Annotated in this window: 53 protein-coding genes (1 of these 53 running past the window's edge); 35 read left to right on the top strand and 18 right to left on the bottom strand. The window is 37.7% G+C overall.

From position 1 onward, the window contains the following. Positions 1-165: 165 nt before the first annotated feature. A complete protein-coding gene (locus GXK58_RS02090; protein WP_160719395.1) occupies positions 166-867 on the bottom strand; it encodes a hypothetical protein in 702 nt (233 codons plus the stop codon). A gap of 334 nt (positions 868-1,201) precedes the next feature. Here GXK58_RS02090 and thrC point away from each other — a divergent pair, with 334 nt between their 5' ends. Continuing rightward, the gene (gene thrC, locus GXK58_RS02085) at positions 1,202-2,605 is read left to right on the top strand and encodes a threonine synthase (protein WP_160719393.1); all 1,404 of its coding nucleotides are present in this window, start codon (positions 1,202-1,204) and stop codon (positions 2,603-2,605) included. Positions 2,606-2,838: 233 nt separating this feature from the next. Then, positions 2,839-4,200, top strand: coding sequence for an MATE family efflux transporter (locus GXK58_RS02080; RefSeq protein WP_160719391.1), 1,362 nt, complete (start codon positions 2,839-2,841; stop codon positions 4,198-4,200). Positions 4,201-4,276: 76 nt separating this feature from the next. Here GXK58_RS02080 and GXK58_RS02075 read toward each other — a convergent pair whose 3' ends face one another. Further along, positions 4,277-4,834: a cysteine dioxygenase gene (locus tag GXK58_RS02075; protein ID WP_160719389.1), complete on the bottom strand. Its 558-nt coding sequence runs from the start codon at positions 4,832-4,834 to the stop codon at positions 4,277-4,279. Positions 4,835-4,846: 12 nt separating this feature from the next. After that, positions 4,847-5,773 carry a DMT family transporter gene (locus GXK58_RS02070; protein WP_160719387.1) on the bottom strand — a complete coding sequence of 309 codons (927 nt, stop codon included), beginning with the start codon at positions 5,771-5,773 and terminating at the stop codon, positions 4,847-4,849. A 202-nt stretch (positions 5,774-5,975) separates the two neighbouring features. On the opposite strand from GXK58_RS02070, the gene GXK58_RS02065 reads away from it, so the two are divergent. Genes GXK58_RS02065 through GXK58_RS02055 form a run of 3 tightly spaced genes read left to right on the top strand, consistent with a single transcriptional unit; the run spans position 5,976 to position 7,723 of the window. After that, on the top strand, positions 5,976-6,770 hold the full coding sequence (locus tag GXK58_RS02065) for an SRPBCC domain-containing protein (RefSeq protein ID WP_160719385.1): 795 nt from the start codon (positions 5,976-5,978) through the stop codon (positions 6,768-6,770). 25 nt (positions 6,771-6,795) lie between these two features. Beyond that, positions 6,796-7,260 (top strand): SRPBCC family protein, encoded by a 465-nt coding sequence (locus GXK58_RS02060; protein ID WP_160719383.1) that lies wholly within the window; start codon positions 6,796-6,798, stop codon positions 7,258-7,260. Then, positions 7,247-7,723, top strand: a complete 477-nt coding sequence (locus GXK58_RS02055) for a DUF3237 domain-containing protein (protein WP_160719381.1) — start codon at positions 7,247-7,249, stop codon at positions 7,721-7,723. The genes GXK58_RS02060 and GXK58_RS02055 overlap by 14 nt, the downstream gene beginning before the upstream one ends. Positions 7,724-7,777: 54 nt before the next feature. Here GXK58_RS02055 and GXK58_RS02050 read toward each other — a convergent pair whose 3' ends face one another. Continuing rightward, the gene (locus GXK58_RS02050; protein ID WP_160719379.1) at positions 7,778-8,698 is read right to left on the bottom strand and encodes a LysR family transcriptional regulator; all 921 of its coding nucleotides are present in this window, start codon (positions 8,696-8,698) and stop codon (positions 7,778-7,780) included. 173 nt (positions 8,699-8,871) lie between these two features. Next, complete coding sequence (locus GXK58_RS02045; RefSeq protein ID WP_160719377.1) at positions 8,872-9,345, bottom strand: hypothetical protein; 474 nt, start codon at positions 9,343-9,345, stop codon at positions 8,872-8,874. 240 nt (positions 9,346-9,585) lie between these two features. Between GXK58_RS02045 and GXK58_RS02040 the strand changes: the two genes are divergently transcribed. Both GXK58_RS02040 and GXK58_RS02035 read left to right on the top strand, forming a co-directional pair. Further along, positions 9,586-11,385, top strand: coding sequence for an ABC transporter ATP-binding protein (locus tag GXK58_RS02040; protein WP_160719375.1), 1,800 nt, complete (start codon positions 9,586-9,588; stop codon positions 11,383-11,385). Next, on the top strand, positions 11,385-13,514 hold the full coding sequence (locus GXK58_RS02035) for an ABC transporter ATP-binding protein (RefSeq protein ID WP_160719373.1): 2,130 nt from the start codon (positions 11,385-11,387) through the stop codon (positions 13,512-13,514). Before GXK58_RS02040 ends, GXK58_RS02035 begins: the two co-directional genes overlap by 1 nt. A gap of 71 nt (positions 13,515-13,585) precedes the next feature. Here the strand turns inward: GXK58_RS02035 and GXK58_RS02030 are convergent, their stop codons facing one another. Then, the gene (locus GXK58_RS02030; RefSeq protein WP_160719371.1) at positions 13,586-14,455 is read right to left on the bottom strand and encodes an AraC family transcriptional regulator; all 870 of its coding nucleotides are present in this window, start codon (positions 14,453-14,455) and stop codon (positions 13,586-13,588) included. A 125-nt stretch (positions 14,456-14,580) separates the two neighbouring features. Next, positions 14,581-14,796: a hypothetical protein gene (locus tag GXK58_RS02025; protein WP_160719369.1), complete on the bottom strand. Its 216-nt coding sequence runs from the start codon at positions 14,794-14,796 to the stop codon at positions 14,581-14,583. Positions 14,797-15,074: 278 nt separating this feature from the next. Between GXK58_RS02025 and GXK58_RS02020 the strand changes: the two genes are divergently transcribed. From GXK58_RS02020 to phoU, 6 genes are all read left to right on the top strand, one after another. Continuing rightward, the gene (locus GXK58_RS02020; protein ID WP_160719367.1) at positions 15,075-15,983 is read left to right on the top strand and encodes a phosphate ABC transporter substrate-binding protein; all 909 of its coding nucleotides are present in this window, start codon (positions 15,075-15,077) and stop codon (positions 15,981-15,983) included. A gap of 86 nt (positions 15,984-16,069) precedes the next feature. Continuing rightward, positions 16,070-16,990 carry a phosphate ABC transporter permease subunit PstC gene (gene pstC, locus GXK58_RS02015; protein WP_160719365.1) on the top strand — a complete coding sequence of 307 codons (921 nt, stop codon included), beginning with the start codon at positions 16,070-16,072 and terminating at the stop codon, positions 16,988-16,990. Next, a complete protein-coding gene (gene pstA / locus GXK58_RS02010; RefSeq protein ID WP_160719363.1) occupies positions 16,990-17,877 on the top strand; it encodes a phosphate ABC transporter permease PstA in 888 nt (295 codons plus the stop codon). The genes pstC and pstA overlap by 1 nt, the downstream gene beginning before the upstream one ends. A gap of 16 nt (positions 17,878-17,893) precedes the next feature. After that, the gene (gene pstB, locus GXK58_RS02005; protein ID WP_160719361.1) at positions 17,894-18,715 is read left to right on the top strand and encodes a phosphate ABC transporter ATP-binding protein PstB; all 822 of its coding nucleotides are present in this window, start codon (positions 17,894-17,896) and stop codon (positions 18,713-18,715) included. An 11-nt stretch (positions 18,716-18,726) separates the two neighbouring features. Further along, the gene (gene pstB / locus GXK58_RS02000) at positions 18,727-19,500 is read left to right on the top strand and encodes a phosphate ABC transporter ATP-binding protein PstB (protein WP_160719359.1); all 774 of its coding nucleotides are present in this window, start codon (positions 18,727-18,729) and stop codon (positions 19,498-19,500) included. 14 nt (positions 19,501-19,514) lie between these two features. Then, positions 19,515-20,174 (top strand): phosphate signaling complex protein PhoU, encoded by a 660-nt coding sequence (gene phoU / locus GXK58_RS01995; protein ID WP_160719357.1) that lies wholly within the window; start codon positions 19,515-19,517, stop codon positions 20,172-20,174. 84 nt (positions 20,175-20,258) lie between these two features. Here the strand turns inward: phoU and GXK58_RS01990 are convergent, their stop codons facing one another. Continuing rightward, the gene (locus tag GXK58_RS01990; RefSeq protein ID WP_160719355.1) at positions 20,259-20,975 is read right to left on the bottom strand and encodes a response regulator transcription factor; all 717 of its coding nucleotides are present in this window, start codon (positions 20,973-20,975) and stop codon (positions 20,259-20,261) included. A 263-nt stretch (positions 20,976-21,238) separates the two neighbouring features. On the opposite strand from GXK58_RS01990, the gene GXK58_RS01985 reads away from it, so the two are divergent. Then, positions 21,239-23,173 carry a PhoX family protein gene (locus GXK58_RS01985; protein WP_160719354.1) on the top strand — a complete coding sequence of 645 codons (1,935 nt, stop codon included), beginning with the start codon at positions 21,239-21,241 and terminating at the stop codon, positions 23,171-23,173. A 97-nt stretch (positions 23,174-23,270) separates the two neighbouring features. Further along, positions 23,271-24,575: a multicopper oxidase family protein gene (locus GXK58_RS01980; RefSeq protein ID WP_160719352.1), complete on the top strand. Its 1,305-nt coding sequence runs from the start codon at positions 23,271-23,273 to the stop codon at positions 24,573-24,575. A gap of 92 nt (positions 24,576-24,667) precedes the next feature. Here the strand turns inward: GXK58_RS01980 and GXK58_RS01975 are convergent, their stop codons facing one another. Next, positions 24,668-24,850 (bottom strand): hypothetical protein, encoded by a 183-nt coding sequence (locus GXK58_RS01975; RefSeq protein WP_160719351.1) that lies wholly within the window; start codon positions 24,848-24,850, stop codon positions 24,668-24,670. Between the two features lie 286 nt (positions 24,851-25,136). Here GXK58_RS01975 and GXK58_RS01970 point away from each other — a divergent pair, with 286 nt between their 5' ends. From GXK58_RS01970 to GXK58_RS01955, 4 genes are all read left to right on the top strand, one after another. Next, on the top strand, positions 25,137-27,890 hold the full coding sequence (locus GXK58_RS01970) for an alkaline phosphatase family protein (RefSeq protein ID WP_160719350.1): 2,754 nt from the start codon (positions 25,137-25,139) through the stop codon (positions 27,888-27,890). Positions 27,891-28,132: 242 nt separating this feature from the next. Next, the gene (locus GXK58_RS01965; RefSeq protein ID WP_160719348.1) at positions 28,133-31,219 is read left to right on the top strand and encodes an efflux RND transporter permease subunit; all 3,087 of its coding nucleotides are present in this window, start codon (positions 28,133-28,135) and stop codon (positions 31,217-31,219) included. 244 nt (positions 31,220-31,463) lie between these two features. Further along, on the top strand, positions 31,464-32,393 hold the full coding sequence (locus tag GXK58_RS01960; protein WP_160719347.1) for a phosphate ABC transporter substrate-binding protein: 930 nt from the start codon (positions 31,464-31,466) through the stop codon (positions 32,391-32,393). Between the two features lie 309 nt (positions 32,394-32,702). After that, positions 32,703-32,906, top strand: a complete 204-nt coding sequence (locus tag GXK58_RS01955; protein ID WP_160719346.1) for a hypothetical protein — start codon at positions 32,703-32,705, stop codon at positions 32,904-32,906. A 135-nt stretch (positions 32,907-33,041) separates the two neighbouring features. On the opposite strand, the gene GXK58_RS01950 is transcribed toward GXK58_RS01955, so the two are convergent. The 4 genes from GXK58_RS01950 to fabG all read right to left on the bottom strand — a co-directional run bounded on the left by GXK58_RS01950 (position 33,042) and on the right by fabG (position 36,713). Then, on the bottom strand, positions 33,042-33,689 hold the full coding sequence (locus GXK58_RS01950; protein WP_160719344.1) for a tetratricopeptide repeat protein: 648 nt from the start codon (positions 33,687-33,689) through the stop codon (positions 33,042-33,044). A 251-nt stretch (positions 33,690-33,940) separates the two neighbouring features. Further along, the gene (locus GXK58_RS01945; RefSeq protein WP_160719343.1) at positions 33,941-34,144 is read right to left on the bottom strand and encodes a hypothetical protein; all 204 of its coding nucleotides are present in this window, start codon (positions 34,142-34,144) and stop codon (positions 33,941-33,943) included. 170 nt (positions 34,145-34,314) lie between these two features. Then, on the bottom strand, positions 34,315-35,502 hold the full coding sequence (locus tag GXK58_RS01940) for an acetyl-CoA C-acetyltransferase (protein WP_160719342.1): 1,188 nt from the start codon (positions 35,500-35,502) through the stop codon (positions 34,315-34,317). Positions 35,503-35,978: 476 nt separating this feature from the next. Next, positions 35,979-36,713 carry a 3-oxoacyl-[acyl-carrier-protein] reductase gene (gene fabG / locus GXK58_RS01935; RefSeq protein ID WP_160719341.1) on the bottom strand — a complete coding sequence of 245 codons (735 nt, stop codon included), beginning with the start codon at positions 36,711-36,713 and terminating at the stop codon, positions 35,979-35,981. A 456-nt stretch (positions 36,714-37,169) separates the two neighbouring features. Between fabG and GXK58_RS01930 the strand changes: the two genes are divergently transcribed. From GXK58_RS01930 to ssuE, 15 genes are all read left to right on the top strand, one after another. Next, positions 37,170-37,577 carry a hypothetical protein gene (locus tag GXK58_RS01930; protein ID WP_160719339.1) on the top strand — a complete coding sequence of 136 codons (408 nt, stop codon included), beginning with the start codon at positions 37,170-37,172 and terminating at the stop codon, positions 37,575-37,577. A 26-nt stretch (positions 37,578-37,603) separates the two neighbouring features. After that, complete coding sequence (gene phbB / locus GXK58_RS01925) at positions 37,604-38,347, top strand: acetoacetyl-CoA reductase (protein ID WP_160719337.1); 744 nt, start codon at positions 37,604-37,606, stop codon at positions 38,345-38,347. A 60-nt stretch (positions 38,348-38,407) separates the two neighbouring features. Next, the gene (phaC, locus tag GXK58_RS01920) at positions 38,408-39,496 is read left to right on the top strand and encodes a class III poly(R)-hydroxyalkanoic acid synthase subunit PhaC (RefSeq protein WP_160719335.1); all 1,089 of its coding nucleotides are present in this window, start codon (positions 38,408-38,410) and stop codon (positions 39,494-39,496) included. A gap of 301 nt (positions 39,497-39,797) precedes the next feature. Further along, positions 39,798-40,694, top strand: a complete 897-nt coding sequence (locus GXK58_RS01915; protein WP_160719333.1) for a LysR family transcriptional regulator — start codon at positions 39,798-39,800, stop codon at positions 40,692-40,694. A 187-nt stretch (positions 40,695-40,881) separates the two neighbouring features. Continuing rightward, a complete protein-coding gene (locus GXK58_RS01910; RefSeq protein WP_237389529.1) occupies positions 40,882-41,235 on the top strand; it encodes a hypothetical protein in 354 nt (117 codons plus the stop codon). A 153-nt stretch (positions 41,236-41,388) separates the two neighbouring features. Next, on the top strand, positions 41,389-42,405 hold the full coding sequence (locus GXK58_RS01905; protein ID WP_160719331.1) for an LLM class flavin-dependent oxidoreductase: 1,017 nt from the start codon (positions 41,389-41,391) through the stop codon (positions 42,403-42,405). A gap of 169 nt (positions 42,406-42,574) precedes the next feature. Beyond that, a complete protein-coding gene (locus GXK58_RS01900; RefSeq protein WP_160719329.1) occupies positions 42,575-43,909 on the top strand; it encodes an LLM class flavin-dependent oxidoreductase in 1,335 nt (444 codons plus the stop codon). 137 nt (positions 43,910-44,046) lie between these two features. Next, complete coding sequence (locus GXK58_RS01895; protein ID WP_160719327.1) at positions 44,047-44,325, top strand: glutaredoxin family protein; 279 nt, start codon at positions 44,047-44,049, stop codon at positions 44,323-44,325. Between the two features lie 102 nt (positions 44,326-44,427). Next, a complete protein-coding gene (locus tag GXK58_RS01890; protein WP_160719325.1) occupies positions 44,428-45,258 on the top strand; it encodes a transporter substrate-binding domain-containing protein in 831 nt (276 codons plus the stop codon). 35 nt (positions 45,259-45,293) lie between these two features. Next, on the top strand, positions 45,294-46,001 hold the full coding sequence (locus GXK58_RS01885) for an amino acid ABC transporter permease (RefSeq protein ID WP_160719323.1): 708 nt from the start codon (positions 45,294-45,296) through the stop codon (positions 45,999-46,001). Between the two features lie 13 nt (positions 46,002-46,014). Beyond that, entirely contained in the window at positions 46,015-46,725 is a 711-nt protein-coding gene (locus GXK58_RS01880) for an amino acid ABC transporter permease (protein ID WP_160719321.1), read from the top strand. After that, positions 46,722-47,492, top strand: a complete 771-nt coding sequence (locus tag GXK58_RS01875; protein ID WP_160719319.1) for an amino acid ABC transporter ATP-binding protein — start codon at positions 46,722-46,724, stop codon at positions 47,490-47,492. Before GXK58_RS01880 ends, GXK58_RS01875 begins: the two co-directional genes overlap by 4 nt. Before the next feature lie 33 nt (positions 47,493-47,525). Beyond that, complete coding sequence (locus GXK58_RS01870) at positions 47,526-48,038, top strand: GNAT family N-acetyltransferase (protein ID WP_160719317.1); 513 nt, start codon at positions 47,526-47,528, stop codon at positions 48,036-48,038. Between the two features lie 14 nt (positions 48,039-48,052). Further along, positions 48,053-49,198: an amidohydrolase gene (locus GXK58_RS01865; protein WP_160719315.1), complete on the top strand. Its 1,146-nt coding sequence runs from the start codon at positions 48,053-48,055 to the stop codon at positions 49,196-49,198. Between the two features lie 25 nt (positions 49,199-49,223). Further along, positions 49,224-49,757, top strand: coding sequence for an NADPH-dependent FMN reductase (gene ssuE / locus GXK58_RS01860; RefSeq protein WP_160719313.1), 534 nt, complete (start codon positions 49,224-49,226; stop codon positions 49,755-49,757). Between the two features lie 140 nt (positions 49,758-49,897). Here ssuE and GXK58_RS01855 read toward each other — a convergent pair whose 3' ends face one another. The 4 genes from GXK58_RS01855 to GXK58_RS01840 form a co-directional block, all read right to left on the bottom strand. Further along, positions 49,898-50,323 carry an EamA family transporter gene (locus GXK58_RS01855; RefSeq protein WP_160719311.1) on the bottom strand — a complete coding sequence of 142 codons (426 nt, stop codon included), beginning with the start codon at positions 50,321-50,323 and terminating at the stop codon, positions 49,898-49,900. Positions 50,324-50,429: 106 nt separating this feature from the next. Continuing rightward, positions 50,430-51,572 carry an ROK family protein gene (locus tag GXK58_RS01850; RefSeq protein ID WP_442862450.1) on the bottom strand — a complete coding sequence of 381 codons (1,143 nt, stop codon included), beginning with the start codon at positions 51,570-51,572 and terminating at the stop codon, positions 50,430-50,432. 159 nt (positions 51,573-51,731) lie between these two features. Next, positions 51,732-53,120, bottom strand: a complete 1,389-nt coding sequence (locus GXK58_RS01845) for an amino acid permease (protein WP_160719307.1) — start codon at positions 53,118-53,120, stop codon at positions 51,732-51,734. Between the two features lie 624 nt (positions 53,121-53,744). After that, positions 53,745-54,866, bottom strand: coding sequence for a serine hydrolase (locus GXK58_RS01840; RefSeq protein WP_160719306.1), 1,122 nt, complete (start codon positions 54,864-54,866; stop codon positions 53,745-53,747). A gap of 185 nt (positions 54,867-55,051) precedes the next feature. Between GXK58_RS01840 and GXK58_RS01835 the strand changes: the two genes are divergently transcribed. Beyond that, the gene (locus tag GXK58_RS01835; protein ID WP_160719304.1) at positions 55,052-55,849 is read left to right on the top strand and encodes a DUF2935 domain-containing protein; all 798 of its coding nucleotides are present in this window, start codon (positions 55,052-55,054) and stop codon (positions 55,847-55,849) included. Between the two features lie 314 nt (positions 55,850-56,163). On the opposite strand, the gene GXK58_RS01830 is transcribed toward GXK58_RS01835, so the two are convergent. Next, on the bottom strand, positions 56,164-57,671 hold the 3' portion of the coding sequence (locus tag GXK58_RS01830; RefSeq protein ID WP_160719302.1) for an alpha-galactosidase. It continues 490 nt past the right edge of the window; the window shows 1,508 of its 1,998 coding nt (coding positions 491-1,998); its start codon lies off the right edge, out of view — the gene reads right to left on this strand; the stop codon is at positions 56,164-56,166.

Raw genomic sequence — 57,671 nt, 5'->3', positions numbered from 1 at the left:
AGAAAAAGACTTAACCCCCGTGGTTAAGTCTTTTTAATCATCTAATGATGAAATTCCTTTCCATTTATTATTAAATATATATATGACCGAAAAGGATTACCCATTTAATCCTCTTATTTCGATCTTATTACTGTATGAAGTTGTGAATTCCTTAATGGACAAACCTCATCCACACCCCCTATTAATTAAAATGGTTTGGTTCTGATCACCTGGACCGATAAAGTCTAATGCCGCAGGAGAAAATACTTTCACTTTTCTCTTAACGCCCTCCAAAAGTATTCGGATTGGCTCAATCACTACATATTCCTGAAAGACATGCCCTCCGGAGGTTATCCTCTTCTTTACCCTCCTAATGAAGACAGCCGAACTTTTCTTCCTATCATTTCTTACAGTGACAGGTTCTTTGGCTTTCTCTTTAGAAGATAAGTAACTTTTCACTGTTTGAAGGACTTCTTTTTCAATTGAAGCAACAATTTCGATTTCGCGTTCATTTAACACCAAGACGAAAGTATATCCAGTTTCTGTTTTCTTTTGGACAACTTTCACCTCATCTGTAATAATAGTGACGAGGTCCTCGGATTCCTTCATGTGTGAGTCGACAGAGGTATCTTTTTGCTTGATGACTCGATATGATGCCTTTGCGCCAATTCCTTCGTCAGTAAAATCAAAAGGTCTGATACTTTGCGTTCGGACATAATAAAGTTGATTGACCTTTTCTTTACTATTTAATTGGACGCATAAAGCAACATCTTCATTCACCACCCTTCCCTCGCTGCTCGAGAGCATTGGGACATTCATTTTCATTCCTGGAAATTGAACGAAGATGTAGCTGAAATTCTTCTTAGGCTGCAGATCTGATAGTCTCATTAACTCACAACCTTTCCTTGTTTGTACAAGGTAAATTTCCTTGTAAGAATATAATTCCATATGAATTCTATTCTTCCTGTTTAAGTATGAGGAGTTTTCATCGTCACTTTCTTATCAAATGCGATGGTTCCTCCCATTTGTTGAGTAATTTTGAGGAAATCTCCTATCGAAAAATGTAAATAGTAAAAATTTTTTATTCCAAAACGAAATTTATAGACTATTCGATAAATTATGTTTAAAATAAATTTTATATATTTACTCGCATTAGTTTTGAACGGTTTAATTCTTTTTACATCTTAAGAAAAAAACTTTTAACATATATTTGGAGGAAACTATGAAATTTGTTAGTACACGTGGAAACGTAAATAAAATTGGTTTTATTGATACAGTTTTAATGGGGTTGGCAAATGATGGGGGACTATTAGTTCCTGAGAAAATCCCGCAAATCCCTGCAGAGAAGTTAGAAGCAATGTCCAAGCTTACCTATCAGGAATTAGCCTATGAAATCTTTTCCTATTATGTGGATGGTGAAATTCCAGCAGATGAGTTAAAAGCATTAATAGAGAAAAGCTATGCAACCTTCCGTCATCCGGAGGTAACTCCTGTTCAAAAGATAAAGGATAACATGTATGTGCTCGAACTGTTTCATGGTCCGACCTTTGCGTTTAAAGATATTGCTTTACAATTCTTAGGGAATTTATATTCGTATGTATCCAATAAGACAGGAGAATCCATTCATATCCTTGGAGCTACTTCGGGTGATACGGGTGCATCAGCCATTGAGGGTGTAAGAGGGAAAGAAGGCATCCGAATTTGTATCTTGCATCCGCATGGCAAGGTTAGTAAAGTCCAAGAACTACAAATGACCACAGTCGATGACGAAAGTGTTCTAAATTTAGCCATTGAAGGAACGTTTGATGATGGGCAAAGAATCATCAAGGAATTATTCGCTGACGTGGACTTTAAAAATAAATATCATCTTCGTGCAATCAATTCGATTAACTTTGTACGAATCTTAGCCCAGACCGTTTACTATTTCTATGCTTATTTCCAAGTGAAAAAAGAAAAAGAAGTAAACCATGTCAATTTTAGTGTACCTACTGGAAACTTTGGAGATATCTTTGCTGGTTACCTGGCAAAAAGAATGGGACTGCCGGTTGGTAAACTGATTGTTGCAACCAATGAAAATAATATATTAGAAGGATTTATCCAAGATGGAGTATATAAGCCAGGCGAGTTCCGCAGCACATACAGCCCTTCAATGGATATCCAAGTAGCTAGTAATTTTGAGCGTTATTTATACTACCTATTGGACGAGAATCCTGCTGAAGTTTCTGACTTAATGGACCAATTCAAGGCAGAGGGAAGAATCGTTGTGGACAAGGAACTGCTAAAGGTTGTTCAAAGCGATTTTGCGGCACATGGGGTAGAAGGGGAAGAATGCTTGCAAACCATCAGCAAGTACTATGGTGAAGCAAGTTATTTGTTGGACCCACATACAGCTTGTGGTGTAGCGGCTTACGAAATCTGTAACGATTTGTCCGAAGTTTGTGTAACACTTGCTACTGCCCATCCGGCTAAATTTAATGAATCGATTGAGCGTTGTAATATCAATCAAACATTCCCTGAGGAGATCAATCAATTGTTTGATAAACCACAGCATCTTGAAGTGGTGGAGGCAGACAAAGAAGAAATCGCTCGTAGATTAGAGAGGCTATTTAGTTATTCTGTTCAATAAAACCTTTTAATTACCTATATGTAAATCCTCTTACGCAGTAAGCGTAAGGGGATTTTATTATGTAATTTAACAACATGCATAATAAATCTTTCTTATCTTTATGCATGTTGCCCATTTATCTAATGGTTAAACTAACTTAAAATTGAACAGATGAAAAGCGCTTTCTTTCAAACTATGAAGCTTATAAACGTTATTTTATCTTTTTTAATTCTAAGATGACCGGTGGGATAATAATGAAACTAGTAAAAGAAATCCTTCGCTTGGCTATTCCATCGATTGCAACCTTCTCATCGATGACAGTTACAGGATTGCTTATCTTGATGATTATTGGTAAGTTGGGGGCTGCAGCCATTGCAGTTGTTGGGATCACCAATGTTCTAATGTACAATTTATGGGCACTGTTTTCCGGTAATCAAGGTGCGATTAATTATTTGGTTGCTCAAAACTATGGATCGAGAAATATGAAGCTAGGAAATCAGCGGATGCAAATTGCTTTGATTTTGGCTGTATTACAGGCGCTTCTCCTATTTTTGGCCAGTTTTATCGTACCGCAGGTTATTCTTGAAGTGATGGGTTCAAATGGATCGATTATTGAGCTTGGCGCTCCGTATGTCCAAGTTCGAATGTATGCGATGATGTTTACCGTTTTTAATATTATCTTTTATGCTTATATGAGGGCAACGGGAGATACTAGAACACCGATGAATATCTCTTTAATTAACAGTGCCCTAGTAGTCTTTCTAACTTACGCACTAGCCTATGGCAAGTTTGGTTTTCCAAACTTGGGCTTACAAGGTGCGGGTTGGAGTATGGTTGCAGCGGAAGGAATTACCTTTCTGCTAAATATTCTTGTTTATTTTCGATTCCTAAATGAAAAATATTTTACCCGTTCTTGGATACCAATTGAGCGGAACCAAGTGAAATTGCTTTTGTTTGAAAGTTCGAAACTAGGAATTACAGAGTTGTCCAATAGTATGGGGATGTTGATATTTACTGCCTGTATCACTCGCCTTGGAACCGTAGCAATTGCGGCTAACGAGATTGCCCTTAACATTCTGTCATTTGGATTCATGCCTGCCAATGGATTTGGTGCAGCGTCTACTGTTGGTATTGGTCAAGAAATTGGAAAAGGGCGGCCCAAGGAGGCGAAACGGTTTGGACTGGTAACTGTGTACCTTGGATTAGGGTTTATGTTATTGGTATCAATCTGTTTGTTTATTTTTGCCTTACCAATTGCTAAATTATATACAGCAGAATCAGCTGTGTATCTAACATCCGTTTCACTCATCCATTTGGCTTCGTTTATTTTATTATTTAGCGGATCTGGAATTATTTTTGCTGGAGGCTTAAGAGGAGCAGGCGACACTACGTTCTTGTCGAGAACTTCGCTTCTATTAAATTGGATATTCTTTATCCCTTGCACGGTTTTGTTAACTCAAGTATATGACTTAGGGCAGACGGGGGCCTGGACAGCTTTTTGCAGCTTAATTATATTGCAATTTATCACAAATGCATGGCGATATAAGACTTATAAATGGACGTCAGCAAAAAGTAAAGCAACGCCTGCTGCACAAAGTACTTCTATTCATGCTTAATTAGATAATAAAAGAGGGTGTACCAAAAAGTGTTATTACTTTTAGGTGCACCCTTTTTTTACGAAAAAATTCTTATCTAATCTTTCTTGAGTTGAATCTCTTTTACCTTTTGATATTGTTCCTCCGGCCACCAGGCACCGCAATCATCACTTACGATGCAAGCAGCACATTTTTCTAGGTCATAAACAACCATTCCGGTAATTGGTGGAGAATAGAGATGAAGAGTGATCATATCTGTTTGATTGGAGGCCTGCATTTTATGAATCGCTTTTTTGGGTGCATAAAAGTATTTACCTTTATGATGATATTCATGAAACAATTCGGCAGGTAAGCCATTGCCGTTTATTTCGTAAACGGAATTGAGGGAAGTACCGGAAAGGACTTGAATCCAACCGTGGGAATGGCCGTGATCATGTGGGGCGCACTCTAATTGAGACCAATTCATCACAAGCATTTCGACTTCATCATTTTTATAGAGGAGCTTTCGATTATATGGCTTGCCGTGGGATGGCGCTGGCAGGTCCTCAAAATCTGTAAGTTTTATATCCATCTTTAATAGTGCATCCTTTAACTGTGCTCTTGAGGGGCTTTTTAAGGAATCTAACACATTCTTTATCCTATTTTTCAAAGTCATAAAGCACTCCTCCTATGGGCGTTTATTCTTGAAGCGGCTGAACAACATAGGCACAAGCTGACCGTTAACAATAATCACTCCAATAATAATTATGATACCTCCAGTGACACTTATGAATAAAACCTTTTCTTGTAAAAGCAATACTGCCGCTATTAAGGTTGAGACAGGCTCCAAGTATAGAAACATTGAAACCTTTGACGCCTCTAATACGGCTAACGCTTTTCCCCAATACCAATAGGCAATTCCAGAGACAAAGATACCAAGGAACAACAAATGTGCCCAATCTGTATGTGTAAGTTGTGTAATAGACTCCCACCCACTGTTACGGATGATAAATGGTGTGGTAAGGGCCATACCTATTAAACTCATATAAAATGTCACCAAAAGTGGGGGATAGGGTATTTTTAAACTTTTTAAAAGTACCGAATAAACAGCCCAATTTAACGTGCTTAAAATCATTAGAAAAAGCCCTATATTTATGGTGATTTGAAGGGATTGTCCACTTCTTGTTGTGGTGACTAATAGTACACCTGTTATTGCCAACACCATACCAATAATTTTAGTCATATTCATCTTTTCGTACAAAAAGAGAATGGATAAGATTACTGTAAAAATGGGTGATAACGATATAAGCCATCCAGCAGAAGAAGCATTTATGGTTAATAATGCTGTCGCCTGAAGGACTTGATGTACAAACACTCCAAGAATACCAAGTATTATAAGGTGGGGAAAGTATTTAATTGAGACTAACATCCGGGATCGCTGTATCAGTAATAAAACAAATAAAAATAAGGCTCCAATGCCAAAGCGAAGAACGATGATTGAAAAGGGATCTAGTTTTACGAGCAATGCCTTTGTCGACACGAATGAAACTCCCCAAAAACTTATAGACAACAACGCATACAGAGAGGCAGATAATTTTGATTGATAACTTGTCATTAATGAACATTCCCCTCAGTAAAAAGATCTTTCCACTATTCTATGCTTGTCCTGAATGAAGATGTTTATTTATCTAAAACTAAGGGGAGGATTTGGAGACTTGACCTTTAAAAGCTTACATGTTACCATAAGGTCACATAATACATGTGACCATTTATTCACATAATATAATGATAAAACATTTTTTGAAAGGATCGTTGGAATGGAAGATGAACTTTCCACTCTATTTAAAGCTTTAGGACATCCGATTCGCAGACGTATTCTTGATATACTGAAGGATTCACCGAAAACGACAGGTGAATTAGATGAGAGTTTTCCGGAAGTCACTAGATTTGCAATTATGAAGCATTTGTCATTGCTTGAAGAAGGGAATTTGGTAGTAGTTAGACGTGAAGGGAAATATCGGCGTAATTTTCTCAATGCCGTTCCACTTCAGAAAATGCATAACCGATGGATTGGAAAATACATGGGAACAGCGGCTAATTCGCTGCTAAATTTGAAATCAGTGGCTGAAAAAATAGGAGGAGAATTTACAATGAAAACAACTGAACAAGAACAAGCAAAAGTATTTAAAATCGAGCAAGAGGTATTAATTAATGCCCCGCGTGAACAAGTATTTCAAGCATTAACTGAACATGCCGGTGATTGGTGGGAGTTCCGTTTAGCTCCAAAAGGGGAGTCCTCACAGTTTACCTTTAGTCCTGTACCAGGTGGACAATTTATCGAAAAATGGGGAGAAAATCAGGGAGCCGTCTGGGGGAATGTTTATTATGTGAACGCACCCGAAGAAATCCGCCTGCATGGTCATTTAGGAATGCAAGGGGCAGTAAATAGCTCCTATACTTATCGTCTCGTGGAAAAAGAAGGGGCGACACTGCTGCAACTTTCCCATCATGCCTCAGGTATCATTCGCGAGAATTGGGAACAAGAGCACTCCGAAGGATGGAAATATCTGCTGGGCACCTTACTGAAAAATTATGTAGAACAAAATCGATGATTTTTATTGGGAAGTGAATGAAGACGTGGTAGACGTGATAACAGAAATAAACATCCTCTCTCCTCTTAAACAAGTGGCGGAGTTTGCAGCTAATCCTGACAATGCTCCTGAATGGTATGTTAATATTAAATCAGTAGAATGGAAAACACCGAAGCCGCTAACGCGTGGTTCACAAATAGCCTTCAAAGCGCAATTTTTAGGGAGAGAACTAGCCTATATTTATGAAGTGGTCGAATTTGTTCTTGACAAAAAAATGGTGATGAGAACAACTGATGGTCCTTTTCCCATGGAAACAACCTATACTTGGGAAGTAATTGAAAAGGATGTTACGAAAATGACGCTCCGAAACAGAGGGAATCCATCGGGTTTTTCAAAATTGCTGACTCCCTTCATGGGCTCTATGATGAAAAAAGCGAACAAAAAGGATTTGCAAAAAATAAAAGAGATCCTTGAAAAAGGGGAGGGAGGAACCACTTTTGGCACCTTTTGAAGAGAAACCTATAGGTTATGAGGAAGTTTTTCGTATCTTCATTGAAGTAGATAAACCGATTGTTGTGGGACAAGATGAAGTCGTTGGCAGGCGGCAGTTAATTCCAATTTTATCTGGCGAGGTAATAGGTGCAGGCTTCAAAGGTAAAGTACTGCCAGGAGGAATTGATAGTCAGATTATTCGTCCGGATGGAAAATGTGAACTCTCCGCAAGATACGCTGTTCAGTTAGAAGACGGTGCTTCAATTTACATTGAAAATAATGGGATTCGTACGGTTCCGGAAGAATATGTGGAGGCAGTAAAGACAGGCCAATTTATTGATCCTGATTTATATTATTTTCGAACGGTCCCCCGTTTTGAGGTATATGATGAAAAATATCAATGGATGATGAATCACCTTTTTATTTGTAAAGCTGCTAGATTGCCTGACAAAGTTTTATTGAAATTTTATAAGGTTTTATAGATAGTATAAAAGGCGGCTTTTGTTCAAGTATTATGAACATAGCCGCCTTTTATATTAAAGATATTTCTCCATTCTTCCAGCCCAATAATCTTCTGCAATATTAACAAGATTTCTTGCCACATTACTTAGGTAGCTTCCTTTTTTATAACTTGCATATACCTCCCATACTGGATCTTGGACAATTGAAAAATAGGAGACTTTCGAACCGCGTTCAGCATAAGTAATCGGAAAAACGGAACAGCAGATTCCCTCCGCAACCATATGGAATAAGTTATGACAGCTTCTTGTTTCTAGAAGTATATGGGGGCTAAAATCCTCTTCAAGAATAAGATCATCATAGATCTCGCGAAGGGTCGAACCCTTTTGCATAATGGCAAACGAATCATTTTCAAAGCGTTTTAGGCTAATTTTAGGCAGTTGATTACCCAGTTCTCCTCCTATGTGTGCAAGTGGATGAGAGGTTGGTATACCTAATACAATCGGTTCGGAACAAATATGGATATATTCATCCTTCGTTTTTTGGGAATCTTGCAAAGTTAAGAAACCTAGATCCAGGTTTCCTTTAGAGATTTCATGCTGTTGTTGTTTAACAGACATTTCAATAGGTTCGATTTTAATATTTGGGTATTTCTTATAAAAAATTGGGTAGATTGCGGCAAACATTTCCGGGCCGCGTTCAGGAGTTAAGCCAATCGTTAATTTTCCTTTTTTTATATCAATAAAATCATTAATTTGGTTATACGTATCTTTTTTTATACGTAAAATTTTTTTTGCGTTCTCAATATAAATTTTTCCTGCTTCAGTTAAATGCCAATTACTGCGTGAACGGACGAATAGCTGCGTGCCCAGCTCCTTCTCCAGTCTTAGCAGCTGCTGGTTTAATGCTGACTGAGTGATAAAAAGTTTTTCCGCTGCTTTAGTAATATTGTTTTCTTCCGAAATTTTAATGATATACTCCAACTGTTTTAAGTCCATATAAGAAAAATTCCTCTCTGGCTCTTAATATTATTAAGAGGAAAATTGCAATTTCGAACATTTTCTTTATTATGCACTCAGGATACAATTTTTTTGAGAAGAGAGCAAGTGCTGCTCCTGAAAAACTTAGGATAAAACCTAAAAAGGACTTTTTTGTAATGGTGGTAGTTCACTTAACCTACCATAAAGTCAGCCGAATTGATCCCTGCCATCAGGGAGTCTCTAGCTGTTTCTAAGAATAGTTTTATGAAGATAAGCTGCCCCTTCTGTGTTTCATTTTTTCCACTTAAAAGAATTGACTGGCTTATATCATTAATCGTTTCAATTGTTTTATTTAATGCAAGTGTAATTCGATTGTCCGATAAGTTAATAAGTATTTCGTTGTCCTGAATTTCAGGAGCGACAGGGATATTTTGAAAAATAGGATCACTAGGAAAAAAGGTATCAAAAGGTAATGATTTAATCGCAAGATAGGCTTCTGTAAGATGATCGATTGCATCTTGGTAGAAATGTTCCTTTATTGGATTTGGAGGGAAAGGATAGGCCGTCAGTTCTCTAAAAAAAATTAACGCACTTTCAGTATATCGTATAGCTTGTACTGAATGAGCTAACGCAAATCTAACATGGGAAAGGATGCCAGAGGACATTTTTCTTCACTCCTAATTTGATGAACTCTTTTCAGTGTATGTATGGAAAACGAGTCGGTAAAGGACAATCTGGCAAATAAGTTTAGTCATGCAGGGCACAACTTTTCATTGTTCAATCCCTTTCATAATGAATGTTGTATTGAGCATGATTATCCATGAAAAATGATGGGGAAATCCATTGTGATTAGTTATGGGATAAGATATTCTTAGCATATTCCTTTATGAAAGGAGTGGGTTGGAGTGAAGCAAGGACCAATTTTCAGGGAACATTTTAAATTACATAAATGGAGTTATTTGTTCGGTTCTATTCTTTTAGCTATTTCTCTCCTATTACAATTGTGGGTTCCGATGTTACTCAAGGAGTTTACAGATGGCCTCCAGGAAGAATCTATACAAGTTACTGCACTTGGGGAATTGGCTTTATGGATTACCCTTGCAGGAATAGGAACCTTCTTATTTCGATCCAGCGGCCGGATCTATATTTTCCGAATGTCAAGAATCCTGGAACGGGACTTACGGACACAACTGTTTTCCCATTGGGAGACACTTCAGACTGAATATTACCAGAATCAAAGAATCGGGAATTTGATGGCCCATGCGGTAAACGATGTGAATATCTTAAGGCAAATTGGCATGCAGGGTTTTTTTCAAATGGTAGAAGCAGCCGTACTAATTTCCATAGCTGTTTTCCTGATGGCAGGTACGATTAATCTCTATTTAACTCTACTCGTCTTATTGCCTTTACCAGGATTAACATTCATTGCCTACCGTTTTCGAACCAAGATTCAATTCCATTCCTTAAAAGTACAGGATGCAATCGGTATTTTGACAAGCCGTGTACAGGAATTTTGTTCGGGAATCAGTGTAATCAAAACCTATGTCCAAGAACAAGAAGAAATAAAGAAGTTTACACAGGAAAATCAAAACAACGTCGAAGTTAATAAACAATTAATTCGTTCAAATTCAATATTTACCTCATTAAGTCAAGGGATTGTAGGGCTAAGTTATTTACTATCAATCGTTATTGGTTCCATTTTAGTTATGAAGGGCACGATTTCACTTGGAGATTTTGTTGCCTTTAATACGTATTTATCCATGTTAATCGGTCCGATTGAGAATATAGGTAAAGTAATCAATCTTCTTCAACAAGGGAAGGCCGCCGACCATCGAATCCGTGAGGTCTTATCAACAGACCCAGAAATTAAAGATGAAGAAGAGACCCTCCCAATAAGCTCTTTTAATGGTGACATACGTATTAAAAACCTTTCTTTTAAGTATCAAAAGAACATGGGGGATGTCTTAAGGAATATTACCGTTACAATCCCTAAAGGAACCAGTCTTGCCATCGTTGGTAAGGTGGGCAGTGGAAAATCTACGCTAGTTAACTTACTTTTACGTGTATATAATCCTCCCAAAAACTCCATCTTTATTGATCATCATGATATAAGAAATATCCCAATCAAGACGCTAAGGTCTTCAATTGCCTATGTCCCGCAAGACAATTTTTTATTTTCTACGACGATAAAGGGTAATATTTCCTTTGATCCTGCCCCTTATCAAGAGGAAGAAATTTACCATGCAGCAAGGCAAGCACAAATTTATGATGATATTTCAGATCTCCCCCAAAAATTTGAAACCGAGCTCGGTGAGAGGGGACTATCATTATCTGGAGGACAAAGACAGCGTGTCAGTATTGCCAGAGCCCTGATTAAATCTTCACCGATTATCATATTAGATGACAGTCTTTCAGCCGTCGATTCAAAGACAGAATCCAATATATTAAAGACACTAAGTACCGAAATGAGAGGCCGGACCGCTATCATTATCAGCCATCGAATTTCTACGATTCAAGAAGCCGATCAAATTATTGTATTGGAAGCTGGCGAAATTGTAGAAAGGGGTACACATCAGACTCTTTTAAAAGAAGAAGGTATTTACAAGAAAATGTATGCGCAGCAGACCACTCAGCATATCCCCATTCATTCCAAGTTTCCTGCTGTCCATGAACGAAAAATTCTCATAAAAAGAAGGAGGAGCTAATGTTTCGAAATAATAAAGAGGGTAATCTGACAAATATGGGGGACCGTCAATTAGCTAAGGGCATGCTATCGTTCGCAAAACCCTATTGGAAACTTCTTTTATTTTCGATTTTATTGACTGGATGTATGGTTATTGCCAGTTTAGCTCAACCTTTCATACTCAAAGTAGCAATTGATTCACATATTAACGGATTGTATGACCCGATGATTTCGATTCAACAGTCAAAAGCGAATGAAGTAAAAAAACAATTGAAAAAAAAGGATATCTCCTTTAAGGAAATAGCTTCTTTAGGTACGACCGTCTATTTTCGATTGGATCCTTCTGAATCAGATTTTCTGCCTGAAATAGGGGCACAAAAAGCGGTCATTGTACCTATTAATAATTCCTACTACTTGATACATGGCTGGAATAAAGGTTCCGCCCAATTAAAAAATTCTCTGTTTAATCAGAAAGAACATGAAATCAAGATAGGTGGTATTGCTTATCCTATAACACTTTTAAACACTGAAGAAGTGGAAAAATTTCGATCAAACGATTATAAAGGACTCATCTTTTTAGGAGTCCTATATTTCTTACTGATGATTGGTTCTGCCGTTTGTACTTATTATCAAAATAACGCCCTGCAAAATACCGGGCAGTATGTGATCTATGATGTTCGTCAGGCGATCTTTAAACATTTTTCCCGATTGCAAATGTCATTTTATCGGCATAATCCCATTGGAAGATTAGTCACAAGGATTACTCACGATGTGGAATCCCTTAATCAGCTCTACTCACAGGTGATTGTTAACTTAATAAAAGAAGTACTGATTCTAGCGGGGATTCTTCTCTTGATGCTTTATATGAGTGTTAAATTAACGCTTATCTGCTTTTTGGTCATTCCTGTGATTGGAATCGTAACCTTTTATTTTAAGAGGGTGTTACGAACCACACAACGGAATCTTCGGACTGTTCTTTCCAGTCTTCTTTCTTTTTTAGCAGAGAATCTTTCTGGCATGCGTGTCATACAACTCTTTGCTCGTGAAGAAAAACAATTGGGGATGTTTAATGAATTAAATGAAAAGCATTATCGGGCAGGTATGCATCAAACCATTATAAATTCCATTTTTAATCCTTCTATTGGTCTGTTCGGTAACATCTCGCTGTCACTATTAGTTTGGTATGGTGGGAGAAATGTATTAGATGGCAGTATAACATTTGGAACAGTATATGCGTTTACCCATTATGTCCGGCAGTTTTTTGAACCGCTAAGAGGACTTGCAGACAGGTTTAATCAAATACAGGCTGCTCTTACATCGGCTGAAAGAATCTTTGAAACACTGGAAACAAAACCAACGATCGTAAATCCAGTTCACCCTAAGAAACTTCCAGAAAAAGTTCAAGGGAATATTGTTTTTCAAAATGTTTGGTTTTCTTACCAAAATGAAGATTGGGTATTAAAGGATATTCAATTTAGTATTAAAAAAGGAGAAACAGTAGGAATTGTAGGAGCAACAGGCGCGGGAAAGAGTTCGATTATTCAACTCATCAATCGATTTTATGATAATCAAAAGGGAGTGATTACACTTGATGGTATTCATATAAAAGATGTTCCTTTAAATGAACTGCGAAGGCATATTGGTATCATTCAACAAGATCCCTTTGTGTTTTCAGGAACAGTTTTGGACAATATTCGTTTAAATCATCAGCATGTTAGTAAGGAAGAAATTAGGAAGGCAGCAAGATCTGTAAACATTGATTCCTTTTTTAGAACGCTTCCTCAAGGATATGAGACCATGTTAGGGGAAGAAGGGACCGTATTGTCTGCAGGACAAAAACAACTGCTTGCATTTTTAAGAGCGATGATTGCTGATAATAATGTTTTTATTCTAGATGAAGCGACGGCTAATATTGATACGGAAACAGAACAGGCCGTGCAGGATACTTTAAGGGAAATATCCAAGAATCGAACAACTATTATTATCGCTCATCGTCTCTCCACGATTCAGCATGCGGATAACATTATTGTTTTGGATAAAGGGAGAATTATAGAGATGGGGAATCATGAACAGTTACTGAGGAATCAATCCGCTTACTACCGATTATGTCTTAATCAGAATAAAGATGACCGGGTAAGGCAGAGGGTTTAAGTGACTTTTTAGAAGGTAAACCTGGATCTCTGGTATTTTAAAAGTATACAAAAAGGATGGTTATCATTCGATTAACCATCCTTCGGCAGTGTAGAATTTGGGATTAACTTTTGTTCGTCACTGAACTGAGTAGGGGACACGCCGACAATTTTTTTGAAAATCCGGCTAAAATAGAGTTCATCCTCATATCCAATACTTTGGCTTACTTCTTTTATCCGTATATCTGAATGGGCAAGGAGTTCTTTTGCCCGATCGATCCTATAATGGGTTATATATTCGATGGGACTATAGCCAACATTTTTTTTAAAGAGTCTCGAGTAGTGACTCTTACTTAATCCTGCCAGCTTCGCCAAGTCTTCTAAGGTTATAATCTGATTATAATGTTTACTGATATAATCAATCGTTTCCTCAATGATTTGACTTGTGTCTCCAGATATCGTTTGTGAGTGAAAGTCATCAACAAAGGTTAGCAAAAGTTCTTGGAATCGGATTTTTTGTTTAAAGGCAATTGTTGCTCCTCTTCGTTTTGATAAAGAGCTAATTTCCTCTAAAAGAAGAACCACTCCTGAGCTGTTTTTAATCGTATAAACCCCATGTAGTGGAAAAGGGATTTCTTGTGGAAATGAAAAATTCCATTGTTCTTTCCTCTCGAATGCCCCGGCAAATGTAAAGCGAATAAAATAAAACTCAAGCGGGTCTGCTGGAGAAGTTTTCTTATCGCAAATCATCCCAGGGGTAAAAACAACCAGTTTTCCTGGTGCCAGTATACTTTTCTTACCATTTATCACGACCTCCCCCGTACCTTTGGTAATAAACCAAAGAGAATGATAGAGGGGTTTCTTTCCTTGCTTACTCCAATTTGGCGGACAAGTTTTATAACCGGCTAATAATAACGAAAATGTCAACTCATCAAGTCTTGAAGCGAGACAGCCAAGTTCCATAGATATAGCATCTCATCCCTTACCATAGATTGCTAATCTATATGCAAAAATTACAAAAATATACTTTGGCTTTAGAGCGATGAGATGTCCAGCTTTTAAAAAAGATGGAAAGTTCCTCCTGATTATTATTTTTTTATTGGAGGATTGTTGATATCCACATGAAAAGGTAGAAGATTATTTGTTTCATCTTCCCCGTAAAATTGTTCTTGGATTTGCTGATTCGCACTTTCAGACTGGGAGCGTACTTCCGATGTAGCTCTAGTATCAAAGTCCTTAAATTTCTCTCCAAGGGAATGATTGGCTTCCTCGGCTGCTTTCTTACTTTGTTCATTACTTCTCAAAGGGATCCCTCGCTTTTTAATTTCATTATCTATCCTTTATTACTATTTTATTTTTGTAGAAAATACATACATTTCAATTTTCTATCCTCATCGAATATAGAAATTTATATAAAGACGTTAATAAATAATTTTAAGATAGGCATGATAAAAAAAGAAAAAATTTTTTCTTTCCTTAAATAAAACTAAATACTATAAACCTTACACCGAATTCTACAAGCTAACTTTTCAAAGTTCTTGATGAAAATGTAAGTAGGAAAAACACCTGGAGGAGTTGGAAAATGGAAAGTTTAAAAAAATTCAGCCTATTGTTGTCAATTGTAACATTAATGATGTTTGTTGCTGCTTGTGGCGGCGGGGATAAAAATGAAACAAATGATACTGCCGATCAAGGTGGGAAAGAAGTGTCCGGATCCATTGTTGTTTCCGGCTCAACTGCTATGCAGCCTCTTGTAGCTGCGGCGGCGGAGGAATTTATGGCTAACAATCCAAATGTGGATATCCAAGTCAATGCCGGAGGTTCCGGTACTGGGTTATCACAAGTTGCTGAAGGATCTGTCCAAATCGGAAACTCGGATGTCTTTGCAGAAGAAAAAGAAGGTATTCCGGCTGAGCAATTAGTCGACCATAAAGTAGCGGTAGTAGGAATCACTGCGGCAGTGAACCCAAATGTCGGCATTAAAGATATTTCAAAGGATAATTTGATTAAAGTCTTTACTGGTAAGATTACAAACTGGAAAGAAATTGGTGGTAAAGATCAGAAAATTACCTTAGTGAATCGTCCTGATGCTTCAGGGACTCGTGCAGTATTTAATAAATTCGGTCTTGATGGAGCAACCCCAGCGGAAGGAATTACAGAAGATTCTTCTAATACAGTTAAGAAAATCATTAATGAAACCGAAGGTGCAGTGGGTTATTTAGCCTTCTCTTATTTTACGGATGATAAAGTTACCCCGCTATCTATCGATGGGGTGGAGCCAACAGCGGAAAATGTCCAATCCGGAAAATTCCCAATTTGGGCCTACCAGCATTCCTATACAAAGGGAGAACCAAGTGGAGCGACAAAAGAATTTTTAGATTATTTAATGTCAGACGATGTTCAAAACAACTTATTATCAGCTCAAGGGTATTTACCTGTCACAGAAATGAAAGTAGAACGTGATGCAAAAGGGAATCAAACAAATAAATAATGAGCTGTGTAGGTTTGGAAAGAAGAGGGTAAATGTGTGGTGTACACATTTACCCTTATGACTTAATAAGGGGTGATTGGTTACATATGGAAAAACTAGCTCCTGCAAGAGAGCGATTATTAAAGTCAAGTAAAGATCGGATGGGTGGAGAGTTCAGGGGGAGAGTCCTTGTTATCTTATGTGCTGCTATCATGATTTCAGCTACGATTGCCATCACAATCTTTTTATGTACAAAAGGACTTCAATCCTTTATTAAAAACAATGTTAACCTTGTTGAGTTCATTACAAGTAAAAATTGGAATCCTACTAATCACGCTAATCCTCAATATGGAACATTACCGTTCATATTCGGATCATTTGCGGTTACCTTTCTCTCTGCCTTGATAGCAGCACCGTTAGGAATAGGAGGAGCTATTTTTATGACCGAAATTGCACCATCCTGGGGACGGAAAATTTTACAGCCAGTCATTGAGCTATTAGTGGGAATCCCCTCGGTTGTTTATGGTTTCATTGGACTTTCCATTCTTGTTCCCTTTATCAGAGAGAATGTCGGAGGTCTTGGGTTTAGTTTGCTATCAGGTATGATTGTACTGTCTATTATGATATTGCCAACAGTAACAACGATTGCAACGGATGCGATGAGTTCTATACCGAAAACTCTTAGGGAAGGGTCTTATGCTCTTGGTGCAACCAGATGGCAAACCATCCGTAAAGTATTGATTCCAGCAGCATTGCCGACCCTTCTCACAGCGATTGTTCTGGGAATGGCGAGAGCATTTGGAGAGGCTTTAGCTGTTCAGATGGTAATTGGTAATGTTAGGGACCTCCCATCAAGCTTACTAGATGCTTCGGCAACTTTGACAACTATCATTACATTAAACATGGGTCATACTACATATGGAAGTGTAGAAAATAATACGTTGTGGTCAATGGGATTAATTTTATTAATCATGTCCTTCGCGTTTATCCTGCTCATACGTTACCTATCTTCAAGGAGGAAGGTGTAATGAATACTAAAACGGCTGACCGTATTGCGTCTGGGATCTTCTATTTAATAGCACTTATTATCATTTTGGTATTAGTTGGTTTATTTTACTATATTTTAGTTAATGGGTTAAAAAACATATCGCTTGGTTTCATAACAAAACCGTCAAGCAATGTGATGGCAGGCGGGGGAATTAGGGATCAATTATTTAATTCCTTCTATGTGCTGTTTATTACGATGTTGATTGCCGTGCCGCTCGGTTTAGGGGGCGGAATATATATGGCCGAGTACGCTAAACCGGGTAAAGTAACCAATACTATTCGTTCATGTGTAGAAGTTTTAGCATCGCTTCCTTCGATTGTCATTGGAATGTTTGGTTTATTAATGTTTGTTAATTTAACAGGATGGGGCTATTCCATTTTGGGGGGAGCATTAGCATTAACTGTATTTAATTTGCCTGTCATTGTCCGTGTTAGTGAAGATGCCATCCGTTCGGTTCCTAGAGAGTTAAAAGAGGCAAGTCTGGCCTTAGGGATCACCCATTGGCACACGATTAAAACGGTTATATTACCAAGTGCATTTCCGACTATTTTAACTGGTATTATCCTTGCGGCAGGCCGTGTTTTTGGTGAAGCAGCTGCCTTACTATTTACAGCGGGTTTGTCTACGCCGCGCCTAAATTATGCAAACTGGAATCCATTTTCACAAACTTCACCATTAAATATTTTTCGTCCTGCGGAGACTCTGGCTGTCCATATTTGGTCTGTGAATACACAAGGCTTAATTCCGGATGTCGAAGAAGTTTCAAGTGGTTCAGCCGCCGTTTTAGTTATATCTGTATTAATTTTTAACTTATTGGCGAGATGGATAGGAAGTATAATCCATAGGAAAATCACAGCAACTAAATAAAAGCAGGTGAATTAACATGGTAACAGTAACGAATCCAAGACCGGTTGAATCGAAAAAGGTTCAAACAGATAAGACGCAAGAGAGAAACCATATACTAAATGTAAATAACCTAGAAATCTTTTATGGTGAAAAACGGGCTGTAAATGGAATTTCAATGGACATTGAAACAAATTCAGTTACAGCGTTAATCGGTCCATCAGGTTGTGGGAAGTCAACATTTTTACGGAGTATTAATCGGATGAATGATCTTATTCCCGGAGCTAGAGCAGAAGGGGAGATTATTTATGAAGATTTAAATATTTTATCTGACCAAATCAATGTCGTCTCTTTAAGAAAAGAGATTGGCATGGTGTTTCAGAAACCTAATCCTTTTCCAAAATCCATTTATGAAAATATAACCCATGCATTAAAGTTTGCCGGAATTCGAAAGAAAAGCGAACTGGATAAAATTGTTGAGGAAAGCTTGCAAAAAGCTGCATTATGGGAAGAAGTAAAGGATCGATTAAACAAATCAGCATTATCCCTTTCAGGCGGGCAGCAGCAACGTTTATGCATTGCTAGGACAATTGCGATGAAACCCACCGTTATGCTTTTGGATGAGCCCTCTTCGGCACTAGATCCTATCTCTAATGCAAAGGTCGAGGACTTAATCGTTGAATTAAAAAAGGATTATTCTATTATTATCGTGACCCATAATATGCAGCAGGCATCACGTATTTCCGATAAAACGGCCTTCTTTTTAAGCGGGGATTTGATTGAATATGACCAGACGGAAAAAATATTTACCAATCCTTCAGTGAAAAAGACGGAAGAATATATTTCAGGCAGGTTCGGCTAAGGGGGTGCAATATGTCTAACATAGCTTTACATAGACAGGTCTTTCAAATAAATGATTTAAATTTATGGTACGGAGAACATCATGCATTAAAGGGTATTAACTTTCCAATCAACAAAAAAGAAGTGACCGCAATCATCGGGCCTTCTGGTTGTGGGAAGTCGACCTTCATTAAGACGTTGAATTTGATGATTAATTATGTTCCAAATGTGCGGATGACGGGTGAAATCAATTATAACGGTCAAAATATTTTAAATGACAAAATGGATTTGGTGGAATTGCGAAAAAATGTTGGGATGGTTTTTCAGAAAGGAAATCCGTTTCCCCAATCTATCTTTGACAATGTAGCTTATGGCCCCAGAATCCATGGAATGAAAAAAAGAACGCATCTTGAGGAAATAGTAACTAAATCCTTAATGGACGTAGCCCTTTGGGATGAAGTAAAGGACCGTCTAGATGCGCCTGCCCTGGGCCTTTCCGGAGGACAGCAGCAAAGATTGTGCATTGCGAGGGCACTTGCGACCAAACCGGACGTCTTACTGATGGACGAGCCGACATCCGCGCTTGACCCGATTTCAACTTTAAAAATTGAACATTTAATTCTAGAGTTGAAAGAAAAATATACGATTGTCATTGTTACACATAATATGCAGCAAGCCTCAAGGGTATCAGACAAAACCGCATTCTTTTTAATGGGGGAATTAATTGAAAGGGATGATACTTCAAAGATATTCTCCAACCCGCGGGATGAACGAACGGAAGGATACATTACAGGAAGATTTGGATAACAGGGGGGATGAAAATGAATACAAGACTGAATTTTGATACTAACTTAAAACAACTCAAAGATATGCTTGTTGACATGGCTCGAAAATCAGAAAGTGCTATTAAAGAAAGTATTAACACACTGATTAATCAAGATATTGAAAAAGCCAATCAGATAATAAAAAATGATTCCATTATTGATGATCTTGAACACGAAATAAACAACAAAGCCATAATTTTAATTGCGAAGGAGTCGCCGGTGGCAGGTGACTTAAGAAAAATCATAGTGGCTTTAAAAATATCTTCTGAGGTAGAACGTATCGCTGATAACGCTGTTAACATAGCAAAAGCAACCTTACACATTGGCCAAGAAAAACATATCAAAAAAATTGTCGACATCCCAAAGATGATGGACCTTGCTCTGGACATGTTAGATGATTCATTAAATGCATTTTTAACTGAGGATGTAGAACTTGCAAGAAAATGTGCAGAAAAAGATGATAATGTAGATCAGATGTATGGAACATTAATTAAAGAATTAATGGGGTATATAGAAAAATACCCCTCCCAAATGAATCAAATTACGCAATTAGCTTTTGTGTGCAGGTATATCGAAAGGTTAGCAGACCATTCGACCAATATCGCAGAACATGTTATCTACCTTGTTACAGGACAACGTTATGATCTAAATGCGTAATTTATTAACCATCGCAAGGAATTTACTTACTTGGTAACATGGGATTTTAGGGCTGCCATTTAAAAAAAATAAGGATGGCGGCCTTTATAATGCTCTCGGATCCTCTAATTTATAGCCAATCCCACGAAAGGTCTTAATATAAACGGGTTTTTTCGTCTCCTCATTCATTTTTTCTCTTAAATGGGATATATGCACATCCAAAATTCTACTATCCCTTGGAAATTCATTTTTCCAAACAGCGTTGAGCAATTTTTCACGACTTTGAACGCGGCCTCGGTTTTTCGCTAAATAAACGAGCAATTCAAATTCCTTTAAAGTTAATTCGAGTGGATTTTTTCTAAAGTAGGCTTCAAATTTCATAGGGAAGATGGTTAGTTCTCCAATTACAATTTTTGGTTCGTCAAATTTAATACCATTCGCAATTTCAATAGGAAGTTGAGCCCTTCTAAGTATCGCTTTTATTCTTGCAATTACTTCTCTTGGACTAAATGGTTTAATCATATAATCATCAGCACCTAATTCAAGCCCTAGTATCTTATCAAATTCCAACGCTTTCGCAGTGAGCATGATAATCGGAGTCATAATCTTTTTTTGCCTAAGCTGCTTACATACTTCCATCCCATCTAATTTTGGGAGCATTAAATCTAATAGAATAAAATCTGGTGACTCCGCTTCAGCTAGACTTTTTCCCTTTTCACCATCCATGGCCGTAATTACTTCAAAACCTGCCTGTTCTAGATTATGTTGAAGCAAAGTAATTATTGATGGTTCATCATCGATCACTAGTATTTTATGACTCATAACTATCCCCCATTACATAAGTACCAATATCCAATGTATAAAATATTTAAATCTAATAAGTTAATTTAAATAACTAGACCGATCAGGAGAGGTCTAGTTAAATGATAATTTTAGTTTTACTATTTTACAATTTATTCTAAGGAAACTTTACAAGGATTTAACCTAAGTTTACATACGCTTAACAAAATAAAAACTCTAGATTAATAATTATTTTATTTAATAGATATGTGATCAAAAAGTATCTAGATACTAGGGGGAGAACAATGGGAAAGAAACGTTTTAGTAAAAAAGCTACTACAATTGCATTAGGGTTAGGATTAATGATTCCAGCATTAACACCTGCAGCAGCTGCAGGTAATGGTCATGTTACCATTGATTCTGTAAAGTTTAACGGGATGGCAGCACCAACAAAGATTGAGGACATGGTTAAGACTTATACAAATGCTTCTATGGACGTTAAATATAGTAATGGTGAAGTAAAGAATTTCCCACTTACTTATAAGAGACTCTTTAAATCTGAAGATAAAGTTGCCTCAAATAAAGGGGAATTAATTCCTGCAGGAACACCGATTGATGTAAAGGGTGACCCAATCATGGATACAAGTGTAGAGGGCAAACCAACCTACTATGTATCAGATGCTCCTGATTCCAATAGTTTATTGAACCCAATCAAGGGACAACTATACATGGTTACTCATTACGAATATCAAACCATCGATGCGGCCGGTAAGTCAGCATATGGAATTGTACCTGCTTCCATGTCATTATCAAAATTAGACCAAGATGAAAAGACTGGAGAATTAACACCTAAAGAGGTTAAGAAAATCGATTTTTCTAGAGTGAATGGACTTTGGATTCCATGTAACGGTTCCCTTTCACCATGGAATACCCACTTAGGTTCTGAGGAGTATGAGCCAGATGCACGCAGTTTTGAATTACCAACTTCCTCTACAAGAACTCAAGTAGAAAGCTTTGCGAAACTTTATTTTGGAGACAAGTCAAAGGCAAATCCATATTTCTATGGCTTCGTTCCAGAAATTAAGGTGAACAAAAATGGAGAAGCTTCTGTTTCTAAGCACTATAGTATTGGCCGTTTCTCACATGAATTAATGAAGATGATGCCGGATAATCGCACTGCGTTCTTTGGTGACGATGGTTCTTATACAACTATGTTCATGTATGTTGCTGATGAAGCGAAAGACCTTTCAGCGGGTACACTTTATGCGGCCAAATTCCATCAAACTGGTACTGAAAATGGCGGTTCTGGTAATCTTGAATGGATCAAACTAGGTCATGCGACAGATAAAGAGGTCAAAAACATCATTGACAGTGGTGTTACGTTCAGTGAAATTTTTGAAACCTCTGATGTTCCGAAAGAAGGCTTCAAAGCAATTAAGCAATATTCATACGGAAAAACAGAATACTTAAAACTTAAGCCTGGTATGGAAAAGGCAGCAGCATTCCTAGAATCCCGACGTTATGCAGCATTACTTGGAGCTACATCAGAATTTAACAAAATGGAAGGTGTAACTTTAAACGAAAAAGATAATAAAGTATATATTGCGATTTCCGATCAAAGTAATGGCATGGTCGAAAGTTCGGCCGATCCAGTGGATGATATGAAACTTCCAAAAATTAAATCAGGTGTTACATACCAATTAGATTTAACTGATGGTCAAAAAGATTCCTCAGATCAAAAGATTAATAGTGAATATGTTGCGGCCAGTATGTCTGGATTAATTGCTGGTGAAGATATGCCATCTGCGGATGCTTATGGAAATACAGCGAATGTGAATAAAGTTGCTAATACAGATAATCTGAGCTATTCGGAAGCTCTAAGAACTTTATTCATCGGTGAGGATAGCGGAATGCATACCAACAACTTTGTCTGGGCCTATAATGTAGACACGAAGGAACTGACAAGAATTTTATCTGCTCCAGCTGGAGCGGAATCAACAGGTTTATTTGTAGCAGATAATCGTAATGGATTCTCTTACATTATGAGCAATTTCCAACATCCAGGTGATGAATTAGATGGCAAGAGCATTACAGCTGTTGATAAAGATGAATTAAAACAAGCGATGGAAAAAGAGATAGGAATCGATCGTACAGGTGGGGTAGGCTATATTTCAGGACTTCCTTCACTTGAAGACTTGCAAAATACTAACCGAGATGTAAAAAGCAATTTAAATAAATAAACATTTTACAGGTAAACTCCGGTAATCAATGGTTACCGGAGTTTATGATTGAATGGCATGGACTTTCCAACATATACTATCATCAAGGAGTGTTTACATGAAGAAACGATCTATGATTATGTTTTTTTCTTTATTTTGCTGTCTTGCTGCAATAGCCTTTTTTATCCTAGGGGGGAAATTAAAGGCCGCTTCCGTCCCATCAACTAAAGGGGAAACAAAGGTGTTTCATTTATATGCAGCAGATATGGAACAGGAAGTGTCCCAAGGTACCACACTTTATTCCTGGGGATTTGGTTTATGGGATCCCCAAAAAAATGCCCTGGCATCTCCTCCTAGTGTCCCAGGTCCTGAAATCCGGGTCAAAGAGGGGGATCACGTAAAGGTCGTGTTCCATAATCAACAAAAAGAAATGCATACCATTCATTTCCATGGGATTGACAACAGTTTTGCAGGAGATGGGACACCTGATATAAGCCAACATCCAACCATGAAGGGAGAAACATTTACATACGAATTTGATGCAAAACATGCTGGTACCTATTATTATCACTGTCATGTGGAACCGGACAGGCATCCGGAAATGGGCTTATATGGGGCTTTTATTGTGGAGCCAAAACAACCAAAATATAAAACAGATGGGGAGTTTACACTGCTCCTAGCAGAAAGAGACCCGCTATTAAGCTTGTCTGAAGGAACCGAAGCTAATCAATATGTTGGTACAGCTGCTGGGGACTATGATACTACCGAACGGAAAGCTAAATATTACACGATAAATGGTAAAATGGATCCGGAAATACCACCTCTCCATGTGAAAGAAGGTGGTACCTATCTGATCAGGCTAATCAATGCAGGTTCAGAAGTCCATACCTTCCATACCCATGGTCATCATTTTCAAGTGGTTGCTTCAGATGGAAGGGATATCTCCAATCCAATGACTAAAGATTCGATTACCATCGGGCCTGGTGAAAAATACGATTTATTATTAAAAGCTGATAATCCTGGTATATGGCCAATCCATTGCCATATGGGTCCGCATGATACACATGGAATGCATATGATGATGGTCTACGATGAATACCATGACAAAATGAATCATAGAAATATGAATCCAGTAAGCGATGTAAGACACCATTTTGCATTGTTGAAAGAATATCAATTTGAAAAGAAATATGATGCGATGAAACCAGAAATTAAGGATATTGTCCAAGGAATACAAGATTTTTATAGTATTTCATCCGATGCTCACTTTGAAGAGTGGACAGCCCTTGACAACGCCGCTTCTGTTGTTAGCAAGCAATTAAATAATTCGCCAAATCGTGAAGCTTTAGAGAAATCAATCAATGATCTTGAACAAAAGATCGATATCATGGATCAAGCGTTACAATCCGGGGATCCAAGCTAATTAAATAAAAGTCATGTAAAAAAACTCGATTGAAAAAATCGGGTTCTTTTTTTTGTAAAAAAATAACCTTAATGGAAAGGTCATAGGGAAAGTTAGTGTATTTGTTTAATGCCCGATAATCGGATGGAATGCATTACTTGTTTTTCATCTTTTAAAGAAAGTAATTGCTCCTTAAGATTTAGACAATATACACTTCCTTTTAGTGTCTTTAAAACTCCATTTTTATAATAGTCAATGGTAACCAATCCACCTTGCGCCAACTTTTGTAAGAACATTTTAGCAACCTCCTAATTAATAATGATTTCATTCATCATTATACGGACCTTATTTTAAGAGGAGATGAAGCAAGTGTTAAAAAATTATTAATCATGTTGAGGGAAATGTAAATAATGTAAAAGATAGAATTAATTGAAAACTATAGTCTAATAGTAGTAGATAAAAAGCTAGAATTTTATTTATTTATATTTTACACATATCTCATTAGAGATTTACACGAATTCAAGAAGAGATTAATAAAAGAGGAGTATTCTCTATTTGTACTAAAGAAAGGGGAGAAGAGGTATGTTAAAAAAGCTTAGAAAAAAGAAAAAGCTGATTGCTGGACTTACTTTAAGTACTATGCTATTGGGTTCAGCCGGGGCATATGCTGCCCAAGAAAGTGGGTTTGGAAGTAATTTGGTAGGTAATCAAGCTGATGGTTCCGTACAAACACCTGTGAACCAATTGATTACACCTGCTGGGAAGCAAATTGAATTTGGCGGTAATCCGATTACTGTTGCAGTTAATCCTAATGGGAAAACAGCTGTAACCATCGTTGGCCGAAACAATTACGGCGGCAAAGGGATCAATGTTGTTGATCTTGCAACAGGGAAATTGACTGTCAAAGATTTATCTTTAGGACTTTCTAGTATGTGGGGATTAGCTTATTCGAAGGACGGAAATCAGCTATATGCTACCGGATCTTCAGGCGGCAAAGGTAAGGTTGTGGTTATGTCTGTTGGTGCAGATGGAACTCCTGTCATCCAAAAGACTTATACTCTTCCAAATCCAGCTGTAGGAGGAAATATCAACCCGCTCGATCTAGCGGTCGGACCACAAGGCCAGCTTTTAGTTGCACTTAATCGTGACAACAGCCTAGGAGTCATGGATCCACAAACTGGTGCTGTAACAGCCAAAATTGCAGTGGATAATGCTCCAACAAGTATTTTAGTAGATGGAAATACAGCTTACGTTACCAACCAGGGTGGAAGAAAACCGAAGGCTGGAGATACAACTGTAGACTCTTCTGGAACTCAAGTGGTTGTTGATCCAAAAACAGGTGCTACATCTACAGGAACTGTATCTGTTATTGACCTTACTAGTAACACAGTTACTAAAACGATTGAGGTTGGCGTACAGCCAGAGCGAATGACGCAGTCAGGCCAATACATATTTGTAACAAATACAAATAGTGACACGGTTTCTGTTATCGACTCAAAAACCAATACAGTTGTACAAACGATTGACATTGAACCATATCCAGATGCGCATAAAGGTGCTGCACCAAACGCAGTAAAGGTAGTTGATAATAAATTAATGGTCAGCCTTGGCCGTGATAACGCGATTGCGGTTTATGATTGGCAAGGCCCTGAAAAGACACCTGAGTTGCAAGGTCTCCTGCCAACTGCTTGGTTCCCTGTTGATATTGCAGTAGACAATGAAAATAAAAATTTAGTAGTAGTAAATGCTGATGGTATTGGTTCACAAGGTCCGACTCGTGATTTAACGATTCAAGGGGTCAAAGTAAATGGACACTCTTCATACGCTCAGGTTGGATCGTTATCATTGATTCCATTCCCTTCAACGGAAGACCTTGTTAAAGGAACAAAGCAAGTATATTCAAACAACAACTGGTATGGCATAAAGAACCGAAATGCGGAGCCTCGGAACAACAAGAAACCAGTTGCTATGCCAGAGCGTATCGGTGAGCCATCTACAATTAAGCACGTATTCTACATTATTAAAGAAAACCGTACGTATGACCAAGTACTTGGCGACCTAGGAAAGGGCAATGGTGAAGTGGCATTAACGCAGTTCCCAAAAGCTGTGACACCAAACTTCCATAAATTTGCTGAAACGTATCCGCTTTTAGATAATTTCTATGTTTCCGGTATTCAGTCTGCCAGCGGACACCAATGGGTAATGCAGGGTACGAATACAGATTATGAAGATAAAGAAACAGATGCAGCGAACGTCCGAAGCTATCCTGGCGGAGCTGGAGATCCAATGGCCTATGCACCTACCGGACATTTATGGGATCAAGCGATTAAACAAGGTGTATCCGTAGAAAACTTTGGCGAAGACACCACTGATTTTACCGGTTCAGCACCGCGCGGAACTTGGACTGATTGGTATAATGATTACTTAATCCTTTCTGGACAAAAGCAAGGCGAGTTACATGTTCCAATTGGTAACTACGAGGCGAAATATGATATTCCGTCGCTTGGACCAATTACACATAAGCCGTTCCCAACATTCGATATGGGCATTCCAGACCAGTATCGTTTTGAAATTTTCAAGCGTCAGTTTGAACAACATGTAAAGAATGATGATTTACCGCAATTAAACACGTTGTGGATTACAAATGACCACACAAACGGTACTGCTACAGGGTCTCCTACACCACAGGCAATGGTAGCGGACAATGATTTGGCTGTTGGTAAAGTTGTCGATTTAATTTCCCACAGTAAATATTGGAAAGATTCTGTTATCATCGTTACCGAAGATGATGCCCAAAATGGTCTTGACCACGTCGATGGTCACCGGGAACCTGCGTTTGTCATCAGTCCATGGGTGAAAAAAGGCGTGACTAACAGCCACTATTGGACAGTTATTAACATGGTTCGCAGTATTGAACAAATTTTGGGACTTCAGCCTATGAACCAGAACGATGCGGCTGCGGAACCAATGAGTGAAATCTTTACAAATGAGCCAGACTTTACTCCATTTGAGGTAGAACAGAACCAAATTCCGCTAGACACCTTAAACGGTCAGCCAAATGCAAATACTGCGGCTCTAGCAAACACAGATAAGATCACACCAGAGGCGCAGGAACTTTCGAAAAAATGGACAGAGTGGTCCAACAAGAACAAAGAAAAGTTAGTAGGAAGAAACGCGTCACCGGATGAGACCAACGCTAATATGCTTAATCATGCGGTTTGGTATGCGACAAAAGGCTTTGATAAGCCATATCCAGGTGAGAAAAAGGTTCATGCACCTGAAGAGGTAGAAAAGCAGCCTGAAAGCTTTGCTCCATCTCCTGCTGATAATGATTAATAGATTTAATCAACTATTTTAATAGGGATTGCTGTAAAGGGATGTAGAAACACAAAAATAGCTATCCGAGGGGATAGCTATTTTTGTTAAAACCTACAGAATTTTACTATCCAATTTTGGTAGTTGGTAGTTACTTATGAAACTATTCACCAATGGCACCATCAAAACCTAGAGATTCTTAACATTTAATACATAAAGAGGGGGGAACGTTTTCGGGTGTTATTTTGCCTGGATAAATTGATATGAAACGATTGATAAATGAATCATTGAAGCGTGCGATTTTGATTGTAACCTTAATTGGTCTCATTCTTGTATGGGGTGGTATGTCTGCATGGCAGATCCAGCGGGATTATCTACCGGAAATTAATAATTCCACCTTATCGGTAACTGTGCGGGCTGATAATTATCAGGCGGAACAGGTAAAAGCCCAAATTACAGGGCCAATCCAGCAAACCGTTCGGGTAGTGGAAGGTCTTAAGGATGTCGAAACTAACTCTTTTAATGGCGGGGCATTGATCAGTTTAAATTTTCCCATGAGTTATGACATGAAACAAGCCGAGGAGCAGGTTTCCAAAGCCATAGAGTCAATTCAACTTCCAGCAGGGGCTGAAAAACCATTAGTCACACGTCTTAGTACCCACTCCATGCCGATTATTCGCATGAGTCTGATGGGTTCTTCTGCCAATATTACAGAAAATACACTTCGTACGGCCATCCAAGAAGATTTTGTTAATCGATTAAAAACCGTTCCAGGGGTAAAGGATGTACGGGTTTCCGGTGGTGGGACAGCTGGATATGCAGTAAAACTTAGACTCGAGGATTTAAAAAAAGCCGGATTTACGGTTAATGATGTAAAACGCTCACTAGCAGAAAACTACACAACGGGAATAGAGGGAAAGGTATCTAATAATCAGGTATCGATTCCTGTTCAGGTTACGGGCTGGGGATTTAACCAACAAGACCTTTTGCAGCTTCCCATTAATAATGGAGCAGGGAAAACCATTCCTCTTGCTAATGTGGCAGACATCTCAAACTCAATTGTAAACCTTGAAACCATATCTAGGACGGACGGGAAACCAAGTGTTCTTTTGGATGTATTAAAGACTCCTTCATCCAATATTACTGATGTCTCTAAACGGATAAAAACTACAATGAAAGACATACCTGCGTTGAAAAATAAAGATATTCAAGCCTCCATCCAATTTGATCAAGGCGCACAGGTTAATGCATCATTAAAGGGTCTTATAACAGAAGGACTATTAGGATGCTTCTTTTCAATGATATGTGTGTTTCTGTTTTTTCGTAAGGTTCGATCCACCTTTTTAATAGCGATTTCGCTGCCAATCTGCCTATTAGCTACAACAGGTTTGTTAAAGACAATGGGAATCAGCCTCAATCTTCTTACCGTTTCAGGACTAATCGTCGCCATGGGAAGAGTAGTAGATGACTCCATTGTTATCCTCGATAATATGAACCGGAGAGTCAATGAGGCGAAAGGGAATACCAGCGTTCAATTGCTGGCAACTGCTATATGTGAAATGATACCAGCTATCGTTTCGTCCACTGCCACTACAGTTGCTGTTTACGTTCCAATAGCACTAATCGGAGGATTGGTGAGTTCAGCATTTTCAGGATTTGCCTGGTCAGTGGTGATCGCCTTAGCCATTTCATTAATTGTTTCTATCTTAGTTGTTCCCGTTCTTTACAACATGGTTTGGAGGGGAAAACCGATATCAAGTGATGATGATTTTGAGCAAGTATCCCATAATATCATAGCCTGGGCGTTTAAGCGCAAGAAATTAGTTGTTTCAGTTTGTCTTGCCTTGCTAGCAATTGCTTCAGCGGGCGCTGCCTTTCTTCCGGTGAATTTTTTACCAGTAGCAAGTAATACAGGGCAAATCGGTATACAAGTGCAGATGCCGCAAAATACTTCATTAACAGAAGTCGACGCTGAGGTGAAAAGGATTGAATCTCTTCTTGAAACTAATCTGAAAGTGAAATCCTTTTCTTCAGGGCTGGGTTCTTCTTTTCAGCCACAATCTGATGATGTATTTGATGCGGGAGGCGGATGGCTTCAGAAACCAAACATCGCCAATTTGTCTGTAATGATTAAGGAAGGTACGGACGTAAATGTTTTTATTAACAGTTTGCAGGAGCAATTAAATTCGTTGTCTAGTAAAGCAGTTTTCACAGTATCCAATCAAAACATAGCCGGGGACGATTCCCAGTTAAAAATTAATCTGTCTGGAGCTGATAGTCAGACACTAGAAACCATGGCCCAAACGGTCCGCAGCCAGTTAAAACTTGTTGCCGGATTATCCGTACAGGGGGCGGCTGATGTAGATGACCATTCAAATCAGTATGAGATTACCCTAAACCGAAAAGCAATCGAACACTATGGAATCAAGCTTGATGATGTTATAGAACGGGTTGAGCAATATACTGCGGAGGGGACAAAAGGGGTAATTTCCATTAATCAAAATACCTACCCGGTTGTCATTCATACAGATAAGCAGAATGGGAACTCACAGGATATTTTTTCATTGCTTGGAAGTGAGGTCTTTGTTAATAAGACGGGGCAGAAAGTGACTTTGGATGAGCTCGCTCTTTTAATGCCGGCAGGTACCTCTGTGATTCAAGAAAAGGATGGACAGCCATATGCTGTGATTACCGCCAATATCATTTCAAGTGATATTGGACAAGTAACGAAACTGGTTAAAGAGCAGCTTAAGAAAATTCCATTGCCTGAGGGTGTCGAATATTCCTTTGCTGGAGCTCCCGAGCAAGTTTATCAAATGATTTATGAGATGTCGATTGCCTTATTTTTCTCCATTTTACTTGTTCTTGTGATAATCAGTGCTGTTTTTAGGGGATGGAGAGCACCACTATCAGTCTTGATCTGTATACCGTTAGCCTTTATTGGTTCTGTTGTAGGAATGTATATTTTTAGACTTGAGTGGAATCTAGCAGCATTAGTTGGATTGTTGATGTTAACAGGAATTGTCGTTACAAACGGAATTGTGTTAGTGGATAAAATTGAAAGAAATCTAAAAAATGGGTTTGAACCAAATAGTGCGATTCTGTTTGGAACGGCTACAAGGGTGAGACCGGTGTTGATGACTGCGGGAACGACGATTTTAACCTTGATGCCTTTAGCTGTCTCAGGAAGAGGAGACGCAATCATCTCTCAAACACTTGGTGTTGTCGTCGTATGTGGAATGATTAGTTCTACTCTTATCTGCCTTTTAGTCATACCGATTATCTATCAGTGGTTATATTGGGGAACATTACATTCGGAGGAGAACCATCAGCAGGGATTATCGGCCTAATAAATATAATAGAAGAGTGAGTCTTTATAGTATTTAAGTATTATAGAGGTTCACTCTTTTTTACCGTATTCAACCTATGATTAAGATTCTAGTACAACAAATTACTATATAGAAAACATGTTTTAACAAAACCTTTACATGAAGTTCAAACTGAATTAATACTTATGGTCTATATTAATAACTGTAAGGAAAACCAATAGATTCATATAAAAGTATGAATCAAAAACAGGGGGAAAAAAAGCAAATGAAACGTTTGAAAAATTTAAGCCTATTAACACTTTTAGCGGCAGTAATGGTATTTATGGCTGCATGTGGAGGCGGTACTTCAAATGAGAAAACAGAAGGCAATGCTGGCAGTGAAACACCTAAAACTGAAGAAAAACAAGAACTTTCAGGTTCGTTATCTATTTCCGGTTCATCTGCAATGCAACCGTTAGTAGCAGCTGCTGCTGAAGAATTTATGGCTCAAAATCCAAACGTAGACATTCAAGTTCAGGCGGGCGGATCTGGTACTGGCTTATCACAAGTAGCTGAAGGTTCTGTACAGATTGGAAACTCTGACGTGTTTGCTGAGGAAAAGGAAGGAATTCCTGCTGATCAACTAGTTGATCATAAAGTAGCGGTTGTTGGTATGACCGCAGCTGTTAACCCTAAAGTTGGTATTAAGGATATTAGCAAGGAAGATTTAATTAAAGTATTTACTGGTAAAATCACTAACTGGAAAGAACTTGGCGGCGCAGACCAAAAGATCGTTCTTGTCAATCGTCCTGATTCTTCAGGTACACGTGCCATTTTCAATAAGTTTGCTCTTGATGGTGCAACTCCCGCTGAAGGAATTACAGAAGATTCTTCAAATACTGTTAAGAAAATTATCAGTGAGACTGATGGTGCGGTCGGTTACCTTGCATTCTCATACTTTACTGATGAAACTGTAACACCTCTTTCAATTGATGGTGTAGAAGCAACTGCAGAAAACGTACAAGCTGGTGAATTCCCTGTTTGGGCATACCAACACTCTTATACAAAAGGTGAAGCAACAGATCTTGCTAAAGCGTTCCTTGACTTTATGATGTCAGATGATATCCAAGAAAATCTATTAAAAGATCAAGGATACCTTCCTATAACTAAAATGGAAGTAGAACGTGATGCTGAAGGAAAACAATCAGATAAATAATAATAGTAAAAAGAGGTAAATGCTTAATCGCATTTACCTCTTTTTGTATATTTCCATATAACTAGATTATATATTTTACTTATTTTTAAATAAATATCACTAACTTTCGCCAAGAAACTATTTTTCACTTTAGTATCATTGTTGGTTTTCCGAAAAATAGAATGAAAGATGAAAAAGAGTGTTTGAAATAGTCGGAATATTTTGGTTTTTTAAGATTCCACAATCTGTTAGTATGAAATATATGGGATCAATATAATAACTTTTATTCATTTATAAGGCAGGTAATAGGACGGGGGAGTGAATAGTTTTATGTTAGAATTGGTTCGGGATAATCGAATGGTCACGGGTTTACCACTACTTGATGATGATTACATTGAAAAAATGGCTAATTTCTACACCAGTGAAACAGCACAAGTAATCTTTCCTAATCTACATACAATACCATTTGAAAAATGGATCTATCGTCAATACTTTTTAAACTTTACTAATAAGAACGAAGTTATACAAAAATAATGTTTGCTATGTGATGCCTCCTTCAGATGGTTTTTATTTTGTTAAAATTAAACATTTTTACATATCTAAAGTCCCCTAAACTAAGTTAGGTCATTGAGCATAACCTCAATGACCTTTACTATTAAGAGAATAATATTATTTATATATACTTAAACCATAATTAATTGCTTCAATATAACCCTTCTTGGCGGATTCGATAATTAACTCATAGGCCTCTTCAAATCTATATTGATTTTCAAGTAAGACAGCTAGATTTAACATGGAAGGAGAATACCCTAAATTAACCGCATTTTTATAATAGCTTTCCGCTTTTTTTAAATCTGGAAGAATTTCAGAACAACCAAACTGATAAATTTTCCCCAGTGCATCTAATGCCTCGATTTCACCTTTGATTGCGGCATCATTTAAAGAAAGGAGGGCTTGATTAATATCCAAGACAACGCCTAAACCGTTAAGGTACATGTTTCCTTGGTAGTAAAGAGCACCTGCATGTCCAAGCAGAGCTGCATTAGAAAAGAAGTCAAAAGCCTTTAAATAGTCTTTTACAATTCCTAATTGTTCACTGCCAAAGTAGTAGTGTTTTCCCATTTCGAACTCTGCAATAGGAAAACCTTTATTAAGAGTTTTTGTTAAAACTTCCAATGCTTCCACAAAGCTTTCAGCCTCAAAAAACTTTTTATATTCATTGAAAAGATATTCTGGTGTACCACTTACTTCAATTACCTTTTCAGGATCGAGCATTTTATCTAAGTTACTATTTAATTTAGTTTCAACGACTTTCAAATTATTCCCTCCTAATAGTTTTAGAATATATATGTGATGGTTTTATTGGATACAGAAGAAAAAAACCATTGACGCTTAGTCTTTGATAGGGGAACCTATTTGTTTTTTCATGAGAACGAATTTATTATAGTAATATTAGGATGGATAAATGAACATCCCCTGTAATTTTGAGTTGTAAATTACAAGGGATGCCTAATTAACTTGAATAAAATGCTTTATTATCCATTTACCTGCTAAGTCACCATGATTACTTAGATAAGGACAGTTTCTTTTCGTTCTTGTTTAATTTCTTTTTCAGCAAGCTCCCACCAACGGTTTGAACTTCCTGCCGGTAAATTTGCAGCCGAAGAACCAGGTGTCATATCAATTCCTAATTTAACCATATCCTTCAGATGTTCATCGTCATCATAGTTAGAACAAATACGATATATGTCGTTAAAATCAGCGAATGACATGATCAGGACCTCCTTTCTAAAAGGGATAGAGGAAATAGAAATATATTCCATATCCTGCTTACTTTTATTATAAGACTAATAATTTCAAATAAACGAATTAATCATGAACTTATTTTGAATCTTATAATAATTCAGAAAAGGGTTGTCCGGTATTTCGGCCTTTTAAAATGTTAAACTCGTTCAACGATCGTTGCTACACCTTGGCCTCCGCCCACACATAATGTAGCTAAACCAAAACGATCTTCTCGTCTTTGCATTTCATGAATTAATGAAACCAAAATTCTAGCTCCGCTGGCACCAATCGGGTGGCCTAAGGCAATCGCACCGCCATTTACATTTAACTTTTCTTTATTAAAATGTAATTCGCGGTCCACAGCTATCGATTGAGAAGCAAATGCTTCATTTGCTTCAATTAAATCGATTTCGTCTAATGATAAAGAGGCGTTATTTAATGCCTTTTTTACCGCTGGAACTGGTCCTATTCCCATAATACTTGGGTCAACCCCAGCTACAGCATTTGCTTTAATCACTACTAATGGTTTTAGCTGCAGTTCCTCTGCTTTTTTACGGCTCATAACCACAAGAGCAGCAGCACCATCATTAATTCCTGAAGCACTACCAGCAGTAACGGTTCCATCCTTTTTAAAGGCCGGACGAAGTTTTGCAAGGCTTTCCGCAGTTGTTCCGAATTTAGGGAATTCATCCTGGCTGAATACGCTAACTTGCCCTTTACGACCGGGAACCTCCACAGGAATGATTTCATCTGCGAATCTATTTGCTTCAATCGCTGCTTGTGCCTTTTGCTGGCTCCAAGCGGAAAATTCATCTTGCTCTACTCGAGAAATTTCATATTTTTCAGCGAGGTTCTCAGCTGTAACCCCCATGTGATAGTCATTTTCTGCACACCATAATCCATCTTGGATCATGCTGTCTACTATCTTTTGATCACCCATCTTATATCCATTTCGGCTGCCTTTAAGTAAATAAGGTGATTGACTCATATTTTCCATTCCACCCGCAACTACTACTTCGGCCTCTCCGGAAAGGATTGCTTGTGCTGCTAGGTGAACAGCACGTAGTCCTGAACCACAAACCATATTAATGGTCAAGGCTGGAGACTCTTGCGGAACACCAGCTGCCAGGGAGGCTTGTCTCGCTGGGTTTTGACCTGCGCCTGATTGTAACACATTGCCCATTATTACTTGATCAACATGATTAGGAGTAATACCCGCTTTTTCAATTGCCGATTTGATTACTGTAGCCCCTAGTTGCTTAACCGAAACATTTTGTAAACCTCCTAGGAAACCTCCAATTGCTGTTCTAACAGCACTTACAATTACCACTTCATTGACTGCCATCCTAATACCTCCAAATGTGAATTCTTATACTATGTATAATTTCACCCATATAATACTACATAAAGTTAATAGTTTTCTTAGGAACTCTTCGACAAAATCAGAGGGTATGAATAGACGTTCATATGTAATAACCACTTCTAAAATCTATTTTTTAGGGTTGAAGTATGTGTGGCAAAATACTATTGCGAGCGGCAATAAGCTGAAAATTCGTAATAATAATTACCCCATTCAAATTTGTTTTTGAATGGGGTGAGAATTTTGTAGAATTTTATTATATTTTGGCAAGTCTTGTAGAAATAAATTTGATTCTAGCCAATTGTTTTCATTCTAATCAGGGAAATCGACAAAAACATGATTATTAAGATAGTAATAGTGACTTGGGGAGATTATTAACTAAGAAAAGTGAAAGACATCATAAAAGATAAGATTTCACTTATGTCCTTTGAAGTGTGATTGGGTACATGCCTAACTAAATTTTAAATAACCAATCCTCCATCAACACTTAAAACAGTTGCATTAATATACCTTGCATCATCAGATGCTAAAAATAGGTAGGCAGCAGCAATATCTTCAGGTTTACCAAGTTTTTTAAGCGGGGTTTTATCTTTCATATAATTCAGTACTTTTTCAGGGACTGCTGCAGTCATCCCAGTTTCAATGAATCCAGGGGCAACTGCATTTACTCGAATTCCCTTAGGCCCAAATTCTTTCCCCCAGCTTTTCGTTAGTCCGATTACACCCGCTTTAGTCGCGGCATAATTGGTTTGCCCGATGTTCCCATATAGTCCAACAACAGAGGAAGCATTTAGGATGACGCCTGATCCTTGTTTTAACATAATAGGGGCGACAGCTTTCGTACATTTAAAAACACCAGATAAGTTAACAGAAATGACTTTCTCCCAGTCAGATTCCTCCATTTTTGTAAGAAATCCATCAAGAGTTATTCCTGCATTATTGATTAACACATCGATTTTACCGTGCCTCTCTACAACAGCTTGAACCATTGATTCAATTTGGGCGCTATCTGTTACATTGACTTGGAAGAATTCGGCTTTTTCATTATTTAATTCTTCTAATGCTTTGTTTCCGGCAGACTCATCATAATCACATATAACAACATTTGCCCCTTCTTCAAGAAATCTTTTAGCTGTCTCTTTTCCAATCCCTTGAGCTCCTCCAGTAATTAAAACAACGCTTTCAATAAACTTCATACTCTCCACCTCTTTTTTATTCTTTTATTCACCAATAACCATGTAGAGAAACCAACTAAGTTTGAAAAATGTGTCTAATTTGTGAACGAAAGACCCAGGCAAAAGTTGTATTTTGTCGATACATGTTGAAAAATTGAATCAACCATAAGCTGCTGACAACTTACCATACGCTAAAATTTAATAGCGATTTGCTAAAAATACTATTCAATTTATAATAAAAATAGAACAAAGGAATATTCTGCAACACATTTTCCGGGATTGTGAAAACGCTTAAACCTTTGTTGCTATTGAGTTTTGAGGGTTTATAAAAAAATCCATATATGTAATTAACATAGAGGTTAGAAATTTGTCGTAAAATGCAATAATATATTTTGATTATTTTCAATGTTTCTTCTTTAATTGTTTGAAAGATGTTAGTATGATAAAAATGTCGATAAAATGTAAGGAGGAATCAAATTGAGCAACAATAACAATTTGAATGTTTTTGAAGTTTGGAAGGATCTCTATAACCAATCCAGTAATTTTTATGATGAAAAAATGTTGGAGTCTTTTCCTTCCCAAGGTATTGGACAAATTTTGGACATGAATCTGCAATTTAAGAAATTTATTGACGAAACAACAGAAAAATATTTAGAACTTAGCAATATGCCTTCTCGTAAGGATCTTGCAAACTTGTCCGCTCAAATAGTAAATGTCGATGCAAAGGTTGATAGCTTAGAAGAGTTATTAGAGGACAGTTTAGAAGCTGGCAGTAATCAAGTATCTTTAGAAGGCGAACTAACCAATTTAAAGTCAGAAATGAAGAATTTGGATAAGAAACTAAATCAAATTCTATCTTTATTAAAAACTTCAGAAAATAAATAGTAAAAATTAAAAGGGGTATGGTGCACATGACAAATTTAAATGGCAAAGTAGCGATTGTAACAGGTGGCAGCAGGGGCATAGGTGCAGCAATTTCAATGGAACTTGCAAGACAAGGTGTAAAAGTAGTTCTTAACTTTGTTTCTCGAGAAGAATTGGCTGAAAAAATGGTCGCCGATATCCAAGAAATCGGTGGAGAAGCTTATGCAGTCCGGGCAGATGTTTCAAATACTGAAGATGCAGCCCATCTTGTCCAAGAAGCAATCGATCATTTTGGGCGATTAGACATTTTGGTTAATAATGCGGGTATTACCAGAGACAGCACATTTAAAAAACTAAGTTCAGAAGATTGGAGAAAGGTTATTGATGTAAACTTAAACAGTGTTTACAACACCACATCTTCCGCACTGCCTCACCTTCTTGAGTCAGAAGCAGGCCGCATTATCAATATTTCATCTATAATCGGACAATCTGGCGGATTTGGTCAAACCAACTATGCTGCCGCAAAAGCCGGACTTATTGGTTATACAAAATCACTTGCTTTAGAACTAGCAAGAACAAATGTTACTGTTAATGCAATCTGCCCAGGATTTATCGGAACAGAAATGGTACAAGCGATTCCTGAAAAGGTTCTAGCAGGTATTGTCGAAAAGGTTCCGCAAAAGAGATTAGGCAAGCCGGAAGAAGTAGCACGCGGTGTTGCATTCCTCTGCAAAGATGGAGACTATATTACTGGCCAGCAGTTAAACATTAATGGTGGACTTTACATGTAATAGACATGAACTTCATTGAATATAGTTACTAATGATGATAATTAGAAAGGAGTGAACATCATGAGCTTAGTTGGAGAAAAGGATTGGGACACACTTTTAGATTTCTTGCCTGAGGAGTACGGAAAGCAAATGAAGCGTGTCATGAAGGCAACCCAAGTGCTAACGGTTGAACCTAAACCGGAAGTGGCTCCTACTCCGAAAGAAGTGGTTTGGACCAAAAATAAAACTAAACTCTATCGTTATATTTCTAACGAACCGAAAAAACATAGAATTCCATTACTCATGATCTATGCCTTAATCAATAAACCCTACGTATTAGATTTGACTAAGGGCGGAAGTTTAATAGAGTATTTAGTGAATAAGGGGTTTGACGTTTATCTCCTTGATTGGGGTACACCAGGATACGAAGACCGCAATATGAAATTGGATGATTTTATTATTGACTATATCCCAAGGGCAGTGAAAAAAGTTTTGAAGACATCCAATGCTGACGAATTATCCATTCTCGGTTATTGTATGGGCGGGACGATGACATCCGTATTTGCAGCACTCTACCCTGAATTACCCATCCGCAATTTGATTTTTATGACAAGTCCGTTTGATTTTGAGGATTCAGGTTCTTATGGTGAGATGTTAAATGAAAAATATTTTAATATTGATAAAGTAGTTGATACACTTGGTGTGATTCCACCTGAAATGATTGACTATGGTAACAAGCTGTCTAAGCCTATGGCTAATTTTTACGGGCCATATATAAGTCTAGTGGATCGGGCGGATAACGAAAGGTTTGTAACAAGCTTTAAACTGCTGCAAAAGTGGTTAAATGATGGTATTCCATTCCCAGGTGAATCTTATCGTCAATGGATAAGGGATTTCTATCAGAAAAACAAGCTGATTAAAGGAGAACTGGTTGTTCGTGGTCGTAAGGTAGATTTAAAGAATATCACGGCGAATGTCCTAAACTTATCAGGCAAAAATGACCTGATTGCTCAGCCGCATATGGTAGAAGCCTTGATGGATGCTATTTCCAGTGAAGACAAACAGTATAAAAATTTACCGGTTGGCCATACATCGATTACATTTGGCAGCCAAGCTTCCAAGATTACATACCCAACCATTGGAGACTGGCTTGCTGAACGATCTAATTAACAAATAGGCATTAAGATTCGATTCCATGAGGTGAGTGCTCTTATGCACTCACTTTTTTATGGTAAGATTGATTATAATAAATTATCTGAAAATTCTCAAGAAAAAAGTATCCTGACTCATAGCTTTTTATATTTTAGGGACAATTCGCACTTTACTTATAGGATTAATTAGGTTAAAATTTAGAAAAATTAAACAGTTTGATTAAGGCTGATTGGTCAACCAAAGGCTCCTTTCGCATGTTGCGGGCAGGGGTCTTTTTTTTTTCTTACAGTAGCGTGGTAAATCTAAAAGGGGGCTTAACATGAATATCGATCATCTTGAGGCATTTATGTATGTGGTTCAATTAAAGAGTATCCATAAAGCAGCAGAAGCACTTTTTTTATCTCAACCAACTGTTACAGCTAGAATTAAAACATTAGAGCAGGATTTGGGCATTGAATTATTTTATCGTAAGGGCCGAAGTGTGACCCTATCGGAGGAGGGCAAAGCGTTTATTCCCTATGCGGAGCAAATAATCCGTACCTACCAGCAAGGAAAGAAACTATTGAAAAAGGAAGAACATCCCGAGGAAATTGTTATAGGGGCAAATCTTATTACATCACAGTATTTTATGCCGTTTGTACTCCCATTTTTAAAAAAGGCACGGCCCGAGCTGCGATTTAAATTTATTTCTTCATCCAACGAGATCTTGCTTGAAAAACTGCTGCATAAGCAAGTAGATATTGCTTTTATGAAGGATATAACCCATCGAGGGGTTCAAAAGCATGAAGTATTAAATAATGAGGTTAAATTAGTAGTATACCCGGGACATTCTTTTCAGTATCAAGAGAAAATCTCTGTGCAGCAATTGGCGGATGAACCGCTAGTCTTTTTTGAATGTGGTGCGTTTGACTGGAATCTTGTTTATCACTTATTTGAGGTCGCCAGTACACAACCAAAAATAGAGTTTCTTGTCGACCATCTTGAAGTAGCAAAATCAGTTATTCTAAGTAAAAATGGGATTGGATTTTTGCCATCCCTTAGTATTAAAGATGAGCTTCAGCGGGGAGAACTTGTAGAAATTGATGTTTCTCATATACTACAAATCAACCAGCATATATTTGTCACACACTTAAATAATGGTTTCGCATTACCTTCTGTCTTGGAGGATATCCTTATGTTCGTAAAAGATTTTGAGAATCAAAAAGTTTTTCTGTAAATCAAAATTTCTATTATTAGATTAAATTTATCTATCAGCTAACGTATTGCGATTTCGATGTTTTCAGTGTTAGGATTAACCGCAGGTAATATCATGTAAAGGTAATTAACTAAGTAAAGTAATGGATCGTCTTGGTTCAAACCCTACTATTCAAGTTTGTATTCTTGGGTATAAGCATATAAGGAGGATGTACAGTATGAAAGCACAAAATGTAAATGGAGTTAGGTCATACCTTAAAGCCAACAAGCAAAATTCTCTTGAAACCAGTAATTATCTTAATATGCCAGATTTACAGTTTTCCAATTGGTGCAATTCACAGTTTAAGATTAATAGGGGGATTTATAATACGATTGATCAATGGTTTTACGAATATGGTATCGTGAATATTTATTGCCGGCGTATCCAGCTATTAGCATTTTTAGATTCAGTGAAGGATGAACTGAATGAGTCACATAAGTCTAAATTCATTAGGTTTGGTCATGGTGGTCTTACACGAAGACTGAATCGTTTCATACAGGGGGTAAGGGTAAGTTTTAAATAAGAATCTAAATCTAATGATAGATTTTTTTTATGAAATCAAAATATATTCCTATCAGTGAAAGTATTGCCAGGTCCTTATTCCCAGTGATAGGATAAACACAATTAATACAAACTTTTCCGACAAGTTAACTCGGAAAGGACAGGGGGAAACGTTTTGAGCTATAAGCTAAGTATCTTAGATCAGAGTCCAATATTTCCTGGGACCAATGCTTCACATGCCTTAAAACAAACCGTTTTACTGGCTCAAAAAGCAGAAGAATGGGGTTATAACCGTTTTTGGGTTTCTGAGCATCACAATGCAGAACAATTAGCAGGCTCGTCACCAGAGGTATTAATATCCTATTTATTGGCTCAAACAAAGACGATTCATATTGGGTCAGGGGGAGTAATGCTCCAGCACTATAGTCCATATAAGGTAGCTGAAAACTTCCATGTATTATCAAATTTGGCACCGGGAAGAGTTGACGTTGGAATTGGGAAAGCACCAGGCGGGCTGCCGTTATCAACAAAGGCCTTGCAGTATGGTACGGTCAATGATGGTAAGGACTTTTCTGAGCGGCTATCCTTTTTGATAGACTTAATTAAAAACAAAGTTAATAGTGGTCATCCACTTGCAGGAATTCAGGCAACCCCTATACCTCAGGAAAAACCCGAAATTTTCCTCCTGGGAGCTAGTACCAATAGTGCTCGTCTTGCGGCTGAACTAGGAATTTCATTTGTATTTGCTAAATTTATCAATAGTGATAATCAGGTTTTAGAAAATGCAGCAAAGCTATATCGTGAAATTTTTCCTGAAGGAAGATTGATCATTTCTTTAGCAGTAATCGCCGCACCTACTCAAACAGAAGCTGAACAGCTGACAAGCAACAGAAAAATAGTAAAAGTTCATCTACAGAGTGGACGTTCAGTAACTGTACAGACTATTGAACAGGCAGAAGTCTTTGGAAAACAATCAGGTGAGCCATATGAGATCACGGAACAGGAAGCTGATATTATCGCAGGATCACCAGGCCTTGTAAACGAAGTGTTATACAAACTTCATAAGACTTACCAGGTGGATGAATTTATTCTACATACACCAATTGAAAAAGAAGTTGAAAGAATACAATCCTTTCAGTTGCTGAGTCCTTTAATTACAGCAAATAAGGCTGCCGAGACTATTAATGGATAAATTGAAACAGGAAATTTTCGAAGTTTTTTAAACTTTAAAACCAAGTATTCAAATAGGATTAATTGACAATTAATAATGTAGATAAACATTACGGTCTTCCCACCAAGAAAATCGTCATGTCAACAATAAGAGGAATCGATAATCTTAGAATTAAAAAGGAGGATCCCCAATGTCTCAACAAAAAAAATTAAAGTTTGGAGCTATCATTCATGGTGTCGGAGGGAATATTGCCGGATGGAGGCACCCTGATATACAAGCAGATGCAAGTGTCAGTTTGGAATTTTACACTAATCAAGCCCAGAAAGCAGAAGAAGGTAAATTCGATTTAGTCTTTATTGCCGACGGCTTGCATATTAACGAAAAATCCATTCCACATTTTTTGAATCGTTTTGAACCCCTGACCATTTTGTCTGCCCTTGCTGCTGTTACAAAAAGAGTCGGTCTTGTCGGAACACTCTCCACTTCATATAGTGAGCCTTTCAACGTTGCAAGGCAGTTTGCATCCCTTGACCATATTAGCCATGGACGTGCAGGATGGAATGTTGTTACCTCTCCATTAGAAAAAACCGCTTTGAATTTTAGTAAAACGATAGAAGAACATCCTGACCATACTAAAAGATATCGAATTGCAGCTGAATATCTTGAGGTAGCCAAAGGACTTTGGGATTCATGGGAAGATGATGCATTTGTTCGAGATAAAGAAACTGGGGTGTTTTTTGATCGTGATAAATTACACCATTTAAATCATAGAGGGGAATTCTTCAAGGTGGAAGGCCCGCTAAATATCGGCAGATCTAAGCAAGGCAGACCGGTTATTTTTCAAGCTGGATCTTCCGAGGCCGGAAAAGATCTTGCAGCGAAGGAAGCAGATGCCATTTTTACAGGTCATCCCACATTAGAAGCAGCACAAGCATTTTATCAAGATGTTAAAAACAGAGCAAAGGCTTTTGGAAGGAATCCAGAGGAGCTCGTCATCCTGCCAGGAATCGCACCAATTGTTGCTGCAACACAGGAAGAGGCTGAACGAAAATATCAAGAGATTGCTAATCTAGTATCGATTGAAAAAGCTTTAGATTATCTGGGAAGGTATTTCGAACATCATGATTTTTCACAGTATCCACTCGATGAACCGTTCCCTGAACTCGGTGACTTAGGAAAGAATAGCTTCCAAAGTCATACAGATCGAATTAAAAGGCAAGCTAAGGCAGAAGGTCTGACACTTCGCCAGGTTGCATTAAGAGAGACCACACCAAAACCTGTTTTCCTTGGAACTCCGGAAAAAGTAGCGGATTTAGTTCAGGAATGGTTTGAAGGGAACGGTGCTGATGGGTTTATTATTGGTTCCGCTGTTCCAAATGGATTGAATAATTTTGTAGACTTAGTCGTGCCAATACTTCAAAAACGCGGGTTATTTAGAACAGATTACGAGGCCGAAACACTGCGAGGAAATCTAGGAATTTCTTTTCCGGAAAATCGTTATGCAAAAAAGGTTATAACCCATTGATAAAACAACATAAAAAAAGCAATTGCGAAAAATTAATCTGCCGACTAGTTAACTAGAGGCTCTCTATTTAAGATATTTAATCTTTAGTAGGGAGCCCTTTTAATTTAAAAAGGAAAAATTAGAAGGAGGAAAATAAAATGAGTAAAGAATTATCCGTTGTAGTTTGGGCTAAAGAAGGCTGTCATTATTGTGGAGAAGTAAAACAATATTTGGAGAAAAAAGGAATAAAATACGCAACGATTGATGTAACCCATTATGATGAACGAAGAGATATTCTGGAAGTAAAGTATGGCGTTCGTCATGTACCAGTAGTTGAAATAGGTCAGGGAGAAGTGTATGAGGGTGTAACAAAAGTAGGGGTTGAATATCTTGATGAAGTACTAGCAAAGTTCAACAAGAGTAATAGTTTAGGATAAATCCGACTAAATCAATAGATATAATGGTTAAAATTACATATTCGATCATCATTAATTAAGTAATTAGTGATGATTGAATGAAAATAGGCGGGGGTTAAGAAAATGAAGAAAAAACTTTTGATGATGATCACGTTATTTATAGTTTTGGTCCTTGGTGCATGCTCTTCCGAAGAAACAAAGACAGCTTCAACAGCTAGTTCAAAAAACGCAAAAAGTGAAACAAAGGTACAAAAAATAATTGTCGGAACAGGCACACAGTTTCCGAATGTTTGCTTTATTGATGAAAATGGGAAGTTAACTGGCTATGATGTGGAACTAGTAAGGAAGATTGATGAAAAATTGCCAGAATACCAATTTGAATTTAAAACGATGGAGTTCTCTAACCTGCTAATCAGCTTGGAAACAAATAAAATTGATTTTATTGCCCACCAAATGGAAGTAAATGAAGAACGGCAAAAGAAGTTTCTCTTTAACAGCGAACCTTATAATATTTTCCCTCTTCATGTAACGGTTAAACAGGATAACAATGAAATTAATTCCATTAAAGACTTAAAAGGGAAAAAGGTCATCGTTAGTCCGACTAGTAACTCAGCGGTATTCATTGAAAAGTATAACAAGGAACATAATGCTGGTATCCAAATTGTTTATGCAGGTAATGGACCAGATTCAACCATCAACCAAATAAAAACAGGCAGAGCAGATGCTACGATTACCACACCATTTTCTGTGGACTTCAATAATAAGCAAGTAGATGCTCAGGAAAAAGTAGTCGGTGAACCGCTCTTAAATTCAAAAGTCTATTTTCTTCTAAGGAAAGATGAAACACCGCTGCAAAAGAGAATTGACGAAGCACTCGTTGAATTGAAAAAAGAGGGTGTCGTTGGTGAATTAAGTAAAAAATGGTTAGGAGCTGACTACACCGTCAACTTTTAAGTAGTTGAAAGTTCAGGTTTGGAGGTTGTTTGAAAATGGGGAAAGCATTTGATCCATTGTTAATCTTTGAGTTTTTACCAACACTCGTGCAATATCTCGGGGTAACCCTTCAGATTTTAGAAGCATCTATTCTTCTAGGACTTATCCTTGGTGTGGCAGCCGCTATACCGAGGTTATTCAAAATTCCTATTTTGAACCAATTGGTCATTTTATATGTCTCGTTTATTAGAGGGACACCGATTTTAATCCAGCTATTCCTAGTTTTTTATGGTTTACCAGCAGTACTTATGATTTTTAATATCGATATTTCTAAGCTTGATGCTATTTATTTTGTGATTATTACTTATGCGATTAGTAATGGAGCAGGATTTTCTGAAATTTTCCGGGGAGCGATACGTGCGGTTGATAAGGGGCAGACGGAAGCGGCCTATTCTGTGGGGATGACCAGCTCACAAAGTTTTTTTCGGATTGTTTTGCCACAGGCTTTACGGATTGCCTTTCCAAACTTGGCAAACTCAGTTATTGGTTCGTTAAAGGATACTTCACTTGCTTTTACCATTGGTGTAATGGATATGGTGGGCAGAGGCGATACGCTCATTTCAGCCACCGCACATGCACTGGAAGTGTATATCTCCCTTTCTATCATCTATTATGTGGTTGTTTTATTGTTTGAAAAGATATTTAAAATTTTAGAAAGATATTTCAATCGCTATCAGAAAGCTGATCTATCGATTGCTGCTTAAAGGGGGGATAAGAATGACGATTAATGTTCCATTTATATGGATTGCTTTTAAAGAAATTATTAAATCCCTTCCAATTACTCTCATATTAACCATTGTTCCTTTATTGGTTGGTTTTTTAATTGGAATCGCTGTTGCACTCTTCAGGATTTATCAAACGAAGTTTCTATACCAGGCGGCAAATGGGTATGTTTCCTTTTTTAGAGGAACCCCGATTATCATGCATATTATGATCATCTATTATGGAATCCCCTTATTAATAGACAGGATTTCATTAAAGTTTGACTTAAATATTCAATCTAGCAAAATACCGATTATTTTATTTGTTTTAACCGCTTTGTCGTTAGCGGCAGGTGCTTATTTATCTGAAATAATCCGCTCAGGGATCATTAGTGTATCGGCAGGCCAACTAGAAGCGGCTTATTCGGTGGGGATGACGAAGTATCAGGCAATGGTCCGAATTGTTCTGCCACAGGCGCTGGCACAATCCGTTCCGAACTTTACAAATATTTTTGTTGGATTTTTACACACATCATCGATTGCCTTTCTTGTTTCAGAAAAAGAATTGACGGGTGCTGCCAATATTGTCGCTTCTACCAATTTGAAATTTTTGGAGGCGTTTATTGCGGCAGGGATCATTTATTGGGGACTGACGATTATTGTGGAGGGATTTTCTTACTTACTTGAAAAACGAGTGACATCGTATAGTCGAGGAGGCGTGTCATGATTATTTTAAAAGATATAAAGAAGTCCTTTAACAAGTTGCCAGTGTTAGAGGGGATTACTCTCAAAATTAACCGGGGAGAGGTAGTTACGATTCTTGGACCAAGTGGTTCAGGGAAAACCACTTTACTTCGATGCTTGAATTTTTTAGAAAAACCAGAAGCAGGTATTGTTCAAATAGGCAATATTCAAGTCAATGCAGAGAAAGTGACAAAGAAAGATATGCTCTCGATAAGAAAACAATCGGCAATGGTATTTCAGCATTATAATTTATTTGCTCATAAGACCGTACTAGAAAACGTAATGGAAGGCCTAGTGGTCGCCAAAAAGATAAAGAAAAAGGAGGCCAGAATAATTAGTGAACAGGTGCTTGAAAAAGTAGGTCTTAGTGATAAATTAGATTTTTATCCTTCCCAATTATCCGGTGGCCAGCAGCAGCGGGTAGGAATTGCAAGAGCATTGGCACTAAATCCAGAGGTCATTCTTTTTGATGAACCAACCTCCGCATTAGATCCTGAATTAGTCGGAGAAGTGCTTTCGGTGATTAAAGAAATTGCACAAGAAGGAATCACGATGGTGGTGGTTACGCATGAGATGAGTTTTGCCAAAGAGGTATCTGATCGTGTGTTGTTTATGGATGGGGGAGTAATCGTCGAAGAAGGAACCCCATTAGAGATTTTTCATGCACCAAAAGAAGAAAGGACCCGCCGATTCTTACAGCGGATATCGGGTGAATCTTTTTTTACAAGCTTAAAAGAGCAGGTAAATTAAATGAAAAATCACTTAAGGGAAGGGTGTTGGAAAATGGCCATTAACCAAATCAGTATTGATGAATTAGCGGAAGAGGAAAAAGAGACGGTAAGGAAATTATTAGTAGAAAGTTATCAACAATATGAGCATGAATATAACAATGCCCAAGTTTGGGAGGAGTACTTAACTAATATTAAGGCATCGGTTGATAATCCTGATGTTGAAAAGATTCTGATTGCAAAGAGCGAGGACAAAATCCTTGGTACCTTGCAGTTATTTTCGTCTTCAGATAAAGCCTATCAAAGACCAGAATTACAAATTTCCTCACCGATTATTCGCCTGTTGGCTGTGCACCCGGATGCAAGAGGACGAGGTATCGCACAAGAATTATTAAAAGCCGGCCTTCAGTATGCAAGGTCTCAAGGAGTTAAACAATTGTACCTCCATTCAGGCGATAAGATGCAAAGGGCGATTCGATTGTATGAGTGGTTTGGTTTTAAACGAGATCATGCGAAAGAATTTTTTAACAATGAAATTTTAGTAAAATGCTATCGATATGATTTATAAGAAAGGACATTAAAATGAATCAACAAGAATTCGAAACCTACTTAATAACGATCCGCCGTCATTTACATCAATATCCAGAATTATCACAGCAAGAGTTTGAAACAACCAAGTCAATTGAAACATGGCTAAATGAACTAGATATCCCTACTCGAAAAACAAACTTGGAAACGGGCGTATTTGCTGACGTATTGGGTGAAAAGCCTGGACCGATTGTGGCGTTACGTGCAGATATTGATGCACTGCCCATTGAAGAAAAAATGGGTCTATCTTTTGCTTCCAAAATAAAAGGAGTCATGCACGCCTGTGGTCATGATTTCCATACGGCAGCCCTTATTGGAGCTGCCTATCTTTTAAAGGAAAATCAGTCAAATTTCAATGGAACCGTACGCCTTATTTTTCAACCTGCCGAGGAGTTAGGAGGAGGGGCAAGGTATGTAATTGAGGATGGGCAGTTAGAAGGGGTGGAGGCAATCTTTGGGCTTCACAATAAACCTGAACTGCCTGTCGGTACCATCGGAATAAAAGAGGGACCATTAATGGCAGCAGTGGATCGTTTTGAAATCGTACTTCATGGGAAAGGCAGTCATGCCGCCCTTCCGCAAAACGGAAATGATCCGATTGTTGCAGCCGGGCAGCTTATTACTGCGCTTCAGACGATTGTAAGCAGGAATGTTTCCCCGCTTCAAAGTGCTGTAGTCAGTATAACGAAAATAATCGGAGGCAGTACGTGGAATGTGATACCAGGTGAAGTTAGTTTGGAAGGGACAGTTCGAACGTTTGACCCTATTATTCGGGAAGAGGTGAAAAGAAGGCTCTACACAATAGTAGAAACCATTTCTGCGGCTTTTTCTCAAAAAGCCGAGATTGACTGGTTCCCAGGACCGCCGCCTTTATTTAATCATAAATCAGTGACAGAAATAGCGGAAATTGCTGCTCGAAAACAATCTTTAGAAATTACCCGGCCACAACCATCTATGGCTGGTGAAGATTATTCCTATTATCTACTCCATATTCCGGGTACATTTGCCTTTTTTGGAACAAATGGAAACGAGGATTGGCATCATCCTGAATTTACTGTGGATGAATCAGCTATTGTAAAAGCAGCTTATTTTTTATATGAAAGTGCAACAGGGTTTTTAAATTGTGAGTTCAAAAAATAATAATAGTAGAAAAGGGGATTGAATCATGAGTAAAGTTACGATTATTTCTGGAAGTCCTTCAGAGCAAACAAGACTAAATGGAGTTTTTCATGATGTTTTAAACCATCTTGAAGGAATCGGGATTACTCCTGAAATCATAAATGTCCGGGCGCTTCCATCCGAAGCTTTAATCCAAGCGAGGTTTGATCACGAAGAAATTAAAGAAGCTAATAAGAAAGTGGAGGATTCCAATATCATTGTTATTCTAACACCTGTTTATAAAGCTTCATTTTCTGGAGTGTTAAAGACCTACTTGGATCTTCTGCCACAAAATGGTCTGGAGGGTAAAACAATCCTGCCAATCGCTGTTGGCGGAACCTTCGGGCACTTATTAATGATTGATTATTCACTTAAACCTGTCCTGACAGCATTGGGAGCCACTCACATTTTAAAAGGAGCCTTTGTTTTAGACAGTCAAATTGAAAAATTAGAAAATAATCGTTATGAGTTGAATCCTGAAGCCAAGAATCGATTAGTTGCTTCATTAAATAGTATCAAATCCTCTCAATTAACTGTTTAAAGTTTATTGATTTAGTAAAAGAAAAACATAGAAATATTTAGATGCTTGATGCTTTACTAATAATTAACAAACTTAACTGAAAATGAGTTTTATAAAAAATGATTTAAAGCCCTTGCTAAAAGTAGCAGGGGCTGATTTTGTTAGTGTAAAGCGGTTAGAATGACTCCAATGGCAATTAAGAATACTCCAATTCCGTTAACCAGGCTAAGCTTTTCGCCAAAAAAGATGATAGCTAAAACCGTAGCAATAACTACACTTAATTTATCAATTGGACCAACCTGTGAAACTTTACCCGTTTTTAACGCTAGAAAGTAGAACAACCAAGAGGTTGCTCCTGCTATACCGCTTAGGAAAATAAATAATAATGCTTTTCTTTGGCCAATAATTTCTGGGATCTTTCCTAGATTACCTTGGACGATCACCACTCCAATTAAAAATAGTGCCATGATGACTGAGCGGATCGCAGTCGCGGTATTCGCATCAATATTCTGTAAGCCTATTTTACCAAAGATAGAAACCATGGCAGCAGAAACGGCAGATAAAATGGCAAATAGTAACCAAGACATATATAATGACCTCTTCCAAGTAATTTTTTATTTATTATAGCCTTTCGCATTCGTCGTAAAAAAAAACGCAAAGTCTTATTATTACTTTGCGTTTTTAAAAAATTATTTAGGCAGTAAACATTTCTAAAAAGTTTTTGATCGAGATGGAGCTTGCTCCTAGTGCAGGTGCGTTTTTTCCCAAAGAAGATACAAATAGCTGATAATTGTTCTCTAGTTGCTGATAGGTTCTCGAAGCCACCGAATTCTTAATTGAGTTTAAAACCATTGGCAGAGCTTCCACGATATTGTTTCGGATGATTACAGCTTGGGGGTTAAATGTATTTAAGATACTAGTTAACCCGATACCTAAATAATAACCAAAGTTTTGAAGTGCCATTAGAATATCTGGATTATTTTGGTTTGCTAAATGAATAATGTCTTGATTAGTGATCATTTTTTGCTGATTCTTGGACAAGGATTTAAATAATGCCTTTTCGGAAGCATATAATTCCCAGCAGCCCCGATTGCCACAACTGCATTTAAGTCCATTAAAATCGATGGTCAAATGCCCCATTTCTCCGGCAAAACCTCTAATCCCTCTATAAAGATCATTATTGATAATAATACCGACACCGATTCCTGTCTGGACACTTACATAAACCAGGTTTTCATAGTTTTTAGCAGCACCAAATTCTTTTTCTCCATACGCCCCTGCGTTTGCCTCATTTTCTAAAAATACGGGTACTTTAAATTCTTCTTCAATTATTGTTTTTAAGTCTAATTCATAATTCCAATCTAAGTTTGGGGTGAAAATAATTTTTTGTTCGGTATTAACTAAACCTGGAACACATATACCAATCCCGATTAGACCGTAGGGGGATTCGGGCATTTGTGCAATTATGTTTTTGATATTAACCAGTAAAACATCCTTAATATCTTCTGAAGTCTGACATTCCAAGGGTTGATTTTTCTCAAGGACAATGTTTCCTTTTAAGTCTGTTAATATACAATTGACATAATCCACTCCAATATCAATTCCAAGTGAATATCCTGCGTTCTTATTAAAAACTAGCATAACTGGTTTTCTGCCGCCGCTGGATTGCCCTTGTCCGATTTCGAAAATTAGATTTTTTTCAATTAAAGTATTTATCTGCGAAGAAACAGTCGATTTATTTAAGCCTGTAGTTTCAGATAACTTAGCCCTTGAGATAGGGGAATTAGCGACAATTTCATTTAACAAAAGTTTTTGATTAATCTTCTTGACCAGCATTTGATCAGCTGTAATCACTTTCAATGCACCTCATTTTGTATAGCGTCCCAATTAAGCAGCGTCCACTTTTTATTTGAATTATATCATTATAATACAATTGAAATCGCAGAAACAAAAAATAAAAAAACCTTCTGGACATCACAGAAGGTCATTAAACAATTAACGATTTAAGGTTGAGTGCTTTCTTCCATAACTAAAATAAATCACTAACCCTATGACAAGCCAAATGAAAAAGCTAATCCAAGTTAAGGCTGGAAGCTGAAGCGCTAGGTACCCACAGGAAACAAATGCGAGCAGTGGAATCCATGGTACAAAAGGCACGCGGAAGCCGCGTTTAGGTGCTCCTTGTGATTTACGTAGATATAAAATTCCGATTGATACGGACATGAACGCAAATAATGTTCCAATATTGGTTAGTTCAGCAAGCTTTCCAAGCGGGATGAACCCCGAAAAAATCGAGACAAGCAAGCAGGTGATCCAAGAGTTCACAACTGGTGTTTGTTTCTTTTTATCCACTTTTGAAAAAACTTTTGGAAGTAAACCATCCCGGCTAATCGCATAAAACAAACGAGTTTGCCCATAAACCATGACGGTTAAGACGGTTGTAATACCAGCTATGGCTCCAAGGGATATGAAGCCCGCAACCCAGTCTTGGTGAATATAATTTAATGCAAAAGAAACCGGATTTTTAACATTTAGCAGTTGATAGGGAACAATTCCGGTTAGTACCGCAGAAACTGCTACATATAATAGTGTACAAACCACGAGCGAGGCAATAATTCCAATTGGCATATTGCGCTGCGGGTTCTTTACTTCCTCTGCTGCAGTTGAAACGGCGTCAAAACCGATATATGCATAGAACGCAGTAGCGGCTCCAGATGCTACCCCAGAAAAACCGAACGGCATGAAAGGTGTCCAGTTATCAGGCTTTACATACCATGCACCAACAGCAAGAAAAATAATAACGACGGTCAATTTAATAATAACCATCAGAGTATTAAAACGTGCTGAATGTTTTACACCCCTAGTTAATAGCAGTGTGATAATAAACGTAATAAAGATTGCAGGAACATCGATATAGGTTCCATTTGCGGGATTAAAAGCACTAGAAATGGCTTTAGGGATGTGAATTCCGAATCCAGCAATTAATCCTTGAAAATATCCGGACCAGCCGCTGGCTACCGACGCAGAAGCGAATCCATATTCAAGAATTAAATCCCATCCCAAAATCCAGGCAATGAATTCTCCAAAAGTTGCGTAACTATAGGTATATGCACTGCCAGAGACAGGAACGGTTGAAGCAAATTCCGCATAACATAGAGCGGCAAAAATACAAACAAGTCCTGATAAAATGAAGGATAGCACGAGTGCCGGACCGGCATGCTCTGCAGCTGCAACACCTGTAAGAACGAAAATGCCCGTTCCAACAATGGCACCAATTCCAAGCATCGATAAATCAAAGGCACCCAGCTCTTTTTTTAATGTCACATCTTTTTTCTCGGCTCCGTCTATTAAATCCTGTATGGATTTTTTCCTGAAAATCTCCATAATAACTTCCCTTCTAAAATAACCACATGTTTAAATATTGTGAAAATATGAACAATAAAATTCCGCAAAAAATGTCGAAAGAAAATCAACGAGACTTATAATATAATTTATTTTTAAAAAAATCAATATTCTTTAAAAAGAAATTTTAAAAAACTTTGCAATTAAATAGTCTTTTTATTTGCCAGCAGTAATAAATGACAAAGTCTTCCTTTATTAGATTACTAAAGTTCACAATTTTGACATATTTATTCAAAATTTTATTTCGATATTTCGACAACAATAGGACCGGTTCTTGGGAGATTTCGTCTTGTATGCCATTTTTATACGAAAATGGGCATGAATTTTGTAAATTCAAGTTATAAATAGTCGTTTTTTTGAAATTTCTTTTACATTATATGTTTGGTAAAATAGATTTACTAACACTATTCTTACTAAGCTTGGTTGTTAAAATGACATTAAAATACATGATCCTTGAGAGGAGAGGTATATTATGGTATTTAAAGCAAGATTATGGAGAATTTTAACCAAGAATCAAAAAATAAGATTACTTCAACAAAGAGCTTCATATAAAACAGTTGTATAGGACCCCAATCCTCCTAAAGGGGTCCTTTTATTTGAGTCGTTCTAATTGGACTGAGCCAATGACTGATTCAAGCTAGCTGTTCCATCCCTCTCAGAAAATCCCCAATTTGTAACAGCACCACTTTTCTCGAGAAAGACAAGCTGTTGGTGAAAACTGTTATTCCGTACACTCATACCATACATAGTAGAACTGCTAATACCGCTGAATATTTCCTTTCCAAGCAGGTACGAATAAAAATCCGGAACCTTAGTAAAAAAGGTAGAGGGGACAGCATATTTGGCAGAGGCTAAAGCTAGATTAATCGTTTGGAGATCGTTATTCGTTTTTAGAGTTAAAACATGGTATCGGTCGACAATAGATGCAAGATTAGCAATTACTTCTTGTGATTTTTCATAATCGATCCCGTTTGTTGCAACCGCTAATGTGTACGGCACTTTATCAAAGATAACTGCCGTATCATTGTAGATTAAATTCATTGGAATCATCCCAACCTTATGGGCGACAATTTTTCCTTGTACCCCCATTGGAATGGTAGAGTTATAGGCGGTATGTTCTAGATATTGAAGAAGGGTCTTTCCATTTTCATTTTGTCTTGAATACCTAAATAATTCGTACGCATACAAGCACAAGTCGTCAGCAGAAGTCATATTCCGCCCGCCAGGATAGGCATAGGATGCTCCTAACTTTTTTAGATAGGTAACAAATTGATCTTTTCCTACTCGTTCTTTTAACATGATAAAAGCTATGTTATCACTATAAATCATAGCTTTTTCAACAAGGTCAGCTATTGTATAGGCTGTTCCGACCGGGTCATATTGGATGATTCCGCTGCCTCCGGAGTAATGATGGCTTTGATAGGTTAATCTTTCTATTAAACTAAGTTTTCCCTCATCTGCCAAATGCATTACATATAGTGCTAAGGGAAGTTTAATCGTACTGGCAGCAGGGACTTCGGTTTGACTATTTAAGGTGTAATATTTGCCCGTTAATAGATTTTGATAACGAAGCGAAATCTTTCCTTGCCACGGTTTAATGTATTCCCTTAATTCATTATTCATCTCAGTAAATAGGTCCTGATTCTGGGCATGTGCCGGTGGTACATGGCCTCCAAATGTAAATATAAATATAATTAAAAAGAAAAAGATGGGTTTGATTTTCAACACTGTTTTCCCTCCTACTAATGAACTAGTTTAATAGTGATATGTTTGAAAATGTGTCGAAATCTGTCGATATTAGCAAGTTTAAATAGGGATTGTTGAAGTGCTTGTTTTTAAGGCTGTATTTTGTTCTAAAATTTATTTGAAAAAATAAATTTTAAATTAATGTAGTCTTAATGGGGGGAATAAACATGAATGAGGTCTTTGAGAGGACAGCACGCTTTGAACACCGTTTTTGGTTACAAATTCTCGGTGATCATTCGAGGTTTATTTTTGAAGCCCTTGCACCTGTCCAAAATGAAGAAATAAATAAAGCCTCTAACTTTATAAGCATATTTGACAACCTTTTGGAGAGAGCGAAATCTTCAGATTTGGTATCATTAACTAAAGATGCTGAAACAGAGGTAAGTCATTTAAGGGAATTTAAATTAGATCTCATCAGAAAACACCTGATTGGCAAGATAAAGATTCATCTTTCACCTACATTTCTCAACCATATGGTGAATGAATTAGAGGAGTATGTAAGGGTATTAACTTATCTTAAAGCTGGACAGAATCCTCCGGTTTACCATGAACTCCATCATCATCTTTTATGGTTATTAGATGCTGCGGGGCATTCTGAGGCGATTTCGTCCAATTTAGATGGTGTAGAAAAGAAATTAAAACAGAAAAGCCAGTCATTTATGAAAAGTTTTGAAGAGTTTTACTTAAAAGCTGTAGAGCTGGCAGGATATTTAAGAACAAGTCTTACATCATTTCCGGCACTAACAAAAATGAATGTTGAAGCCCAGTTAGAAATCAAGTTATTTCAAAACTTTTTACTTGAACTTGAAGAGCTGGAACTAAGTAAACAAGCATTAGGAACTTTCGCGCCGCTAATGGCGGATCATATGTTTAGGGAAGAATGTTATTATCTTATGAAGTTAGCAGAATCAGCCAGTCTAGAGCCGCCAAACTGCGATCCAGCAAAACCACGGCTACAAGAATAGTTAGAGCATAAAAAGAGGCTGACTCAAAAGGTCGTTGAAATCACGACTTTTTTGAGTCAGCCTTTATTGTACAAAGTTCTGTATTAATATTTCCGCTCTGTTGATTGGAGTGGAAGGCGGCGAAGACTCCTGCGGGAGTACGGGGCAGGGGAGACCCCGCAGGCGCAAGGCGCCGAGGAGACTCACCGGCACGCCCGCGGAAAGCGAAGCCGCCTGGAACGGAAATCAACAGACAAGGTTCAGAGCAATAAAAAAGGTAGTGCCCCTAAAAGATATACTTTTGGGACACCTTCTTTTTGGATTATAGTATAATATTAAGCTGATTTAAGAACTTTACGTTCAACGGAGTTAGCTTTGTCTCTTCTTACTCTAAAGAAGGTAACTAAAAATACGATGATTAAAAATCCTGTCAATAAAGCAGCCAATTGAACAGCATTCTGATGATTGTCTGTTTGAATGTCGATGGACTGTTTGCTTTCACCGGAAGCGTTCTTTGCCGTTATGACATATGAATAATTAACTCCACTTTCAGCGGATTTATCTTCATAGTTTGGATTCGTTACATTCGTTGCAATTTCTTGGTAGCTGCTGCTTCCTAAGATATTCACTTTTTTACGATAGACCGTATAGGAAGTTGCGCCCTTTACAGGGTTCCAGGTAAGTGAAACAGTATCATTCGTATTTTTCGTTGCCATAACCCAGTCTGGTGCAGTTGGAACGATTGTGCTGCTAGTATCAAAAGAATAAATTCCTATTAGTTCCTCAGTTCCCTTGCTGACTTTAGTTACTTTCCAGTAGTAGCGTGTATTGTTATCAAGGTTCTTTACACTTGTAGAATTTGAAGCCACATTTTGATTAGAAATAAGTTTGTTCATGTCAGGATCTGTTGCCACCTGAATATGATAGCTGTTCACGCTGCTTTGGGATTCCCATTTTAAGGTTATTTTTGATGGATTCACCTCAGTTGCACCACTTGATGGGGAAACTGATAAAGCGGAAGCGGGTACGACATGAATCATCTCTGAAGCATGGGAGGAAAGATTAGCAGTGAAGCCTGTTTCAAACTTTCCTAGATCCTCATGTTTCCACATATCACGCACCGTAGCAGAACCTTTAAAGCCTAACTCTTTCCAATTAACAGTAACGGTTTGTGTTGATAATCCTGTATTAAATAAACCAATATTGAAGGATCCATCCGGAAGTTCCTGATAGAAAACCTGCTCGGTCGAAGTTTTCAATAAACGTTTTCCTGCAGCGCCACTTTGATTTACACCAATGATTTCGTCATTAGTAAGCAGGCTTATGCCGTAATTGTCTAATTTCGTAAAATCATTGCCAATCACAAATTGAGAAGCAGCAATAGCCCATAAAGATACGTAGGATCGTTTTTCGCCATCAGTTAGACCATCCTTGCTTCCATTTGCTACATTGAGTGAATCCAAGTCATTCCATCCGCCTGTCCCGGCATGCGGTTGCCAGATGGCCACATCATCAAACCTTCGGGATACCTTTTTCCAATTCGTATGGGTAGGAGTTCCATAGGCTTCTACATCATGATCGGTCCGCCATCCATTGGATAATTGCTGCCAGGTAGAAACCTTTGTGATATCTAGGTTATTGGATAGTTCTACATGTATCGGTCTACCTGTTTTCTTCAAGGCCTTCGCCCATGCCTCAACATCTTTAATATCTTGGTTGCGAACACCGTCAATTTTCAGATAATCTACTCCATAAGATGCAAACAGTCTAGCCCAAGAATCAATATACTGCTGTGCCCCAGGCTTTGAAAAATCAATGGCATACATATTTCCAAAATTAAAAC

It is taken from the genome of Bacillus sp. USDA818B3_A, from assembly GCF_009928415.1.
Lineage (GTDB): Bacteria > Bacillota > Bacilli > Bacillales > Cytobacillaceae > Neobacillus.
Note: the sequence above shows the minus strand (reverse complement) of the source record. Positions and strands in the feature narration are given on the sequence as shown.

Excerpts from the sequence above, each read along its gene's own strand:
- GXK58_RS01895 (WP_160719327.1), top strand. The coding sequence starts at position 44,047 with ATGAGTAAAGAATTATCCGTTGTAGTTTGGGCTAAAGAAGGCTGTCAT.
- GXK58_RS02030 (WP_160719371.1), bottom strand. The coding sequence starts at position 14,455 with ATGGAACTTGGCTGTCTCGCTTCAAGACTTGATGAGTTGACATTTTCG.
- ssuE (WP_160719313.1), top strand. The coding sequence starts at position 49,224 with ATGAGTAAAGTTACGATTATTTCTGGAAGTCCTTCAGAGCAAACAAGA.
- phaC (WP_160719335.1), top strand. The coding sequence starts at position 38,408 with ATGAGCTTAGTTGGAGAAAAGGATTGGGACACACTTTTAGATTTCTTG.
- GXK58_RS01845 (WP_160719307.1), bottom strand. The coding sequence starts at position 53,120 with ATGGAGATTTTCAGGAAAAAATCCATACAGGATTTAATAGACGGAGCC.
- GXK58_RS01890 (WP_160719325.1), top strand. The coding sequence starts at position 44,428 with ATGAAGAAAAAACTTTTGATGATGATCACGTTATTTATAGTTTTGGTC.
- GXK58_RS01960 (WP_160719347.1), top strand. The coding sequence starts at position 31,464 with ATGAAACGTTTGAAAAATTTAAGCCTATTAACACTTTTAGCGGCAGTA.
- GXK58_RS01915 (WP_160719333.1), top strand. The coding sequence starts at position 39,798 with ATGAATATCGATCATCTTGAGGCATTTATGTATGTGGTTCAATTAAAG.
- GXK58_RS01850 (WP_442862450.1), bottom strand. The coding sequence starts at position 51,572 with ATGCTGGTCAAGAAGATTAATCAAAAACTTTTGTTAAATGAAATTGTC.
- GXK58_RS01990 (WP_160719355.1), bottom strand. The coding sequence starts at position 20,975 with ATGAGTCATAAAATACTAGTGATCGATGATGAACCATCAATAATTACT.
- pstA (WP_160719363.1), top strand. The coding sequence starts at position 16,990 with ATGAATACTAAAACGGCTGACCGTATTGCGTCTGGGATCTTCTATTTA.
- pstB (WP_160719361.1), top strand. The coding sequence starts at position 17,894 with ATGGTAACAGTAACGAATCCAAGACCGGTTGAATCGAAAAAGGTTCAA.
- GXK58_RS02020 (WP_160719367.1), top strand. The coding sequence starts at position 15,075 with ATGGAAAGTTTAAAAAAATTCAGCCTATTGTTGTCAATTGTAACATTA.
- GXK58_RS01955 (WP_160719346.1), top strand. The coding sequence starts at position 32,703 with ATGTTAGAATTGGTTCGGGATAATCGAATGGTCACGGGTTTACCACTA.
- GXK58_RS01910 (WP_237389529.1), top strand. The coding sequence starts at position 40,882 with ATGTACAGTATGAAAGCACAAAATGTAAATGGAGTTAGGTCATACCTT.
- GXK58_RS01940 (WP_160719342.1), bottom strand. The coding sequence starts at position 35,502 with ATGGCAGTCAATGAAGTGGTAATTGTAAGTGCTGTTAGAACAGCAATT.
- GXK58_RS01970 (WP_160719350.1), top strand. The coding sequence starts at position 25,137 with ATGTTAAAAAAGCTTAGAAAAAAGAAAAAGCTGATTGCTGGACTTACT.
- fabG (WP_160719341.1), bottom strand. The coding sequence starts at position 36,713 with ATGAAGTTTATTGAAAGCGTTGTTTTAATTACTGGAGGAGCTCAAGGG.
- GXK58_RS01875 (WP_160719319.1), top strand. The coding sequence starts at position 46,722 with ATGATTATTTTAAAAGATATAAAGAAGTCCTTTAACAAGTTGCCAGTG.
- GXK58_RS01880 (WP_160719321.1), top strand. The coding sequence starts at position 46,015 with ATGACGATTAATGTTCCATTTATATGGATTGCTTTTAAAGAAATTATT.
- pstC (WP_160719365.1), top strand. The coding sequence starts at position 16,070 with ATGGAAAAACTAGCTCCTGCAAGAGAGCGATTATTAAAGTCAAGTAAA.
- GXK58_RS01900 (WP_160719329.1), top strand. The coding sequence starts at position 42,575 with ATGTCTCAACAAAAAAAATTAAAGTTTGGAGCTATCATTCATGGTGTC.
- GXK58_RS02065 (WP_160719385.1), top strand. The coding sequence starts at position 5,976 with ATGGAAGATGAACTTTCCACTCTATTTAAAGCTTTAGGACATCCGATT.
- GXK58_RS02045 (WP_160719377.1), bottom strand. The coding sequence starts at position 9,345 with ATGTCCTCTGGCATCCTTTCCCATGTTAGATTTGCGTTAGCTCATTCA.
- phbB (WP_160719337.1), top strand. The coding sequence starts at position 37,604 with ATGACAAATTTAAATGGCAAAGTAGCGATTGTAACAGGTGGCAGCAGG.
- GXK58_RS01855 (WP_160719311.1), bottom strand. The coding sequence starts at position 50,323 with ATGTCTTGGTTACTATTTGCCATTTTATCTGCCGTTTCTGCTGCCATG.
- GXK58_RS01975 (WP_160719351.1), bottom strand. The coding sequence starts at position 24,850 with ATGTTCTTACAAAAGTTGGCGCAAGGTGGATTGGTTACCATTGACTAT.
- GXK58_RS01980 (WP_160719352.1), top strand. The coding sequence starts at position 23,271 with ATGAAGAAACGATCTATGATTATGTTTTTTTCTTTATTTTGCTGTCTT.
- GXK58_RS02090 (WP_160719395.1), bottom strand. The coding sequence starts at position 867 with ATGAGACTATCAGATCTGCAGCCTAAGAAGAATTTCAGCTACATCTTC.
- GXK58_RS01885 (WP_160719323.1), top strand. The coding sequence starts at position 45,294 with ATGGGGAAAGCATTTGATCCATTGTTAATCTTTGAGTTTTTACCAACA.
- GXK58_RS01945 (WP_160719343.1), bottom strand. The coding sequence starts at position 34,144 with ATGTCATTCGCTGATTTTAACGACATATATCGTATTTGTTCTAACTAT.
- GXK58_RS02075 (WP_160719389.1), bottom strand. The coding sequence starts at position 4,834 with ATGACTTTGAAAAATAGGATAAAGAATGTGTTAGATTCCTTAAAAAGC.
- GXK58_RS02080 (WP_160719391.1), top strand. The coding sequence starts at position 2,839 with ATGAAACTAGTAAAAGAAATCCTTCGCTTGGCTATTCCATCGATTGCA.
- phoU (WP_160719357.1), top strand. The coding sequence starts at position 19,515 with ATGAATACAAGACTGAATTTTGATACTAACTTAAAACAACTCAAAGAT.
- GXK58_RS02050 (WP_160719379.1), bottom strand. The coding sequence starts at position 8,698 with ATGGACTTAAAACAGTTGGAGTATATCATTAAAATTTCGGAAGAAAAC.
- GXK58_RS02035 (WP_160719373.1), top strand. The coding sequence starts at position 11,385 with ATGTTTCGAAATAATAAAGAGGGTAATCTGACAAATATGGGGGACCGT.
- GXK58_RS01870 (WP_160719317.1), top strand. The coding sequence starts at position 47,526 with ATGGCCATTAACCAAATCAGTATTGATGAATTAGCGGAAGAGGAAAAA.
- GXK58_RS02070 (WP_160719387.1), bottom strand. The coding sequence starts at position 5,773 with ATGACAAGTTATCAATCAAAATTATCTGCCTCTCTGTATGCGTTGTTG.
- GXK58_RS01865 (WP_160719315.1), top strand. The coding sequence starts at position 48,053 with ATGAATCAACAAGAATTCGAAACCTACTTAATAACGATCCGCCGTCAT.
- GXK58_RS01985 (WP_160719354.1), top strand. The coding sequence starts at position 21,239 with ATGGGAAAGAAACGTTTTAGTAAAAAAGCTACTACAATTGCATTAGGG.
- GXK58_RS01965 (WP_160719348.1), top strand. The coding sequence starts at position 28,133 with ATGAAACGATTGATAAATGAATCATTGAAGCGTGCGATTTTGATTGTA.
- pstB (WP_160719359.1), top strand. The coding sequence starts at position 18,727 with ATGTCTAACATAGCTTTACATAGACAGGTCTTTCAAATAAATGATTTA.
- GXK58_RS01835 (WP_160719304.1), top strand. The coding sequence starts at position 55,052 with ATGAATGAGGTCTTTGAGAGGACAGCACGCTTTGAACACCGTTTTTGG.
- thrC (WP_160719393.1), top strand. The coding sequence starts at position 1,202 with ATGAAATTTGTTAGTACACGTGGAAACGTAAATAAAATTGGTTTTATT.